This is a genomic window from Paenibacillus sp. LS1, from assembly GCF_026013365.1.
Classification (GTDB): Bacteria; Bacillota; Bacilli; order Paenibacillales; family Paenibacillaceae; genus Paenibacillus.
Genome location: NZ_JAPDOE010000010.1, coordinates 57,672 through 115,342, shown reverse-complemented (window position 1 = coordinate 115,342; position 57,671 = coordinate 57,672). Strand labels below are relative to the sequence as shown.

Annotated in this window: 53 protein-coding genes and 1 pseudogene (2 of these 54 cut by a window edge); 5 read left to right on the top strand and 49 right to left on the bottom strand. The window is 49.4% G+C overall.

The genetic code is table 11. From position 1 onward, the window contains the following. Positions 1–159, bottom strand: partial view of a hypothetical protein gene (locus tag OM416_RS25270; protein WP_145151487.1) — the start only. The gene continues 201 nt to the left of window position 1, outside the view; 159 of the gene's 360 nt are visible here — the first part of the coding sequence; its start codon is at positions 157–159; its stop codon lies off the left edge, out of view. Positions 160–343: 184 nt separating this feature from the next. Here OM416_RS25270 and OM416_RS25265 point away from each other — a divergent pair, with 184 nt between their 5' ends. Both OM416_RS25265 and OM416_RS25260 read left to right on the top strand, forming a co-directional pair. Continuing rightward, positions 344–1,582 carry a glycosyltransferase family 4 protein gene (locus tag OM416_RS25265; RefSeq protein ID WP_264934214.1) on the top strand — a complete coding sequence of 413 codons (1,239 nt, stop codon included), beginning with the start codon at positions 344–346 and terminating at the stop codon, positions 1,580–1,582. Further along, positions 1,579–1,749, top strand: a complete 171-nt coding sequence (locus OM416_RS25260) for a hypothetical protein (protein WP_167350959.1) — start codon at positions 1,579–1,581, stop codon at positions 1,747–1,749. Before OM416_RS25265 ends, OM416_RS25260 begins: the two co-directional genes overlap by 4 nt. Before the next feature lie 507 nt (positions 1,750–2,256). Here the strand turns inward: OM416_RS25260 and OM416_RS25255 are convergent. The 17 genes and pseudogenes from OM416_RS25255 to modA form a co-directional block, all read right to left on the bottom strand. Continuing rightward, positions 2,257–2,973: a glycosyltransferase gene (locus tag OM416_RS25255; protein WP_264934213.1), complete on the bottom strand. Its 717-nt coding sequence runs from the start codon at positions 2,971–2,973 to the stop codon at positions 2,257–2,259. A gap of 260 nt (positions 2,974–3,233) precedes the next feature. After that, entirely contained in the window at positions 3,234–3,950 is a 717-nt protein-coding gene (locus OM416_RS25250) for a glycosyltransferase (protein ID WP_264934212.1), read from the bottom strand. Further along, a complete protein-coding gene (locus OM416_RS25245) occupies positions 3,947–4,888 on the bottom strand; it encodes an NAD-dependent epimerase/dehydratase family protein (protein WP_264934211.1) in 942 nt (313 codons plus the stop codon). Before OM416_RS25245 ends, OM416_RS25250 begins: the two co-directional genes overlap by 4 nt. Then, entirely contained in the window at positions 4,870–5,697 is an 828-nt protein-coding gene (locus tag OM416_RS25240; RefSeq protein WP_264934210.1) for a dTDP-4-dehydrorhamnose reductase family protein, read from the bottom strand. The genes OM416_RS25245 and OM416_RS25240 overlap by 19 nt, the downstream gene beginning before the upstream one ends. Beyond that, positions 5,694–6,680, bottom strand: coding sequence for a polysaccharide biosynthesis protein (locus tag OM416_RS25235; RefSeq protein WP_145151501.1), 987 nt, complete (start codon positions 6,678–6,680; stop codon positions 5,694–5,696). Before OM416_RS25235 ends, OM416_RS25240 begins: the two co-directional genes overlap by 4 nt. After that, the gene (gene wecB / locus OM416_RS25230) at positions 6,673–7,764 is read right to left on the bottom strand and encodes a non-hydrolyzing UDP-N-acetylglucosamine 2-epimerase (RefSeq protein ID WP_062838047.1); all 1,092 of its coding nucleotides are present in this window, start codon (positions 7,762–7,764) and stop codon (positions 6,673–6,675) included. Before wecB ends, OM416_RS25235 begins: the two co-directional genes overlap by 8 nt. 14 nt (positions 7,765–7,778) lie before the next feature. Beyond that, positions 7,779–9,401, bottom strand: a complete 1,623-nt coding sequence (locus tag OM416_RS25225) for a glycosyltransferase (protein WP_264934209.1) — start codon at positions 9,399–9,401, stop codon at positions 7,779–7,781. A 66-nt stretch (positions 9,402–9,467) separates the two neighbouring features. Then, complete coding sequence (locus tag OM416_RS25220; protein ID WP_264934208.1) at positions 9,468–10,607, bottom strand: glycosyltransferase; 1,140 nt, start codon at positions 10,605–10,607, stop codon at positions 9,468–9,470. 64 nt (positions 10,608–10,671) lie between these two features. After that, the gene (locus OM416_RS25215) at positions 10,672–11,766 is read right to left on the bottom strand and encodes a glycosyltransferase (RefSeq protein WP_264934207.1); all 1,095 of its coding nucleotides are present in this window, start codon (positions 11,764–11,766) and stop codon (positions 10,672–10,674) included. Between the two features lie 252 nt (positions 11,767–12,018). After that, complete coding sequence (locus tag OM416_RS25210) at positions 12,019–12,360, bottom strand: hypothetical protein (protein WP_264934206.1); 342 nt, start codon at positions 12,358–12,360, stop codon at positions 12,019–12,021. 1 nt (position 12,361) lies between these two features. Further along, positions 12,362–12,661: a hypothetical protein gene (locus tag OM416_RS25205; RefSeq protein ID WP_062837871.1), complete on the bottom strand. Its 300-nt coding sequence runs from the start codon at positions 12,659–12,661 to the stop codon at positions 12,362–12,364. Then, positions 12,658–12,999 carry a hypothetical protein gene (locus OM416_RS25200; protein WP_017692510.1) on the bottom strand — a complete coding sequence of 114 codons (342 nt, stop codon included), beginning with the start codon at positions 12,997–12,999 and terminating at the stop codon, positions 12,658–12,660. The genes OM416_RS25205 and OM416_RS25200 overlap by 4 nt, the downstream gene beginning before the upstream one ends. Before the next feature lie 23 nt (positions 13,000–13,022). Then, the gene (locus tag OM416_RS25195; RefSeq protein WP_017692509.1) at positions 13,023–13,310 is read right to left on the bottom strand and encodes a hypothetical protein; all 288 of its coding nucleotides are present in this window, start codon (positions 13,308–13,310) and stop codon (positions 13,023–13,025) included. 121 nt (positions 13,311–13,431) lie between these two features. Continuing rightward, a pseudogene (locus OM416_RS25190) lies at positions 13,432–13,872 on the bottom strand (amino acid ABC transporter ATP-binding protein); the annotation flags it as partial. Between the two features lie 153 nt (positions 13,873–14,025). Further along, the gene (locus OM416_RS25185; protein WP_264934204.1) at positions 14,026–14,358 is read right to left on the bottom strand and encodes a hypothetical protein; all 333 of its coding nucleotides are present in this window, start codon (positions 14,356–14,358) and stop codon (positions 14,026–14,028) included. Between the two features lie 273 nt (positions 14,359–14,631). Next, positions 14,632–15,318 carry a molybdate ABC transporter permease subunit gene (gene modB, locus OM416_RS25180; RefSeq protein WP_264934201.1) on the bottom strand — a complete coding sequence of 229 codons (687 nt, stop codon included), beginning with the start codon at positions 15,316–15,318 and terminating at the stop codon, positions 14,632–14,634. Beyond that, positions 15,315–16,187 (bottom strand): molybdate ABC transporter substrate-binding protein, encoded by an 873-nt coding sequence (gene modA, locus OM416_RS25175; protein WP_264934199.1) that lies wholly within the window; start codon positions 16,185–16,187, stop codon positions 15,315–15,317. The genes modB and modA overlap by 4 nt, the downstream gene beginning before the upstream one ends. Before the next feature lie 237 nt (positions 16,188–16,424). On the opposite strand from modA, the gene OM416_RS25170 reads away from it, so the two are divergent. Then, positions 16,425–17,456, top strand: coding sequence for a helix-turn-helix transcriptional regulator (locus OM416_RS25170; RefSeq protein ID WP_264934197.1), 1,032 nt, complete (start codon positions 16,425–16,427; stop codon positions 17,454–17,456). A gap of 143 nt (positions 17,457–17,599) precedes the next feature. On the opposite strand, the gene OM416_RS25165 is transcribed toward OM416_RS25170, so the two are convergent. Continuing rightward, complete coding sequence (locus OM416_RS25165) at positions 17,600–19,672, bottom strand: beta-galactosidase (protein WP_264934195.1); 2,073 nt, start codon at positions 19,670–19,672, stop codon at positions 17,600–17,602. A gap of 181 nt (positions 19,673–19,853) precedes the next feature. On the opposite strand from OM416_RS25165, the gene OM416_RS25160 reads away from it, so the two are divergent. Further along, complete coding sequence (locus OM416_RS25160; RefSeq protein ID WP_264934194.1) at positions 19,854–20,705, top strand: helix-turn-helix transcriptional regulator; 852 nt, start codon at positions 19,854–19,856, stop codon at positions 20,703–20,705. Positions 20,706–20,817: 112 nt separating this feature from the next. On the opposite strand, the gene OM416_RS25155 is transcribed toward OM416_RS25160, so the two are convergent. From OM416_RS25155 to OM416_RS25015, 29 genes are all read right to left on the bottom strand, one after another. Then, positions 20,818–21,177: a DUF3024 domain-containing protein gene (locus OM416_RS25155; protein ID WP_264934193.1), complete on the bottom strand. Its 360-nt coding sequence runs from the start codon at positions 21,175–21,177 to the stop codon at positions 20,818–20,820. Between the two features lie 22 nt (positions 21,178–21,199). Further along, on the bottom strand, positions 21,200–21,469 hold the full coding sequence (gene rpsN / locus OM416_RS25150; protein ID WP_264934190.1) for a 30S ribosomal protein S14: 270 nt from the start codon (positions 21,467–21,469) through the stop codon (positions 21,200–21,202). 52 nt (positions 21,470–21,521) lie between these two features. Continuing rightward, positions 21,522–22,718 (bottom strand): GTP-binding protein, encoded by a 1,197-nt coding sequence (locus OM416_RS25145; protein ID WP_264934188.1) that lies wholly within the window; start codon positions 22,716–22,718, stop codon positions 21,522–21,524. A 446-nt stretch (positions 22,719–23,164) separates the two neighbouring features. Then, on the bottom strand, positions 23,165–24,424 hold the full coding sequence (cntE, locus tag OM416_RS25140) for a staphylopine family metallophore export MFS transporter CntE (RefSeq protein ID WP_413775826.1): 1,260 nt from the start codon (positions 24,422–24,424) through the stop codon (positions 23,165–23,167). Beyond that, positions 24,421–25,614, bottom strand: coding sequence for a staphylopine family metallophore export MFS transporter CntE (gene cntE, locus OM416_RS25135; RefSeq protein ID WP_264934186.1), 1,194 nt, complete (start codon positions 25,612–25,614; stop codon positions 24,421–24,423). The genes cntE (OM416_RS25140) and cntE (OM416_RS25135) overlap by 4 nt, the downstream gene beginning before the upstream one ends. A 13-nt stretch (positions 25,615–25,627) precedes the next feature. Then, a complete protein-coding gene (locus OM416_RS25130; protein ID WP_264934184.1) occupies positions 25,628–26,380 on the bottom strand; it encodes an ABC transporter ATP-binding protein in 753 nt (250 codons plus the stop codon). Continuing rightward, on the bottom strand, positions 26,381–27,190 hold the full coding sequence (gene cntD, locus OM416_RS25125) for a staphylopine uptake ABC transporter ATP-binding protein CntD (RefSeq protein ID WP_264934182.1): 810 nt from the start codon (positions 27,188–27,190) through the stop codon (positions 26,381–26,383). After that, complete coding sequence (gene cntC / locus OM416_RS25120; RefSeq protein WP_264934180.1) at positions 27,171–28,067, bottom strand: staphylopine uptake ABC transporter permease subunit CntC; 897 nt, start codon at positions 28,065–28,067, stop codon at positions 27,171–27,173. The genes cntD and cntC overlap by 20 nt, the downstream gene beginning before the upstream one ends. Beyond that, positions 28,067–28,999, bottom strand: coding sequence for a nickel/cobalt ABC transporter permease (gene opp1B, locus OM416_RS25115; RefSeq protein WP_264934178.1), 933 nt, complete (start codon positions 28,997–28,999; stop codon positions 28,067–28,069). The genes cntC and opp1B overlap by 1 nt, the downstream gene beginning before the upstream one ends. Before the next feature lie 13 nt (positions 29,000–29,012). After that, entirely contained in the window at positions 29,013–30,641 is a 1,629-nt protein-coding gene (cntA, locus tag OM416_RS25110; protein ID WP_264934176.1) for a staphylopine-dependent metal ABC transporter substrate-binding lipoprotein, read from the bottom strand. A gap of 208 nt (positions 30,642–30,849) precedes the next feature. After that, positions 30,850–32,151, bottom strand: coding sequence for an opine metallophore biosynthesis dehydrogenase (locus tag OM416_RS25105; RefSeq protein WP_264934173.1), 1,302 nt, complete (start codon positions 32,149–32,151; stop codon positions 30,850–30,852). Positions 32,152–32,205: 54 nt separating this feature from the next. Next, positions 32,206–33,000 carry an SAM-dependent methyltransferase gene (locus tag OM416_RS25100; protein ID WP_264934171.1) on the bottom strand — a complete coding sequence of 265 codons (795 nt, stop codon included), beginning with the start codon at positions 32,998–33,000 and terminating at the stop codon, positions 32,206–32,208. A 43-nt stretch (positions 33,001–33,043) separates the two neighbouring features. Next, positions 33,044–33,904, bottom strand: a complete 861-nt coding sequence (locus tag OM416_RS25095) for a diaminopimelate epimerase (protein WP_264934169.1) — start codon at positions 33,902–33,904, stop codon at positions 33,044–33,046. Between the two features lie 281 nt (positions 33,905–34,185). Then, entirely contained in the window at positions 34,186–35,412 is a 1,227-nt protein-coding gene (locus tag OM416_RS25090; RefSeq protein ID WP_264934167.1) for an amidohydrolase, read from the bottom strand. Positions 35,413–35,451: 39 nt separating this feature from the next. After that, a complete protein-coding gene (locus tag OM416_RS25085) occupies positions 35,452–36,513 on the bottom strand; it encodes an LLM class flavin-dependent oxidoreductase (RefSeq protein WP_264934165.1) in 1,062 nt (353 codons plus the stop codon). A 121-nt stretch (positions 36,514–36,634) separates the two neighbouring features. Then, entirely contained in the window at positions 36,635–37,507 is an 873-nt protein-coding gene (locus tag OM416_RS25080) for a LysR family transcriptional regulator (protein ID WP_264934163.1), read from the bottom strand. A gap of 69 nt (positions 37,508–37,576) precedes the next feature. Continuing rightward, the gene (ssuE, locus tag OM416_RS25075) at positions 37,577–38,125 is read right to left on the bottom strand and encodes an NADPH-dependent FMN reductase (protein WP_062837891.1); all 549 of its coding nucleotides are present in this window, start codon (positions 38,123–38,125) and stop codon (positions 37,577–37,579) included. Between the two features lie 123 nt (positions 38,126–38,248). Next, positions 38,249–39,163: an ABC transporter permease gene (locus OM416_RS25070; protein ID WP_264934161.1), complete on the bottom strand. Its 915-nt coding sequence runs from the start codon at positions 39,161–39,163 to the stop codon at positions 38,249–38,251. Positions 39,164–39,223: 60 nt separating this feature from the next. Further along, positions 39,224–40,156 carry an ABC transporter permease gene (locus tag OM416_RS25065; protein ID WP_036605816.1) on the bottom strand — a complete coding sequence of 311 codons (933 nt, stop codon included), beginning with the start codon at positions 40,154–40,156 and terminating at the stop codon, positions 39,224–39,226. Between the two features lie 223 nt (positions 40,157–40,379). Further along, positions 40,380–42,023, bottom strand: coding sequence for an ABC transporter substrate-binding protein (locus OM416_RS25060; protein ID WP_264934156.1), 1,644 nt, complete (start codon positions 42,021–42,023; stop codon positions 40,380–40,382). 171 nt (positions 42,024–42,194) lie between these two features. Beyond that, positions 42,195–43,538 (bottom strand): LLM class flavin-dependent oxidoreductase, encoded by a 1,344-nt coding sequence (locus OM416_RS25055; RefSeq protein WP_264934154.1) that lies wholly within the window; start codon positions 43,536–43,538, stop codon positions 42,195–42,197. Between the two features lie 321 nt (positions 43,539–43,859). Then, entirely contained in the window at positions 43,860–44,138 is a 279-nt protein-coding gene (locus OM416_RS25050) for a glutaredoxin family protein (protein WP_036605813.1), read from the bottom strand. Between the two features lie 217 nt (positions 44,139–44,355). Continuing rightward, positions 44,356–45,309 carry an aminoglycoside phosphotransferase family protein gene (locus OM416_RS25045; RefSeq protein ID WP_264934150.1) on the bottom strand — a complete coding sequence of 318 codons (954 nt, stop codon included), beginning with the start codon at positions 45,307–45,309 and terminating at the stop codon, positions 44,356–44,358. Positions 45,310–45,502: 193 nt separating this feature from the next. Continuing rightward, the gene (locus tag OM416_RS25040; protein WP_264934148.1) at positions 45,503–47,230 is read right to left on the bottom strand and encodes a glycosyltransferase family 2 protein; all 1,728 of its coding nucleotides are present in this window, start codon (positions 47,228–47,230) and stop codon (positions 45,503–45,505) included. Positions 47,231–47,297: 67 nt separating this feature from the next. Further along, on the bottom strand, positions 47,298–47,945 hold the full coding sequence (locus OM416_RS25035; RefSeq protein WP_264934272.1) for a GT-D fold domain-containing glycosyltransferase: 648 nt from the start codon (positions 47,943–47,945) through the stop codon (positions 47,298–47,300). Between the two features lie 905 nt (positions 47,946–48,850). Then, positions 48,851–49,582, bottom strand: coding sequence for a sugar phosphate nucleotidyltransferase (locus OM416_RS25030; RefSeq protein ID WP_062837897.1), 732 nt, complete (start codon positions 49,580–49,582; stop codon positions 48,851–48,853). Further along, positions 49,579–50,352 carry a glycosyltransferase family 2 protein gene (locus tag OM416_RS25025; protein ID WP_264934145.1) on the bottom strand — a complete coding sequence of 258 codons (774 nt, stop codon included), beginning with the start codon at positions 50,350–50,352 and terminating at the stop codon, positions 49,579–49,581. The genes OM416_RS25030 and OM416_RS25025 overlap by 4 nt, the downstream gene beginning before the upstream one ends. Then, the gene (locus tag OM416_RS25020) at positions 50,349–51,470 is read right to left on the bottom strand and encodes a glycosyltransferase family A protein (RefSeq protein ID WP_264934143.1); all 1,122 of its coding nucleotides are present in this window, start codon (positions 51,468–51,470) and stop codon (positions 50,349–50,351) included. The genes OM416_RS25025 and OM416_RS25020 overlap by 4 nt, the downstream gene beginning before the upstream one ends. Positions 51,471–51,511: 41 nt before the next feature. Beyond that, positions 51,512–52,471 (bottom strand): glycosyltransferase family 2 protein, encoded by a 960-nt coding sequence (locus tag OM416_RS25015; RefSeq protein ID WP_264934140.1) that lies wholly within the window; start codon positions 52,469–52,471, stop codon positions 51,512–51,514. A 774-nt stretch (positions 52,472–53,245) separates the two neighbouring features. On the opposite strand from OM416_RS25015, the gene OM416_RS25010 reads away from it, so the two are divergent. Next, positions 53,246–54,811 carry a M4 family metallopeptidase gene (locus OM416_RS25010; RefSeq protein ID WP_264934138.1) on the top strand — a complete coding sequence of 522 codons (1,566 nt, stop codon included), beginning with the start codon at positions 53,246–53,248 and terminating at the stop codon, positions 54,809–54,811. Between the two features lie 173 nt (positions 54,812–54,984). Here OM416_RS25010 and OM416_RS25005 read toward each other — a convergent pair whose 3' ends face one another. After that, positions 54,985–57,671 carry the 3' portion of a WIAG-tail domain gene (locus OM416_RS25005; RefSeq protein WP_264934136.1) on the bottom strand. Its footprint extends 2,077 nt past the window's final position, so 2,687 of the gene's 4,764 nt are visible here — the last part of the coding sequence; its start codon lies off the right edge, out of view; it ends in the stop codon at positions 54,985–54,987.

Genomic DNA, 57,671 nt, shown 5'->3' with positions numbered 1-57,671 from the left:
AAAAAGATGCCGGTACAGTTCTCCATGTATACTGGCTCCACCAACAAATACATCCGTCCCTTCTTCGCCGCCGACATAGGCCAACTCCACATCCATGTACTTGACGGGAACAAATGTCTGTAGCAAATTCTCATGAATCTCAAGTAAATATACCGCCACTGTAGAACCCTCCTTCGGAGCATGAACCTTCCTGTTCATAGGATATGCTCCCTCTCGTCCATTGCCATTTGCATTCACCCATTTTCGAACATTTACACGGAAATGCCCGACCTTCCGGTCCTCTTTTTTCATAGAATAAAAGGATAGAAGCTCGGCCGGTGCAGGCCGTGACAAGGAGGTAGCTATGAGAGTTCTGCTCGTTACGTATTGGGAGCTTACACATATGGGTGGGATCTGGACATATGTTAAACAATTGGCCGACAGGCTGATGGCGCTTGGTGTAGAGGTTGATATCATGGGCACGAATGGTGCCAATAACGAAATATATATTCGTAATCTGAATCGTGCTTTCTCCAAGGATAAAGTGTGGCCCATGCTGCAAGCCAAGCTCAACCCAACCGATCTGCCACAATTCACAGCCGACTCTCTTCTTGCTTATTATGAATTGAATAGATATGCCTTCGAGATGGCTGCCGCTTATCTGGGAGTGGACCATTATGACGTCATCCATGCGCAAGATCCGGTAGCCGCCGTAGCGATAAAACGCATTTTGAACCGTAATGTTCCACTCGTTACCAGCTATCATGGAGCTCTTGCACGCGAAGCCTTCTACGATGCTCAAAATTCCAACCCGCAGCTTACCCTATCATCATATTTACAATCGAAACGCGGACGTTATTTTCTCTCATTGGAAGAACGAAGTGCTGCACAGTCTGAGCTCATTCTGGTGTCCAGTCACTGGATCAAGAGCACGCTTACAGAGCTTGCGGTTCCCGAATCAAAGTTTCGGATAATCCCCTACGCCGTGGACCTGTCAGCCTACCGTTCATTAGCAGCTACGAAGTTCCGCCAGCGACCACCCGCAGGCAAAAAAGTCATTGCCTTTACCGGAAGGCTTGAATATATCAAGGGCGTTCATGTGTTGATCAAGGCTTTAGCCAGTCTGAAAAGTAAACGGTCCGATTGGGTCTGTTGGATCGCAGGAGAAGGCAACCTGATCGAGGAATTGCGGGCACAGGTCACGGCGGCTGGCATTGGAGCCGATGTTGTGTTTTGGGGCAAGCTGGACAATATTCCTTCCTTCCTGCGCCATGCCGACATTTATGTCCAACCCAGCCTGCAGGACACCCAGCCGTTCTCCGTTACGGAAGCGCAACTGGCCGGTGTGCCCGTTATTGTCAGTGGTACGGCCGGCATGCCTGAGATGGTTGACCCTGGACGCACGGGGTGGGTCGTGCCTCCGCAGGATGTCGATTCGCTCCGCGAATTGTTGCATGCACTTCTGGAGGATGACGTTACCCGTAAAAAAGTGGGTGCTGCGGCCAAAGCCTGGGCTGAAGAAAACCGCTCACTGGAAGAGATGGGACTTCGTACATTACAAGTCTATCAAGAAGCCATTTACAGAGGAGGACTCACGATATGACGTTACTTGTACCTAGTGATTTGTACAATCGCTGGTTCTCGACTCCGGTTTCCACACCTCACATCGACGTGGATTACGCTGCAATGAATGAATTGATGAAGAAGCTACCTAAAGGATATGTATTTCCCGATCCGGCATCGATGGCGATCATGAATTCAAAGGACTGAGGCTTCAATACAAGCCATATTCATATAACATGCCTGAATATGAAACAAGGGGTGTCCCATTTGTCATACGAATGACTGAGGACACCCCTGTTCGCTTTACTGTGTTCTAACGAATCCAACACACGCTATTTGTTTCCTTTTACACAAGGCTGACATGTAACGAATCACAGAGATGTTATTTCGTCCATCATGGTCGATTTTCAGGTTCGGAAGCCATTCTCGGAAGAAATAACGTGATTGAGATTCGTTAGAATTTATTTTTCATGGTAATTGCCCCAATAAGACGTCGCAGATTCGTTAGGGCCTAGAGCTAGATAAAATCCAGATCTCTTTAATCTGTGGCCAACCTGGAATACATATTCAGATTGTTGAACTTTTCGCCTGCCCTTTAGCATGCGTCGATGAATTAAAAAGAGAGAGCATCCCATCTATAGCAAATTAATGCTGTAGACTGTGCTCTCTTAATATTTAACACCTATTTCTTTCAGCCCTCTTCGCCAAATCTATCTATTTCCAGTACCCACCAACATGTAGCAGATTGAGCAGCGTAGGTCGATGCTTCTCCTGAACCCGTTCCATCTCGGCAACCAGTGCCTTGAAATGGCGTTTGGTTCCCATGGATTCATGCAATCGGTAGCACATCAGAGGTTCGTTGTAATAAAACAGCTCATACATTGGAAACAGTCTCATCCACATCTCATAGTCATGGGTATAGCGAAAATCAGTGTCGAACAAGCCGAACCGCTCAAATGCCTCCATCTCTAGCATGACGGTACAGCCATTGATCGGACAACCTTCCAGCAGTACCTGCAACATCTCCAGACGACTGCCCACTTCCGGCTGCACCGTATCCAACCACTCACTTTTCTCATTCACATAATGGTAGGCACCATGACAGAATGAAGCCTTGACCTCACGCATAAACTTCAGTTGTTTCTCCACCCGATCCAGCAGCATCACATCATCTGAACTGAGCCAGACAAAATATTCCCCTGTCGCCTGTTTGATGCCCTCATTTAATGCTGTTGCGGTTCCACCGTTTTCTTTGCGAATATAGTGGATAGAATCCTTGAATGGTTGTAGCTTCTCCACGTGCTCGGTTGAACCATCATCCACCACGATCACTTCAATATGCGGATACGTCTGGTGAATGGCGCTGTGAACAGCCTGCTCGATATAAGCACAATTGTAAAAAGGAATAACGATTGATACTTTCGGCTCCATTCGGGCCTCCCCTTCCTCCGCTTGTCTCTGCGTAGCGATTGCTTTCCTCTATTATATGAAGATCAATACGATCGGTATCGGGCAGCTGCGGTGCTGCGGAAGCACATTTCGATACGGATGCACAACAACTCAGCTCGCTAACCTTAGATGCTTAGGCGTGTGATATAAGAACCGTTAGTCGACTTCCCCCCACCTCAAAAATTGCTACGCAAAGAGGGCGTTAATCAGCCACCTTCCGGCCTCATAACTACCCTCCTACGCTACCCGCCAAGCGCCGCTATACGCTGCAACAACGGTTCGCGATATCTGGACCATACCATGGATGCCTCTCTACCGATGACATCCGCATGACGTACCGACCCCATTCCACCATGCCAGCGATATGCGGTATGTGGCTCGTTCAGATATGGGAAACGATGACCGTTCAGAATAATACGCAGCCAGAGATCCAAATCATGCGTATATGGCAGCAGTTCATCGAACAACCCCACCCCGCTGAACAGATCCTTGCGGATCATGACGGTACAACCGTTGACCGGGTTACCATTAACGAACAATCGTAACCAGTCCAGATCAGCCATCGGTGCAGGCCCTCCATTCAACTTGGTCACGGCAGAATGTTCATTGATGTAATGAAAGTTCGTATGAGAAACCAGCACATTCTCGCGTTGCATAAACGCAAGCTGATGCCGGATTTTATCAGGGTACAGATAATCATCCGAACTGAGCCAAACGACATATTCACCAGAGGCATGGCGGATGCCATGATTAAGTGCCGAAGCGGTCCCCCCATTGCTTTTGCCAAGCACATTAATATAAGGAAGATAGGGCTGAAGCAGCTCCGCATGCCGGGTAGATCCGTCATTCACAACAACAATCTCCACATCGGGATACGTCTGGTTCAGCGCACTCTGGATCGCCTGTGGCACGTAAGGGCAGTTGTAGAATGGAATCACAATGGACACTCTTGGACTCAACTTGTCGACCTCCCTTGCTGTGCACGAACATCACTCAGAATATCCTGCAGCGATGTGGCAAATGGAATCAGCGGCTGCCAGCCAAGCTTACGCAGCAATGATAATTCCTCCTGTTTCCCCGCACCATCCGGACCGGAAGATGCCCCATCCCAGCGAACAGGTACTTCTGCTTCTGTCATGGACAACAGCAGATCTGCAATTTCACCAAGACTACGCTCGACTCCGGACACCACCGGATATACCGTACCGCTAGCCCCCTCTACTAGGAGGGTCGCATATGCTCTGACCGCATCTCGCACATCCAGAAAGTCACGGGTGCTGTCCCGTCCGGACAGACGGAATGCCTCGGTTTTGCCCGCCTGCTCACACGCAACAACATGGCGCGCAAGCAGTGAACAGATACCTGTAGAAGGACCGGCACCGATCAGATTGCCCGGCTCCGCCAGCATGATCTGCTGTCCGAAGAGCGACATCCAAGACAAAGACACCATCTCTTCCAGTGCTTTGCTAAGACTGTACGGGTGCGGCGGCTGGGGAATCCGGCCGGGTCCCGGCGTATATTTTAACCTTGATCCCACAATAACGGTTCGTGCTGCCGGACAACTGCGAAGTGCATCCAGCAAATAAAGCACAGCCATCACATTGGTCTCCAGCACCAATAGCGGATCTGCCCACGAATCGGGTACGGAATTTTTGCCGGCGAGATGCAGTACATAGTCTGGCTGCACCTCGTCGATCAGGTGACGCACTTGCTGTTTATCATTTAGATCACAGACATGGACTTGGTCGCCTTTACCGAATGAATACACATCCGGTCTCCGGACTACCGCTGCAACCACTGCACCCGCTTCCCGAAAATAAGAAACCGCATGTCGCCCGGTAAATCCCGAGGCGCCTGTGATCAGTACTTTCTTGCCTGTCAGCTCTGCTCCATCCATAATGCCAGCTCCTTCAGCATTGTAGAATAATCCGGCAGGTCTGTCTTCACATCCTCGCGAGTCGATACCAGCGTACGGTCCTGCACCATACTGTCATCACGCACAATCGTCACATCCTGCTTATCCCAGGTCTGCTTGAACAACACAAGCAAGTCATGCTTGCTGACCGGAGCCGGATGAGCCAGATGGATGAGGCCACTAACGGATGATGTCAGGTAATGATCAACCCACTTGGCTAGCTCAAGCGTGGTCACACCGTTCCAAAATACACGGGTATACCCGCCAACTTCACCTGTGCTAGACATAAACCATTGCATCAAACCAATGCCGCCTTTCCGAATCTCGGGTCCGATAATGGACGTACGGATCGTCAGATGACCTTCATCCTGAACTTCACCAAGTGCTTTGGTAACGGCGTAAGCAGAAGTCCCATCCGTGACATCATCTTCGCGGTATGCTCCCCGGTCCCCGCTGAACACACAATCTGTGCTGATATGGATCAGGCGTGCACCAATCTCATCCGCAACCCGCCGCAGACGATGCGGCAGGAAACCGTTAATATGATATGCGGTGATTTTGTCCTCATCTGCGAAGCTGTTTAACACACCTACAGCATTAATAATCACATCCGGGTGCACTGCTTCTACAAGCCGATCGACCATGAAGCTGTCGTTCACATCCAGGAGTAGACCATTCGGGTCCGTGACATCCCGAGTTGTGTAGAAGACGCTGTGTACACCTTGACGGCGGAAATAGTCGACCAGAATATGGCCGGCCATTCCGTTCCCACCAAGTATCAGCAGTTTCATGACAGAAATCCTCCGCGTTTCAGAATTTCACGAATTTCCTCTTTGGTCATCAGTTGATGTTCGGAACTGAAGCTGTTGAAGGAGACGGGAGGGCAATTGTTGTAATGTTCACGCAGTCCCGGGATACCGAGGGTCGGGAGAATGACCAGATACTGCTCATCGTAGACCACAGTAGTCATGCTCTCGAATTCACTCATCAGTATTTCATGGATTTTTTCCCCTGGACGAATGCCACGTTCCACAATAGCCACATTCTCCACGCCGGAATCCTCAATCAACACCTCAGCGAGATCAACGATTTTGCATGTCGGCATCGTCATGACAAAGATCTCTCCGCCCATACTCTCTACCGATGCTTTGAACAGCAGCGTGATGGCGTCCTTGAGGGTAAGAAAGAATCGAGTCATGCTCATGTCCGTGATAGAGACCTGCCCTTTCTGACGGATCTGATTCTTGAACAGATGCACCACACTGCCGTTTGTTCCCAATACATTCCCGCCCCGCACCGTAACAAACTTGGTATCGCTGTGCAACAAGTTGGCATATACGATTAATTTCTCGCCGATGGCCTTTGTCATGCCGTAGAAGTTAGACGGATTGGCAGCCTTGTCAGTCGAGATATAGATGACTTTTTCCACCTTGTTCTCAATAGCCGCCTCGATCACATTCTGTGTACCAATCACATTGGTTTTGAGTGCTTCGTACGGCTGGTCTTCACATACCGGAACATGCTTGAGCGCAGCCAGATGAAATACATAGTCCACATGCTGGCAGGCAGCCGTCAAGGCGTCCTTGTCACGAATATCTCCAATCCGGAAATGAAGACGCGAGTCTTCAAAATCACGACTCATGGCCACTTGGCTGGACTCGTTCCGGGAATACACAATAATTTCTTTCGGCTGCTGGGGCAGCAGTTGAGCCACAAGTTCATAACCCCATGATCCCGTACCGCCAGTCACGAGTATACGCTTATTTTCAAACATGCATTTTCCCTCCAAGCAGAAATTTAACCACTTTACTGGATACATCTGTTGCTTTGTAGCCCTGCGGACAGTCCCAATCAGTAGACATCTGCGTCATGACTTTCACACAATCAGCGATGCGTGCCGCATCCAGACCGGAGACCACATTGCTTCCGCAATCCACCGTTTCTGGGCGCTCTGTCGTTCGACGCATGGTCACGGTCGGCACACCCATAATGCAGCACTCCTCCTGCACGGTGCCGCTATCCGTGAGTGCACAACGTGCATGCCGTTCGAGCATCACAAAGTCGAAGAATCCAAACGGCTCGTGAAACTCCACCAGTGGGTTCATCTCCAGCTGCAGATGCTCCGCAATCCGAATCGCTGTACGCGGATGAATGCTGCAGATCACACGCAAACCGTGTTCCTCTGCAACCTGATTCAACCCTTTCATAATCTCCAGCAAATGAGGGGCATGATCGACATTCTCGGCACGATGAGCGGTAACCAAAAAATATTGCCCGGACTTCAGCTTCAGCTTTTTGAGAATTTTGCTGGAGTTTACCTGTGCGTCATAGTGCTGCATCACTTCATAGATTGGATTGCCTGTGAGCACGATTCTTCTGCTCGGTACACCTTCGCTAACCAGATGTTTCTTGCTCTGTTCCGTGTAAGGCATATTAATGGTGGAGATGGCATCAATAACTCTGCGATTCTTCTCCTCAGGCACATCCAGATCGAAGCAACGATTGCCTGCCTCCATATGAATAACAGGAACCCCCATGCGCTCAGCCAGCACAGCACACAATGCGCTATTGGTATCACCGAGCAGCAGTAATTTATCGGGTTTCTCCTGCAATATCAGATCTTCCATCTGCGTAAACATCGAGGACAACTGCCGTCCCAGGGAGGCCGCTTCATCCTGGAGAACGTAATCCGGTGCGCGCAGGCCCATTTCCTTGAAAAAGAGACCGCTGAGACTTTCCGTGAAGTTCTGTCCCGTGTGTACCAGAATATGTTTGGACGCGTACTGGTCCAGCTTGGAAATGATCAGGCTGAGTCGAATGATCTCAGGTCTCGTACCCAGCACCGTCATGATCTTCATCGTAATCCCTGCCTTCATCTTGTATTGGAACCTTTGCGCCTCACTCGGCTACGTCCCGCCTTGGCAGATTTACGTCTGCGACTAGCCGATTTTCCCATATGCGGACGCGGTCCCTTCGTTGTACGGGGTTTCCCCTTACGTTTGCCATTACCCGAAGCTTGTTTAAAGCCCTCACGGTCTCGGCGAGTATGTGGTGCAAGTGATTTGCGTCGACGTTTCCCCGTTCTGCCACCCTGTTGAATGAGCTTTGCAACGGAGCGAGCCGCTGCACCCGGAGCATCGTGACCCAATGCAATCGGAGGTAATGAGGAAAGCGGCAACGCCTGGATGACGCTCAGTGGGAATAAGAGTGCCCGCACTGTAGCAGGTTCCAGAGCCAGTACTGTGCGTAATCCGCCCTCTCCCCATGTGTACACAGGTCCATTCGGAGGCTGGATGTACGTAAACCATCCGGGAAAACGTAACAACCACTGTGTCACCATCGTATGCAATTTCGTTCGGTAGGTTTCAATCCCGTAGAGCCTTTCCGCTTCTGTCCGATTGCGCCACCCCGTGTCCGAGGCCAGCTCGGAATCATTCAGCAAGGTTGTCGCTAATGTGACCAGCGCTTCGGTATCCCCCGGTGGGGCTAGAAAGGCATCACTGCCTACGGATTCCATCAATTCCTTCAGTCCACCCTGAGCGAAGGCGATGACTGGTTTGGCAAAATAGAGGCCCTCCAGTGCGGTCATGCCAAATCCTTCTTTGACCATGCTCGGAATGACTACAATATCCATGGCGGTATACGCCAGAGATACATTCTCTTCAAATGTGGTGAAGGTAAAGCGGCGCGAATACCCGGATTTCTTCACCCGTGATACACACTCGTCGTAATACTTTTTATCCGATGGAGCGCCGATGATCCAGAAACGACAGCGCGAATGCGTTTCACAGATCTTCAAAGCCATATCTACGAAAGGTTTCAACCCTTTGGCATCATATATAAAGGAAGAAATATAACCGATACAGGTCTGTGATGACTTGAAACCGAGTTCCTTGCGCTTGCGCTCACGCAGATGAACCCAGCGGTCCGGTGCGGGTAGCGCGGGTTCCCAGGTAGGCGAAATAACGGTTAGTTTGTCACCCATGCCGGCTTCATGAAATGGGGCCACCGCTGTCTCGGATATCCCGATAATCCAGTCTGAGTACCGGCCAATCATCTGGATCGCCTCGGTTGTATGCTCATTCGAGTGAATGATCTCGGTGATCTTCCAAATGATCGGAATCTGAAGCGATTTCGCCGCTACTGCCGGCATTACATTGACGCAGGTGTTCGTTAGCACCATATCAGGCGCGGTTTCCCGAATCAGGGAGACCGCCTCCTGATACGCTGGTGTATGGCGAAGATGCTCCGCATCGTCTGCAATGCCCCGGTAAGGTGTGTACACACCGTGAAGCATCGGCAGATTGCATATTTTGACCTGAATGCCGAATCTTCGTGCAAGCCCCGCAAGCTTCCCCTCCTGCGGAACTACAAGCACACAATCAAAGATCGTACCGATCTCCCTCATAAAATGAAGCAGCAGCTTCTCCGCGCCCGTAATGCTGCGGGTGTTGCACACATGGGAAAACAACATCAGCTTTGGTTTCATTGCCATGGCCGCACGGACCCTGTATGCGGACATCCGATACAGGGTACTGTGCACACCTCCTCCCGGCCAAAATTAAGGGAATATGATGGTTAACATTTCATTAATTCTTTTACCGTACGTGTGGTCTTTCAGTGTACGTTCGAGCCCTCGAAGTGCGATCTCGCGACGTTCCTTCTCATGAGTAAGGTAATATTCCACCTTGTCGAGCAACTCCTGCGGGGAGGAATACGTCTCAATCTCCACACCTGGTTTGTAGAAACGGGCAATATCATCCCGTGCATCGGTCAGCTGTAGCGTTGTGGATGCGGCAATTTCAAACGTTCTCGGGTTCGGTGAAGCCGGCGGGATTTTGAGGTGATTGTTATTGACCGAGTCATCTTCGTGGGACCGATGCAGGTTGATGACAATTTTGGTGCCATTGTACACATCGTTGGTCTCCTGCGGACTCATCCAGCGGCCAAGTTCAATCTTCTCGCCATAGGCAGTGTAGTCAGGCAGGCGGTCCCACCAGATGCCGTTAAATACCGTATTGTGTGACATCAGCTGTGCCATGATCGGGTTGAAGAAGTACACCCGGTTCCAGTAGGCCGAGCCGATGAAGCTAACATCTCTTTTTAATGGGGAAGGAGTTGTAATTGGGAAGTAGTGATTGGTAAAGGCTGCAAAAGGAAGGTAATGAACGGATGCACAACCGCTTTGACGGTATAGTTCCACACAGTTCAGTTCGAGCGTGAAGATATGATCAAAATGATGCACGATATCCAGCGTCATATCTGTATAATACGGATCATCCGTGAGCCAGATCGCCGTCTGAATGCCTGCTTGGCGAATCGCATCGATATGCTCGATAGGAATATCCATTCCGTCCAGCACAAGCACCAGATCAGGACGCGTTTGTAATGCAATTTCAGAAACTGGTTGACGCGGATCAGAGAGAGTTACCTGAGCTACCATGCCCTGCAATGTAGCCATAATGGCCTCATCCAGCGGAGAGTATGGGAAGCCTTTACCCGAAGATACATACAGCACGTGAAGCTGCCGGAAAGGCAACGGTTCCTGTGCACAATTCACAATATAGTTGGCGCGACCGCGCAGATATCCTTCTTCCTTACCCGCGTCATATCCGGCATGTTGCCCATTTTTGCGTGCTTGATCTGCCAGGCTGAGTACGGGTGCATGAACCTTTTTAGTTTTACGGTGTTTAAGAGACATACCGCCACTCCTTTATTTTTGGGATAGGGTTCTCGTTGGTGCTTTACTTCAGATGGGAATGGGATTACAAATGTTCCAGCAACTGAGCAATGCGACGAGTGAACGTGTGCTGATTCATCGTGGTGAGAAGTCCACGCCAAGCCATCGCCTGCCGTTCCTCCTCATGTTTCAGATAATAGTGGATCTTGTGCTGAAGCTCTGCCGCATTGCTGAACGTCTCGATGTCATAGCCCGGCTGATAATAACGGGGCAGATCTCCGCGTGCATCCGTAATCTGCATCGTGCCGCAGGCACTGATCTCATACGTCCGTGGATTAATAGAGCGGCCTTCCAGATGGTGTGTGTTGCGATTGTCTTCCCCATTCTCGCAAGTCCGGTGAACGTTAATGACGATCTTGGCACCATTGTAATAATCCACTGTCGCTCCGGGGTCAATCCATCCTTCGTGAATAAAACGGCCAAGTACATCAAAGCGTGCCAGTCGGTTCCACTGGCTACCCGCGATGAACACCTTTTTGTCTGCGAGAAAAGGGGCCAGCTCATCAAACAACTTAATCCGATTCCAGAACCCTGTACCGATAAAACAAATGTCGTTCTGATGCTGCGGTGCCGTGCGGCGCGGTTGAAACATACCTGGATTCACCGCGAGCGGCATATAGATGACCTGGCTCGCTCCATGTCCCAGATAGAAGGGCACCGCGGCCTCTTCATGCGTGAACACGACATCATAGTGCTGACAGAGGGTCGCTGTATCTTCGGTGAAATACGGATCATCCACAAACCATACAGCTGTTCGAATACCGAGTGCACGTATGCCGCTCACCTGCTCCAGATGATCTGCGGGGAACACATGCAGACCATTCATGACAAGCACGACATCGGGCCGATGCTGGCTGGCTTCCTGCAACATCGCTGCTGGCGATCCAACAACGCATTCACGTACAGACTGCTGCAGGGCCAAGGTTACACCTTCATCGATGGCATCGAATCCTTGGGGAATATACAGCACCTTCATGTCCCGCAGGGTCGGTTGAAACATCTGCACCCGCTCCATCATGGCCTGACAGCCGCCAAATCTGCGGCCTTCTGCGTATCCGCCGCGGTAAGCCGTCTCCGCTTCGGTCAGCGGACGGTGTCTTCGTTTTGCCACATTCTTCACCCTGTCTTCCTTCAGGAGATCTCACTTCCAGACTCTCCCCGTGATTGGTCTTCCCTCTAAAGGATATGCCTCGGGGTCAGATGCATCATGGACGGGTGTCCTGCAAGGCGCAAAATTGGCGCTTGCCCTCCACATACGCCTGTACGGGCATGTCCGCTTTTGCGGCTATGCAAATAACCCGGAGGGATCTGTCCCCCCGGGCTAACTGTTAGGCAATTATCATTCCATGCAGGAATAATCGTGTCTACTCGTTTACTGTGCTTTGTACGCCAGCTGATGTCCGTCCTCGAATCCCTTGGCGAAACCCGCGTTGAATCCCTCGTTGTACGCCTCGTTGTATCCCTGGCTGTACGCACTGTCCGGGTTCGGATCGGTAGGGGTAGCCGGGACGAATGGTTGTACGGGCTTCGGACTCCGGTGCCGCCGTACCGTACGTTTCTTTTTTTTGAGCCACGCACTGCGTCCTTTAAGCGGGCGTTTGTGAAGAACACGTTTCGCTTTGAGCGCACGCAGTTTGCGGATTTTGCGCAGACGGGCTCCACGGGTTACCAAAGCTCTTTTGGTTCTCAGTCGAATTTTCTTCTTCTTTAACATGTTAACATTCCTCCTGTATATCCCGAACGATACGAATTGCACACCCGGGGTCTTTGAGCCAAGGCAAGCCAGGCTCCCCATGCTGGATTCGGGCCAGCCTGATTCCCGTAACCATACGAGACATCTCTTCCTGATAGCGACTCAGTAAACGAATGTTCTCGGCCAGACTGCGGGCGGATACTTCCGAATGAGCGGATACGCTGGCTACACTGTCCAAAATGCGTGCCAGCGCCTGCTGACTATGTGCAATAGATTCAATGAGAGCCAGTTTCGCTTCCTGCTCACGCCGCATCAGACTCATTTTCCCATGTCTCCCAGATCCATGCCGCCAAACATGCCACCGTCCATACCGCCGCCATCTTCGCTATCGTTCTGTACCATCACCGCTTTGAGATTGTTGCACAGTCCGGTTTCCATCCGGGTCAATCCTTCCAGCAATTCCACCAGCTGATCATGCATTTTGAGTGGCTCTCCGACCTGATCCCCATGCGTCAGAAAGGTATCCCCATTCAGATGATTCAGCGTCCAGTTCCGTACCTTCTCGGCCTCAATCGCTTTTGCCTCCAGGATCAGGGCAATATTCCACTGCATCTTGGCTGCTGCGTCCAGCATCAGAATGAGGCTCTGTTCTCTACTCATGTTCCTTCACCCGCCTTCCGGGCTTATTCTTCCTCTTGAACCGCGATCTCCCGCATGACTTGGGTCAGCGTTTCGGCTACAGCCTCTTCCAGATCTGCAAGGCCTCCCAAGTAAGAGATAATGCTTTTGTTGATTTGCCCCGAGCTATCCAGCAGACCGTCAACGCCATCCAACTCCGGTTCGATATCTGGCAAATGATTGATGATTTCAGACATGCGTACAGCGACTTGGCGTTTGGCATCCAGCACACGTGCGATCTGTTGGTGAGAGTGTGCAATATGTGTGATGATTTCATCGATTTTGCTCTGCATGGTCCTCCTCCTTACCGTCACGGCCTGCTTCACCCATAGAAAAACCCGGCCTATCAGCATTTGCCTGTTACAGCATATGCCGGGCCGGGATCGTCAGTTACTACAGCTTGCGCCTATATCGTCAGATGACATAACTCCAGTCAGAAGAATATCGACTGAGGAATTGGCGAGTACGTTCCTGTTTCGGACGCACAAATACCTCTTCCGGTGTTCCTTCCTCCACAACAGAGCCTCCATCCATGAAAACAACCCGATTCGCCACCTCACGGGCAAAACCCATTTCATGGGTAACCACAATCATGGTAATACCCTCTTGAGCAATAGAGCGGATGACAGACAATACTTCACCCACCAGCTCGGGGTCCAGCGCCGAGGTCGGTTCATCAAACAAAATCACTTCGGGATTCAGTGCCAATGCTCTGGCAATCCCCACCCGTTGCTGTTGTCCACCGGACAACATACTCGGATACTCATTGATTTTGGCAGACAGTCCGACTTGTTCAAGCACACGCAAGGCGCGAGTTCTTGATTCAGCTTTGGGTATTTTCTGGGCAATAACTAAGCTAATAGGACATCCTGATAAGGTTATAGGATTTCTCTACAGTACGCGAAAAAGCCATCCCCAAAACCCGATTGGCGGATGACTTCTTCATGTATGGATCTCATTGAATTATACTATTTTGGCGATACATCACTTGGTGTTTTACACGACCATCTATCTGCGACTCGCCCATTTAATTTTACGTGCAACTTCCAATCGCTGTAATTGCAAGAGCCCGATTCGTTCCTCGAATTTCTTGCGTTCATCCATGGAATGAGCGGCATGAATCTGGTGGCAAAGACCTGTCAGTTTGCTGTTGATGTAATCAAACCGTGTCCATAATTCCTCTTCAGGTGTGCGCTGCTGCTCCGTCGCCGTCTGAAATATTTTGAGTTGGTGGATAAGGGATTGTTGCCATTCCTGATCCTGAATTTGGATGGCAAAATGCAAAAGATCCAGATAGTCATCGATTTGCAACGAAACGCCGCAATCAGGTTTAGTGTTCATCGTCGTCTCTCCTTATTTCAGTACTTGGCTGGAATCAGTTACTTCTATCTTACAGGAACAAGCCCACTGAAAGCGAGTGCTGAACGATTAAATTTTGGAATTTTTTTTATTTATTTATGTTAAAACAGCTTTACATTTCCATTAAGACCAATTTGGCAGGGTATTAATATTGGTACATATGAAATTGGTAATAAAAACCCGCGTTAAGGAAAAAAGTTCTTTCCTCAAAACGGGTTTTTCATTATTTTATATATAATATTAACACATATCAAATCAGTTATTTTTGCCATCTCGCTGCTGTCTGGTCATCAGTAACATGAGAAACGAGATGATAATAATGGAAACAGTCCACGCCCAAGCCATGGTCTGATTGCCCGAATCCACAGCGACATAGATTGCGGTGGGTACCGTTTGCGTTTTACCCGGAATATTACCCGCAATCATCAGTGTCGCTCCAAATTCCCCGAGTGCCCGGGCGAAGCCCAGGATGAAAGCGGTCATCAATGCTCTGCCTGCGAGCGGCAAGGAAATGTAACGAAAGACCTGCCACTCATTCGCCCCAATCGAACGGCCCGCATCTTCCAGATCACGATCCACACCGCTGAATCCCGATTTCATCGTCTGATACACCAACGGGAAAGCAACCACCACCGAAGCAATCACCGCTGCCCACCAGGAGAAAATAACCGGCGCAGAGAATATCGCTTCAATCCATTGTCCAAGTACACTTTTACGTCCCAGTATGACAAGTAACAGAAATCCGACCACCGTCGGGGGAAGTACTAAAGGTAGCATAAATGCCGTTTCCAGTAGAATCTTTCCCCGAAATGAAGTACGTGACATCTTCCAGGCTATCGCAATTCCGAGCACAGTGGCCACTACGCTGGATAACAGCGCAACCTGAAGCGACAGGCGCACCGGTGACCAGAATACGGACCAGTCTATGGCGTTCACATTCATTCCGGAATTGTGAATCCGTATTTCTCGAAGATATCCAATACTTCAGGGGTTTGCAAGTACGCATAGAATTGTTCGGCCTCTGTACGATGTTTCGTTCCTTCGATAATGCCCACCGGATAGTTGGCAGGTGTGTAGCTGTTTTTGTCCACCTCAAACGCAATTTTCACTTGATCCGAAGTAAGAGCATCCGTTTTATATACAAATCCTGCATCTGCATTACCTGTCTCTACATATTGAAGAACCTGTCTAACGTCTTTCCCCTGCACAAGCTTGCTTTCCAGTTCATCCCATAGCTTCGCATTCGTCAGAGCTTCCTTGGCGTAGGTTCCCGCAGGCACACTTTCCGGAATTCCAATCGCTACTGTCTTGATGGAATCGCTGGTGAGATCCGTTTCGCTGGTTACTGTACTTGTCCCATCTGCTGGCACAATCGCCACCAGTGAATTCTGTAGCAGATTCTTCTGATCGCCCGATGCAATCAGGTTTTCGTCCACCAGCGCATTCATATTTTTCGTTGCCGCTGACACAAAGATATCAGCCGGTGCACCCTGTTCAATCTGCTGTTGCAAGGCACCCGATGCGCCAAAGTTGAAGTTCAGTGCAATGTTGGGATTCGCTGTTTCAAAATTCGTTTCTATTTCCTTCATGGCATCCGTAAGACTGGCCGCCGCAGAGATCGTCAGATCTACCGCTTCCTGTGGATCCGCATTGCCTGCTGATGAACTTTCGCCTGATGCCGCTGGCGTTGAAGTCGTTTGCTCTGCACCCGTGGATGTATCCGTAGTGCCCGTGCTTGCGCCACAACCAGCCAATACAAGAGCTAGTCCCAGTGACATACTGCCTAACAAATATCCAATTCTCTTTCTCATATACTTCTCCCCCAATGTTATGTTTAGTTATAACTAGATATAATTAATTATATCTAATTATACACAAGACAAAAAAAATGGGAAGGTGATTTCTATCACATTTGATTTTTGATACCTGTCCTATGGATTTATTACATATTCTCACGTTTATGGCTTCCCTCAATTAATGGTATAGTACAAGAAACATTCATAACAAAACCATAGTTGCTCTATACCTTTGAAGGAGGATCTTCACTTATGACGGAGGAGCAATCCTATACAACCGAAGAAATATCCAAGCTGCTCAAAATATCGAAACTGACGGTCTATGACCTGATCAAAAAGGGAGACCTCGTCGCATACCGTGTGGGCAAACAAATGCGGATTGATAAAGCTGATCTGGAGGCATATAAACGTCGCTCCAAGCAACTTCAGTCCTCTGGTCAGCGCATCCCAACTCCGGATCAGGCCTCGGCAACAGGGACTCAGCCAGGTTTTAGTGAGCCTCAGGGAGCTTCATTATTGTCAGCAAATTCCGCCGGTTCTGCGCCAGCGATATCTAGTCATGGTCTGACAGGTACGCCACGGCATCTGGTGATCACAGGTCAGGATGTCAGTCTGGATATCCTGATGCGCCACATGGAGAAACATACTCGGGACATTCGCCCGCTACGTTCGTTCATGGGCAGCCTGGATGGACTTATCTCGATGTATCGCGGTGAGTCTGATCTGGTCAGTACCCATCTGCTAGACGGAGATACAGGTGAATATAATCTGCCGTATATTCGTAAAATTCTGACGGGACGATCTTATGTTGTGGTGAACCTGCTGTCACGTCCTGCCGGACTGTATGTACAGCGTGGCAACCCGCAGAACTTGCAGAATTGGACCGATCTGAGCAAGCCTGAACTTCGACTCGCTAACCGGGAGATAGGTTCTGGCGCGCGAGTATTGTTAGATGAGCAACTTCGGCTGCATGGAATTCCATCCGCAGGTCTGATCGGATATAAGACCGAAGAAACAAGTCACATGGGGGTGGCGGCCAAAGTCAGTTCAGGCGAAGCCGACGTCGGAGTTGGCATTGAGAAGGCTGTGCGACTTGTGGGACAGGTTGATTTTATCCCGCTCATTCAGGAACGCTATGATCTGGTCATGCAGAGGAAGCAAGGTAATGAAGCCTGGACTGAATCCGTCCTACGGATTCTCCAATCGCCGGAGTTCAGGCAGGAACTGCAATCATTCGAGGGCTATGATGTGTCACGTACAGGTGAAATTTTGTATCAAACATAGTCATACAAAATGCATCTCAGGACAGCCTATGCTAAACGTATGTTAATCATCACATCATGCATATACAAAACGCCTTGCATTCGCTGCAAGGCGTTTTTGTGTTTCTTTCTATATATAAATCATGATACGGACGAATGGATTCCTTATTGCGGCAAATCGATCTCAAAGATGAATACACCATACGCGGACATGTTGATTTCATTCTGCATTGTTGTACCCGATAGTAACTCTTTTGCTTGCTTCTTAAGCTTGATAGCCACTGGTTGATCCGAGTAGTTGAGTAAAAATACATACGCTTTATCCTCACCAGAACGGATACCAACTTCAACTTCAGACGGTACCTCTACCAGGTCATCCACAGGTGAAGATAGCCCTATTTCATCTAGAATAGCATCTACGACCGGTTCATTGTAAGCCGCCCCATAATACCATACCTGCCCCTGACCTACCGCACGTTTGGTCAATGCAGGGCTACCTGCATAGTACTCGGATGTATACTCTGCTACGATCTTCACGTCGGGATGCTCCACATGAAGAACTTCGTTAAATCCGGCCGTTGGCGTTCCCTCCTGAAGTCGCTCACTCGCTCCACTCCATTGTAACTCGGCTGCGGAAACGGTTCCTTTGATCAATGTAAAGTCCTCCACGGTTACACCACACAACTCAGCGACAGCCCCCGGGAACGGTCTCATATAACAATGGCCCTTGAGATCCTTATAACCGGTGCGCGCACCGAAAAACAGGGTGCCCCCTTGACTGACATAGGCTTGCAGAAGTTCTGCTGTTTCGTCTGTCATGATGGCAGGGTGAGCATAAATGATCACCTTATACTGGGATAGCTCTTCCAGTGTTGTCGTTGGTTGCAGTGTAACCATATCCGTCGGAATATGACGATACTGAAGCTGCTTATACCAGGAGCGTACACTTTGTTGCTGAAGCGGACCGTGCCACTCATCCAACTCCCCGTCCCAGATGTTATCGTAGTCCTGCAGGATCGCAACATCGGCTTGATATGTAGTGCCCGCAATAACACGCCCGATCTGGGCAAACTCTTCACCTACTTGTGAAACCTCACGTACCCTTCTGTTGGGCTGATTATGGTAGTCATTGATGCCATGCCAGTACATCTCGGTTCCGAACGTTGCCGTCCGCCAGCGGAAATATACGAGCAAGTCTGTTCCATGCAGGACGGATTGATATGACCATAATCGGATCTGTCCAGGTCTTGGCGTAGCCATGCCAATACTATCGACCCAGCCCCCTGGCCCAGACTGTTGTTCCATGACGCAGAAGTTCGGTGACATGTTGCGGACGTTGGACAGTTTCATGCTCCACGCCCGGTCTTGTAACGAATTGTCGTCTGTCCCCGGGAAGATCGTGGCAAACTGCGGATACGAATCATAAGAGAAGAAATCCAACAGGTTCTCTGTCATTTCATGATTATCCAAGTGTCCAAACGTACCGTTCGTCGTGATCCAATGTTCCGGATCCAGTTCGCGAATGATGTCCACCTGAAGCTTGGCAAAAGAAATCGTATTGGCTGAGATAAATCTCTTTTCATCTAATGCCAAATGAGGATTTGGCGATTGGCTGACCATATTTCGGGTAAGGTGAACTTGTTCCCAGTCGGTATAGGTCTGACTCCAGAAAACGGTTCCCCAAGCCTGGTTCAGGTTCTCCAACGATTCATAACGATCCTTTAACCATTCACGGAAGGCGACATGGTCAGCCTCAGCATAGAAAACATCCATATGACAATTGAATTCGTTATCGATCTGCCATCCAATGAGAGACGGATGATCTTTATAGGCAATCACCATATTGCGCACGATTTTCTCACATTGCTGTCTGTAAATTGGGCTGCTGTAGTTGGTATGACGCCGCATACCGTGTTGATACAATACCCCGTCCTTATTTGCGTTTAATACTTCAGGATATTTGGATGTTAACCATGCTGGTGGAGTTGCAGTAGGTGTTCCCAAAATAACACTCAAACCGTATTGATGTGCCAGATCCAGTGCCTTCTGGAAAAAATGAAAATCGAACTGACCTTCTTCCGGTTCAAAGATGGACCATGCGAATTCAGCCATGCGAATAACCGTAATATTCATCTCTTGCATTCTACGGAAATCGTCCTCCCACAACTGTTCCGACCAATGCTCAGGGTAATAACAGACCCCCAGTTTCAATTCATCCATTTGGATTGATTTTGCCACCTTCAATTGCCCCCTTAACCTGTCATATTGCCTCCATTCTATTGGAACCTTCACAGATAATAAATGACAAGATTATGCGACTTATAATAAAATATTGTCATTGTTGAAGATTCAAACAACAGTGAACTGAATATATTTCGGTTCATCACATAAAAATATTGCGTTCAAATGGAGGATGCACGTGAAAGAACACATCTTTCTCCCCAAGCCGATTTTTCCCAGACATGTATGCTTTCCCGATTTTATTGGAGGATACAGTGACTTTCCGAAGCATCGTGTACATCGAGAATATGGCACTACCGAGATCAACTTGGATCAATGCTATAATCTGCACCTTGTACTTGAAGGTAAAGGATTTCTGGACACAGGAACCGCTTGTTACGAGTTAACACGTGGGCAGGGATTCCTCTATGGTCCCGGTCTTAGACAAACGTACTACTCCGATTCGGATGATCCGTGGAGTATTCGTTGGATTCATTTTTACGGCGTTCGTCTCGAAGAACTGTTAAATGGAAAAGGCGTTGACGAACCGTGGCTGTTTCAGTGTTCCAACTTTCCGGTGGTTACCGCGCTAATGGACAGATTATTGGAGCTAGGAAGAGGCTATCAAGTGGAGGACGAGCACAGCATGGCAGCAACTCTATATGAGCTTCTGACCCGATTGCAATCCGCAGCGAGCCGAATCAACGTTTCGCTCAATCACACTTCAGAGCGAATTCGTGAAGCAGGGAATTACATTCGTTCCCACAGTAACGAGCACATCACACTTGACCATGTTGCCGGGATTGCCGGATACAGTACAACATACTTCAGCCGCAAGTTCAGTCAAACATTTGGCATCTCCTTTCCGGAATTCCTGATGGAATCCAGGTTGTTGCATGCAAAACAGCTATTGGCGACAACCAACCTTTCCATTAAGCAAATCACGCTGGAAACGGGATTTTCACAATCAAGCTACTTCATCCGATGTTTTAAAACCCAGGAAAACGTAACGCCTATGCAATTCCGTATGATGCACAATCATTCGTTATAGGCACATGTTCCTTGAACAAGCTGACGTAAAAAGAAGACTCTGCATATAACATGCAGACTCTTCTTCGTTCATTTTTCATAAATGCTCGTTCGTTTCTTCATCCTCATCAGCCTTATGCACGCCAGAACAGTCCGGCCTCATCCCGTTCCACCTGCTCGAGTACATCCTCAAAATCGGAACAAGGTGCAATAACATCTACCGGATTCCAGCTGCTCTGTTCATCTCTGGCATACACCTTCCACTGGTTATCTTCCCAGTAAAATCGGGCAATGTGCATCTTGTCCCATTGATACCGCTCCTCCGCAGGTCTTTCTTCAGTCAGGATCAATTCATTGTCATTCATCACATATGTCAACTTCACCATCGTACGCAGTGGCGCAGGTACCTTCTCCTGAATATAGCCGTTCATTACGGACTGAATTCTTCTTAGTGTAAACAAGTCCAGCATGGTGATGCACATCCTTTCAGCCAAATACCAAAACCCCTTGATCATTTTACCAGCTGGATTTCGTTACCCCAGGAATCTGTCCTTGATGAGCCAGTTCTCTGAACTTAATTCGAGATACCTTGAACTTGCGTAGATAACCCCGCGGCCGACCTGTTACCTCACAACGGTTCTTCAAACGAGTCGGAGATGCATTCCGTGGCAATTTCTGCAAGGCTTCGTAATCCCCTTTTCCCTTCAGTTCCCGGCGCAGGTCCGCATATTTTGCCACGATTGCCTGACGTTGCTTTTCACGTACCACTTTTGATTTTTTAGCCATGAATTACAGCTCCTTATCGATTGAATTTATATTTAGAACATTATCTTCTGAGTTATACGGCTTCCATAGGCCATGGCAGTGGATTGTCGAAATGGCCCCAGTCGGCCAGCATTTCTTCATCACTGAGCAGGCACTGGTCCAGCTCATCTTCAATGCTCGCACGCTCCATTGCGATCCCGATCATGACAAGCTCCGTCTGACGATCTCCCCACTGGGCATCCCATTTCTCCAGAACATCCGGCTCGTTACGCAAAATTTCTTCCTTGTCCGCTTCCGGCAAAGCTGCGATCCAATGTCCCGCAGGACCGAACTGAATGGATGGCCCTGCCTGACTGAGGCTTGCAGCAACATCCCCTTCGGCCGCGAGCCATACCAAGCCTTTGGCACGTACCACTTCTTCTGGCCAGTAACTCATGAATTCTGCCAGACGGGAAGGATGGAATGGCTTTCTACGGCGATAAACGAAGGAACCAATGCCATATTCCTCGGTTTCCGGTATATGCAACTCTTTCTCCAGCTCCTGAATCCATCCAGCGGACATGCTCACTTTCTCAAAATCAAAGCGGCCTGTATTCAGAATCTCAGACGGATTCACCTGTCCATTCTCAGTCCGAATGATCTTTGCGTTAGGCTGTAGCTTGCGAATAATGCCTTCGAGCTTGTTCAACTCGGTGTCATCGACCAGATCACATTTGTTCAGCAGCAGCACATCACAGGTCTCAATCTGATCAATCAACAAGTCTACGACATCACGGGTGTCCTCATCTCCGCTCGCCTGGTCACGGTCCAGAAGACTCTGCCCTGATCCAAAATCATGCCAGAATCGATTAGCATCCACCACCGTTACCAGACAATCCAATCGAGCCAGACTTGTCAGATCAATACCCGACTCCTCATCGGCGTATGTAAAGGTCTGTGCAACGGGAACAGGTTCACTGATGCCCGTGGATTCGATCAAAATATAATCATACTTGCCTTCGTTCACCAGCTTCTCAATCTCCTGCATCAGATCATCTCGCAAGGTGCAGCAGATACAGCCATTGGACAATTCCACCAGCTTCTCTTCAGTTCGAGACAAGGTTGCCTCCCCCTTGACCAGCGCAGCATCAATGTTGACCTCACTCATGTCGTTGACGATCACAGCAACCTTAAGCCCTTGTCTGTTGTTCAACACGTGATTCAAAACCGTCGTTTTCCCTGAACCGAGGTAACCACTCAGTACGGTTACCGGAACTTGCTTTTGTGTCATAGATCTCCACTCCTTATATGTGCAGTCTGTGTAATTCAGACTTTAATAGTAATTATTACGATTAACAACAACGACTATAATCCTGTTAGACGGTCGTTGTCAAACTATTTTTGATTCAACCTGCAAAAAAAACAAAAAAAGGCTGATGACCGACCCTTACACTTTCGCATCCTGAGGATACGTTTTGGCAAGAAGTGAGTCATAAACCTCCTCTGTAAATGTTCGCATTACATGCGGGATAGGCTACACGAAACGGAGAGGACAGAAAGAACCTGAAGAAGCGGAGCTACAAGCTTTCTGCAGGAAAGCTAATTCGAAAGCATACACTTCGCCTACAAGCTTTCTGAAAGAAAGCTACATCGGAAGCATACGCTATCCCCGGATTTAACCTTTATTAAAAGGAATCAAAAAAATCTGGGGATAACAGCGATCGGAAGGTTGTTCTGTCATCGCATAGAGCTGGCCTTATTCCCCGCTTCCATCCGTTGCCTGAAAATGACCACCAGAATCATCGCTGCAATTGAGAGCAACGTGCAGATCATAAACATGGTCGAATACGAACTCATTTGCACAATAAGCCCCATCGCCAGTCCCCCGAGAGAGAATCCGAGGTCATACGAGGACATGAAAATCCCCATGAGTACATATCTGGAATCCGCAGGCAGCACAAAAGACAGATATGTGGTCAAAGTCGGGTACAACAGTGCCAGGGCAAAACCGCTGAACACCGCGGATAAATACACCAGCGGCCCGATGGTCTCCATTAGACTGAGCAACTGGGTTCCCAGTGCAGCACATAGCATTAACCCTGCCATCAGCCAGGTATTCCAGCTACCATCGGACGGAATTTTTTTGCGCAAAATAAACCTGCACAGGATCACAACCAATCCCTGAATCGTCAGAAATACGCCTGCACTCGCCATTCCGGTGGATACCATATACAGTGGAAGAAAGGTCGCTGTCGCGCCAAAAACGCAGGACGCAAACAACATCACCACACTGCTGATCAGCAGTGGCGTACTACGCCAGATGCCGCCGAATGAACGAAACATATCACCCAAGGTATAAGATTTGTTCTGTACGGTACTCCGCGGCAAATCCACATTGTACCCGATCAAAAGTGGCAGCGCCGCCAGTCCGATCATCAGCAGCGTAAACGCCAGATCACTGGCATTTTCCCAGATTTGTATGGCAAGGATCGGAATGACCAGAGAAGGAACCATCGTAAACAGGGTGTACATGGACAGCCCTTGTGCCCGGTCTTTGTCCTCCAACTTTTCCACAATACCCGCCTGCATCGTCATGGAGAAAAAGGCCGTAGCCACCCCTTGCAGGGCCCGCAACCACAGATACGTCTCCACACCAAAAACAACAAACAGCAGCAGCGTTCCGGCATGTAAAAGCAATAGCCATTGCATCACACGAAGCGGCCCATGCTTACCCAGAAGCTGTGCTGCAAAAGGTCTCAAGAGCATACAGGTGAACATGTATGCCCCCATCATCAGACCAATCTCAGCCTGGTTCAAACCGGCGGCCTCGCTTCGTAAAGGCAGAATAATCGTCAAAGCAGAATTCGCCGCAAAAAATAAAAAGGCCAGCATATAAAACCGGATAAAAGAGAAGGATACCGGATTTAATTTTCCATTGGATGTTGCATTCATCGAAGACTTCAAACGTTCGTCACCACTTTCTCTTCTGGCAGTCAACTCACAGATGTACCTGTAACGGGTCTCCGCCGTTCATAGGCAAAAACGATCATTACCGCTCCTAGGATAGCACACATCATGTACATAAATGAATAGGAAGAGAAGTCAGCGACGGGACCCATAATCACACCACCCAGAGAAATACCCAGATCCGCCATCGCGATAAATAACCCAATCAGGACGTTCCGGTTCAGTTTAGGCAAGACAAAAGATAAATAGGTCGTGAGTGTCGGATACAGGATCGCCTGACCGATTCCCATGAATACAGCGCCCACATAGAAAAAGACCACTCCGCCTGTCACGGCAAAACTGACACATTGCGCAGCTACGGCGAGCAAACACATGGTGCCCATCATGAAAGGAGAATGCCAACTGCCATCGGAAGGAATCCTTTTTCGAAGCATAATTCGAGCCAGCACCACCGTTCCTGCCTGAAGCATCAGATATAGGCCGGCATTCCCGTTTGGTACTTGGCTCGCATACAGCGGAATAAAGGTGGTAATCGCGCCAAATACAACGGAAGCAGCAAGCATTAACACACTGCAACGAAACAAATATGGATTCTTCACCAACTGACCAAAGGATTCCCACATACTCACGTTCTGCTCCGAAAGATTCTCAGCAGGCTGCTCCTTGTTTGGTTCCATTTTGGCGGTATATCCGAAGACGCCCGTACAGACGGCAATGCCGATCAGAACCACTGTAAAATAACCCATGCCTCCCGCCTGCCATATTCCTAATGCGAGCACAGGTCCCAAGATCCCTGGTATGTAACTGAACAACGAATAATACGAAATTCCCTGAGAGCGATCTTTCTCCGGAAGGGCATCAATAATGCCAATCTGCAAAGCCATGGAAAAGAACGCTGTCGATACCCCTTGCAAAATACGAGCAACCAAATAACCGCCAAGTCCCGTAAAGGTATATAAAATCAGGGCAAATCCATTGATAATCAGAATCAGGCGTAATATTTTGATGGGTCCGTGCTTTTGAATAATCCGACCGGCCCAGGGTCTGAAGAACATCGTTGTGAACATATAAGCACCCATGATCAGTCCGATCGTTGTACCACTCGCACCCAAGGACTCGCCTTGCAATGGGATGATCACATTAAGAATAGCATTGGCACTGAAATATAGAAGAACCAATATGTACAAGCGTAGAAAAGGCCAAGACATCGCTCCACTCACAATGGGGCTCCTCCTAAAATGGTATTAAATGCTTCAATAATCGCTTCGCATAATCGGACTGTACGTCCTTAAGTTGCTTGGTCAGAACGATCTCTACAACCTGTCCCTCTCTGAAAATGATCACCCTGTCACAGATATAGGCTGCCGCCTGTATATCATGTGTGATAAAGACATAGCTCAGCTTGTAGATTTCCTTAAGCTCTTTCAACAATTGCAATACCTGGATCTGAACGGACACGTCCAATGAGCTGATCGCTTCATCAAACACAATGCATTTTGGAGCGGTGGAGATGGCCCTGGCAATGCACACTCTCTGAGCCTCCCCGCCCGATAATTCATGCGGATATTTGGATCTATAGGAAGGGTCCAGTCCAACTTGGCTCAGCAACAGATCCACCTTCTCTGAGCTACCCTGATCCTTTCGCAGCTTTTGCTGTGCTTGCATAGGCTCCATAATGGCAGCTTCCACAGTAAGAAATGGATTGATGGAGGACGTATAATTTTGAAAAACGGCGCTGATGTTACCCATCCGTACACGTCGATCCTGTACGTCTTTACCATCAAGTGAGATCGTTCCACGATCCGGGCGTTCAATGCCCAGAATCAGACGACCCAACGTAGATTTACCACTTCCGCTTTCACCGATGATACCGAGACACTCACCCTGCTGGCATTCAAAGGTAACCTGTTTCAAAACTTGTTGTTTGTGCTTGGAGAACAGTCCGCCTTGGTTATATGATTTTTCGATACCTTCCACCTTTAGCATCTAGGAGTCCCCCTGCATCAACGCCTTAAAATGATTGCTCAGCTCCAGTCGGGTAGAGACCAGATACTGCGTATAGGCATGCTTCGGCTCTGTCAAAACAGAATGCATGCTGCCGCGCTCTACGATCTCGCCATCCTTCATGACCATCACGTCATCTGCAATCTTCTGAACGACGCCGAGATCATGGGAGATGAACATCATGGAACAGCCCATGCGTTCACGTAATTGAATCAATTGCTCCACCACTTCATATTGAGAGATCGTATCCAGTGCCGTTGTTGGCTCATCCGCAATAATCAGATCAGGCTCCAGCACCAATGCCAGTGCAATCATGATTCGTTGCAGCATTCCACCGGACAGCTGATGTGGATATTGATTCAGAATCTCGCGCGGATGTCTGAGCATGACGCTTTCCATCGCATGGATGATTTTCCGTTCAACCTCACGGGTGTTCCAGCCAAAATGCTGCTGAAGCGTCTCCCGAATATGAACACCAATGACACAGGAAGGATCAAATGCACTCATGCCATTCTGCAAAATCATACATAGATGCTTGCCCCGCTTACGCCGCATCTCCGGTTCCGAAAGCTGGTTCAGGTCTTCGCCCTGGAATAACATCGTGCCCGATTGGCGAATCCACGGCTTGTTCAGTCGCATGATGGCCCTGCACGTAACGGACTTGCCGCTACCACTTTCCCCTACAATGGCCATACAGCTTCCCCGCTTAACTTCGAATGAACTGTCATGAATGATCACTTTACCTGTATTGCTGTCCCATACCTTCAAATGTTCAACCTCGACTATATTCATAAGCGGGCTTTCTCACCTCACTTTCGTAAGACTTGTCAGACTTACCTTGAGGGGTCATCAATTTGGGGTCCAGAGCCACCTGAAGGGCATCCGATAGAAAATTAAAAGCCGATACCACAACTACAATGGCCAAGCCCGGTGCCAACATTAATTCTGGTCTGGAGAACATGACTTCCCTCGCCTCATTGAGCATCATGCCCCACTCCGCATGCGGAGCCTGAATGCCAAGCCCCAGAAAGGAAAGGCCGGAGATCTGCAACATCATTGAACACATGGAGCCACTGGCAATGACGGCAATATCGGCAAAGGTAACCGGAACAATATGTTTGGTTATAATTCTCAGATTAGGCGTGCCGGAGGCTTTAGCGAATTTTACATAATCCATATCAGAGAATTGCATCACAGATGTTCGAATAACGCGGGCAAACCAGGCCCATTTCATCCACACAAAGGCAATCAAAATATTCTCCAGTCCTGCACCCAAAATGCCAACCACCGCCAGTGTCATCACGTATCCGGGAAAAGACAGCATAATGTCACAGACTCTCATGATCCATACATCCACTTTCCCCTTGAAATAACCCGCGATGAATCCAACAATAGCCCCGATCAGAACAGATAGACTGAGTGCAACCAGAACCCATAACACACTTGGACGGATGCCATAGATAAGCCGGGATAATACACATCTGCCCAGATGATCATTGCCTAATAGATAATCCCAGGATGAGGAGGCATAACGAAGCTTCATGTTCACTTGTCCAGGATCATGCGGCGCAATAAGCGGAGCCAAAATGCCCGCCATAAGCGTAGTGATAATCACCACCAAAGAGGTCAACGCAAGCTTGTCTTTGCGCAGATTTTTTAATATTCGCATCAGAACTCCTTTCTCAACCGGGGATTCATCGCCGCATTAATGATGTCGGATAACGTGTTAAACAACACAAAGGTGACAGCCAACATCAGAACATACGCCTGAATAATCGGAAAATCCCTGCTTAAAATGGATTTCACACTGAGCCTACCGAGCCCCGGCCAGGCAAATACATTTTCGATGACCACCGTACTGCCCAACACGATCGGGATCGCCATGCAAAAGATGGACACGGCCACCTGTAATGAATTTCTTAGAATATGCAGGGTAACTTTCTTCTCGCTCAGACCACTTGCCCGTGCATATAACACATAGTCCTCATTCATATTGCTCAGCATGGAACTTCGAACCGTTCGGAAATAAATGCCTGTATAACTCACCGTGATCACAATCACCGGTAGAATGTAGCTTCGATACGAGTCCATACCACTGGTAGGTAACAGGTCCAGCTTGACGGAAAAATACCAGATCATAATAGCTGCAAGCCAGTAGGATGGCATGGCCGTGAGGAAAAAGGAAATACCTCTGACTGATCGATCCAGTAGCTTGCCTTCTCTCATGGCACAGATCACACCGAGCAGAATGGACAGCGCAATAATGAATACCGATGAGACAAGCGTTAACTTCAATGTGTTCATAAAAGCCGGCCCCATCAGAGACCACACGGGTTCACCCGATACATATGAGTTGCCAAAGTCCAACTGCAAAACAGCCATAATCCAGTTCGCATACTGGATCATGAACGGCTGATCGAATCCCAGCGCTTCATTCGTTTGCGCGATCAGTTCATCCGTAATCTGCGGAACTTCCTGTGCCTGTAACACAACAACCGCCGGGTCCAAGGGAGATAGATTAATCAGGACGAACGTTATAAATGAAATGATAATCAGTAAAGGGATGGCTAACAGAATCCTTTTGACGATATAACTTCCCATATCCATCTCCGCTCTATTTAAAATTCATTTGTTCAAATGGTAGTTCATATTGAGTCTGCTTGAATGAGATTCCATCGAGATTCTCGGGAGCGACTACGGTGACACGTCCGTTGGTAATCGGAATGAACAACGCTTCATCATGAACGATCTTCATAATGTCGGCATACAGGGATTGGCGTGAAGCCTCATCCGTGGAGACCATAACCGCATCGATTTTCTTGTACAATTCATCTGCTTCGGCAATTCCGCTTGTCGTATGCTTGTATGCCGAATCTGATGTAAATGCAGCAATGGTACTCTGTGGATCATAGGCCAGTCCCCAGGTTTGATTAAAGAGCAGATCATATTCCCCGGTGGCTCTCCGATTCGCAATGGAAGTGGATTCTTCGCCCACGATTTCAAGCTGAACACCCAGTTCTTTCATCGAATACTGGATCAATTCGGCCTGTATTTTCTGTGAAGACGAGTTGCTGTCATAGTATAGTTTCATGGCTAAAGGCTGACCGTTCTTCGTTCTCACCACTTTACCGTCTGCCAATGTCCAGCCTGCTTGGTCCAGAAGTTTTTTAGCCATTTCCGGATCATACTCCCGTTTCTTCAGGTCCACCTTGGCGTAATTGACATTGGCTGAAAATAGCGTGTCCGCTACAGTCTGCGTTCCGTTGAAAATATCTTTACTGATCGTTTCCCGGTCGATAGCATACCAAAGTGCTTCCCGAACTGCCGTTTCCTGAACTGGACTATTCTGGCGACTGCTATTGGCTACGATCATATTCGTATTCATCGCTTCACTTCGAACCACTTGATAATCACCAGATTCAGCCAATTGCTCCATGGCCTCGACATCAATGCTGTCTGCCCCCCGGTCATCTGTGAACACAAAGTTGATTTCTCCCTTTTGTAATGCTAGGAATGTCGTTTCGCCTGCAGGAAGAACCTTGGATGTGATTTTCTTGATTGCAGGTGAACCGCCCCAATAGTCTTCATTGGCTTCAAACGTGGCATTCTCTTCAACTTTATGAGCAGTAAGCTTGTAAGGTCCTGTCCCGTGGTAGCCACTCACCCCGTCTTTGGTTCCGCCATCCTTGAAATCCTTGGGTGATATGAAGACGTAAGGTCTTGTCATAGACAATTCCACCAGTGCCGGATAATAAGCTTCTGACAGTGTCAGCTCCACCGTATGCTCATCGATAACTTTTACACTCGTGATTTTGGTAGACAGCTTGATCCAGGCATGTTTTTCAGCATTGGCTTGAACGGCATCGATATTTTGTTTGACCGCCTCTGCGTTGAACGGCTCCCCATCATGGAATTTCACATCTTGTCGCAGATGAAAGGTATAGGTCTTGCCATCCTCCGAGATATCCCATGATTCCGCAAGCAATGGCTTGATGCCGTCAGGCGTGTTTTCCACCAGAGACTCATATATCATCCCTTGCGCAGGCATGGAGCCTGTATACAGATGGGGGTTCATATCATTAATATCTTTGGCAGAAGCATAGATAAGTTCAGTCTGTACCTGGCTATTGGCAGGCTCAGTTTGGGCACTCTCTTTCTCTTTTGTGCTCTGAGCGCATCCTGCCAGCACCGTAATGGCAGATACCAGCAATAATATAGATGTAAAAGTAAGACCCTTTTTCACAACATTTCCTCCTGATGAGCAAATTAAATTCAAACTTTACACAAGACCACTACGTGGTCAGAACAACCTTCTGATCCCTGTTATCCCCGGATTTTCTCTTTTCCAAGAGAAAATCCGGGGATAAAGGGGAGCGCTTCGCTTCTTCAGGTTCTTTCTGCCCCCTCCGTTATTGTGTAAAACAAAATTTAATTTGCATTATTAAATGTAATCAGATCCTATTACTTGAAAGTCCGGTGCAGATCATGCGGATATCCTCGTCAAAGGATTGGATCACAAAGGCATCGGACAAGCGTTGATTCGGGTGTGCGTCAGCCACTTCCTGAAGCTTCGCTTCATATCTGGCGATGAATTGATCAATGGTTGGACAGCTCACATCGAGATGTCTGGCAATGCCCTGGATGATTTTAATGCGGTAGTAATCTTCCTTGGGCATACGGGGAATATCTAGCTCCCCTTCGCGGTTCATGAACGTTTTGCGGAATGGGACTGCTGAAAAGTCAAAATATTTCCCTGCCGAATCGGGTTCCGAGAATGGATCAATCAATAATGAGGTGTACCGTATGTATAATAAATACTCTTGATGAATGACCTGCAGCTGATTGAAATTCTCGATATCCTGACGTGATATACTCTCTAATCGAACCGGATAGTTGTCATCCGTCATGAATTGAAGCAGGTTGACTCCCTGAATATCAAGTCGGTCCGTAACATTCATAATCTCCTGCCACTGTGCCCGCATTTCCCGTATCAAAACTTGAGTAATCGGACCTTCGGGATACATCTTATATACATATCTCTGAGTATCTGATGCTCCAAAGATGGCTTCTAATGAGAAGTCATTCATGAACAAGGGCGGATGCACGTACAACGAAATATTTCTCGTTTCCGCCTCCAATGGAGATCGCATCACTTCCAGCGCAACACCCAAACGCTCATACACTTGGCATAGCTTACTAGCCTGTTCAGACGGGTAACGAGTGGAACCGATATAGACCTTTTTCTTAACCCCTGTTGTGATCACATGATTGGACGGATGTTCGTGCATCCAACGGGTATCTCCAAGGTAGGTAGAGAAACTGATCACTTCCGGCGCTGCATTCCGCTCTCTCATATAATGGGTCACGAGTCGATTCGACCCGAACGTTGGCGAAACCAGAATGATACATTTCAGTTGTTTGATGAATTCATCATTCATTTGTTCCAGTACATCGATATACGCATCGGTGGTAACCGCCAAAATGAGTGTATCCCATTCACCATCAATGGTGTCATATCCCTTGAACACATGATCAACGTAACACTCACCTGCGAGCGATTGATGTTTCTCATTTTGAATGCTGACCTGAATAAGCCCATTGCTCTGTTCGAGGGCTGCAAATATCGACGCTGAACGAACCGATTGTCTCCCCGCAATGCCTATACAGCAGTTGAGATGATCTTTTAGCGTTACCGCAAGCTGAATGGATGCAGGTCCGGTTCCGAGTAACAGAATTCGCTGAAGATTGCTCATGTAAGCCTCCTTATTTAAAGTTCACCTGGACTCCATTTGGATTGACTTGCATGGCTATGCTTTCTGGTACAACGCAATATCGAACACATCATCCGGACGCAGGATCTGGTCCACCAGCTTCCACTTGCTGCTATCCGTCACTTCCATCGGATAATTGAACAAGGACTTCAACTGGTCACCGTATCTCATAGCTACAACCACCTGCGCATTCGTCAGGGCATGCAGTTGATCGAGCAACTCATATTTAGGGGCCACGGTAGAGCTGAAAATGATATGTGTTGCTTCCTTGGCATACTCCAGATTCTCCAGCAATGTTGACTGCAAACGAATCTTCAAGCCCGCGCCCAGCGTCTCCACTACCTTCTGCCCGAGTCTAATAGATTCTTCATCAATATCGATCCCTACGACCTCTGCACCTGTTCGTTTGGCGATGAGTAATGGTGTCATGGGGAAGGAACCGGAGCCTACCAACAACACTTTCGAATCGGAGGTGACATGGAAGCTGCCGAATTCTTTATCGATGCACTCTTCTATGTTTTTGAAATAATCAGCAATCTGTACATCCCCGTTCTCTAACTTCAATGCACGATATTTCTCCATGATCGCCACACACTGGGCTGATTTATTTCTTAACTGCCATACAAGCGAATCAAGCTCTTCCAGCTCGGAATGCTGCAACTGTTCCCAGGCTGCCTTATTCTCCTGATCGGTCACAAAGCGGGAGTATTCATTGATCACAGCCTCCAGCTCCGAGCTATGCTGAATCGTATGATCATACTTGCTCGCGAGCTTATCGAATTTCTCTGCAAATTCACTCAAACATGTCTGAAAATGGACCAATGTGATCATTTCTTTTCCCCCTATACGTTGTCTGGATCATGTATCATGTACCTCATGCGTTTACAGCGCTCCATTCTGCTGGAGCATTGATGAAGGCTTTGCCCTGTGCCACGATGCCGACAGATCCCTCAATCGTAATGCTCCCAAGTTCTGCGCCATTCCACTGGGCTACCACTTTGATCGCACCACCAGGCTGCTTGATGTACTGAGTAATCCCTCTCTGCTGGCTCCATGCGAGATAGGCTCCCACAGAGGCTGTACCCGAGCCACACCCTCTCTCCCAGATCAGACTATCCAGCTCCGGAACATAGATGAGTGGGGCCATTTCTTCCGAGTGCGATTGATATAACAAGATACCGATCAGCTTATCTCCCAGGGTTAGTCCCAGTAACCTTGCAAGGGTCTGTGCCCTCTTTTTCATCGTATCGTCGAAGTCATCCACTTCAATCACGATATGGATGAACTCAGCGTACCGGATGATTACCATATCCAGCTCGATGCCTTCGTACCGGATGGTTCGCTGTTCAATCTGCTTCGGAACCGGCATGGTCACCTGGCAGTCATATTCATTCTGCTGTTTCTTCACATGGCACATGATCAATTGATCGGTTCCGGAAACCTCCAGCACGATGTCCATCGATTCCTGTTGTGCCAGTCCTGCTTCAGAAGCGAGGTGTGCTGCAAGTGCCATACAGGCATTGCCACAGAACTCTCCTCCGGCCATTTCCAGGCGGGCCACAGCTTCCGGTCTCCTCGTTGGTTCGATAAATCCCACTTGTTCAGCGTAAACGTTATCATACGACATTAGACGCGTTGCGATATGATTGTATTTCTCTGCTGCATGATCCGTTTTAACCAGAATCGTCATGTTTTGGGTGGGACTGAACTTGATAAAATCGATCTCCTGTTTCATCGCAGCAGCTACTCCTGTTCTTCTTTTTTGACTAATAGTAATTTTTACGATTAAAAGGTCGAGAAAAATATAGCACATCCTTTTGGGGACCGTCAACAAATATTTCCATTTAAAAAAATAAAATTTCATAATAACTTTAGCTGTCCATCCTGTAAGAAAACCCAAACAGAGCTGACGCTTCTGCGCCAGCCCTAGCCATAAGATTCAACAAATACGAAAAACGGTTGCCGCAGAACGGAACCGTTTCGATCTGGATATAATACAGGGATTAACCGTGTCCCTCACTCCTGATGTGCTTGCACATTTTGCAGTGCCTGTTCAGCTAGTGCAGCCAGAAGATGTGCTCCCAGCGGCAGTGCCCTTTCATCCACATCAAAGCCAGGGTGATGCCACTCATTCGGGCCAGAGGTGCCCAAGAAGAGGAACAGGCCGGGAACTTCTTTTTGATAAAAAGAGAAATCCTCTCCTGCCGGAGAAGGCAGAGGTCTGATGCTATTCAGCCCAATCTGACTTGCAACTTGCTCCGCCGCAGATGCCAGAGCTTCATCATTGACCACGGCAGGTGGTCCCTGAATCCAGCGAACCGTAGCACGTGTGCCATAGGCCGCCGCCACACCGGCTACCACCTGATTGAAACGCTCTCGAATTCGTGCGCGTACTTTCTCATCAAAGGTACGCACTGTGCCATCGAGTATCGCTTCATCGGGAATAACGTTCCAGGCTGTGCCGCTATGTAGCTTGGTGACGCTGATTACAGCACTCTCCTGTGCTCCCACATTGCGGCTCACAATGGCCTGTAGTGCTGTAACAATATGTGCAGCAACCACAATTGGATCAATGCCTGCTTCCGGCACGGCTGCATGGGTGCCTACACCTTCCACTTTGACAACAAAACCGTCTGCTGCTGCCATCAACGCACCTTCCCGAATGCCCACCGTACCTACCTGGAGATCAGGCTTGTTATGCAACCCGAATACGGCCCGAACATCGGACAATGCGCCGCTCTGGATCACTTGTCGAGCACCCGTTGCTTTTTCCTCCGATGGCTGGAATATCAACCGTACTTTTCCCGGCAAACTGGACTCACGCTGCTTCAACAATCGTGCAGCACCAATCAGAATCGCCGTGTGTGCGTCATGTCCGCAAGCGTGCATCTTGCCATCTACCTGGGAGGCAAAATCCAATTTCGTCTCTTCCTGAATGGGCAGCGCATCAATGTCCGCTCTTAGGGCAACCACAGGTCCGTCCCCTTGGCCTACTTCAGCGACGAGCCCTGTCCGCAGCACATATTCGTCTGCAATACGGACGCCTTCCTCTTCCAGCCAGCTGCGAATAGAAGCTGTCGTCTCCCTTTCCTCGCCGGACAATTCCGGGTTACGATGCAGGTGTCGCCGAATGGTGATTAAACGTTCCGCGAATTCTTCCGCCCGTTCACCATGAAGCTCATGCTCGGGGCCCTGTACTTGTTGCTCAGCCTGTTGTTTGGGCTGTTCCAGATCACTTTTCATCACATGGCCTCCCATTCGTATATATTCATTGCCCTACTTCTATCCGATTGCTGCTTCCTGTTCCTTGGATTCCAGTGCAAATTCACTTAGTCCCTGCTCTGCCAGAATTTCACGCAACAATTCAAAGGAACGAATTCGCTTGGCAAAGTCCCGTGTAGCTGTAGTCACAATGAACTCTTCCACAGCAAAATCCTGCTGGAACTTCAGCAGTGCCTGACCTACCGTTGCTTTCGTGCCCCGGGTCACGCTTGGTTCAAGAATTTCAAGTCGGTACTTTTCGTTGGATTGACGTCCGAATTCTTCCGCTTGTTCAACAGAACCGACCGTCAGCACTTTGCCACTCTCCATGTGAATTCTCACCAGCTTATGTTCACCCGCAAGTCCTTCCGCTTCTTCCTCACTCTCGGCCACAATCAGGGATAAAGCCAGTGCAGCGTAAGGCTCCCGTCCCTGGGAACGATCGAATTGCTCTCGATATACACGGATGGCCTCAAGCGCTACCTCTATATTACTGTTAATGAACAGTGAAAAGACATATGGGAGTCCGAGTTCCGCAGCCATGCCCGCACTATCTACACTGGCTCCAAGCACGTACAGCTCTGCTGGAATGTCGGACACAGGCGAAGCAGTGAGCCCCGCAAGTGCATGAGATGGATCTTCATGTGGTTCATTATGAATGTATCGCTTCACCTGAACAATTTTCTCTTTCAGAGATGCAGCTTCCTGAATACCTTCCTGTAACGCTTGTGTCGAACGGGGTAATCCGCCTGGTGCACGACCGATTCCCAAGTCAACTCTTCCTGGGCCGAGCGCTGCGAGTATATTGAAATTTTCAGCGACTTTATACGGGCTGTAATGCTGGAGCATCACCCCGCCAGAGCCCAGTCGAATCCGCTTCGTATGCGCAAGCAAGTGGGAGATGAGTACTTCTGGGGAGGAACCTGCAACATGCCCTGAATCATGGTGCTCCGATACCCAGAACCGATGGAATCCAAGCTGCTCCGCCCGCTGTGCCAGCTCAATCGTGTGCCGAAAAGCATCCACCGCCGTTTCCCCTTCATAGATGGGGGTCTGATCCAAAATGCCAACACGAATACTCATATCCTTCTCCTCCTTGATTGTGCTGAACCTGTGTTCTTGAATCACTATTAAGTTGAACTGGAGATGTTACAGTTCTGCACTCTCCGTTTTGGTGTAAAAGTCAGATTCAACGTTAGACGCTCTATAACTGCCGCAGCAGTTCCCCGAAGGGCTCTGCCAATGGCGAATATTCTTCCTTTAACGTGACGACGCTGATCTGCAACGATACACCTGCAACCTCATGTACCTGAATGGGGAACAACTCCTGATTTTGCACTTCCTTCTTCACCGTGAGTCCAGGGAGAAAGGCAATGCCTGCCTCTTGCATAACCAGTTTCTTCGCCGTCTCCGAATTATCGACATGATATGTAATATTCGGCGGATGTTCCAGCGAGTCGAAAGCCCGGTGAATGCGAAGCCAGTCTAGTGAACCACATTCGAAAAAGACCAGTTGCTCATTCCGGATCGCTTCCATGCTGACATGCCCGCTTTCAATGAATGGATGTCCTTTGTACACATAGAGCTGGATCGGATCTTCATAAAAAGCAACCGTACGGATCGCAGGATGCATGACCTTGCGTACAAAGGCAAGATCGATCTCCTGACCAAGCAGTTTGGCAATCAGCTGATCCGTCGTTGCTGTCGTCAATTTGATATTAATTTCGGGGTAAGCATCCTTGATCTTGGGTAGAAAATCGGGAATGACATAATTGGATACCGATACTGTACTACCGAGCCGAAGAGCATCCGGTGTTGATCGCCGTTGCTGAATCTTCTGCTTGCCCTTCTGAATCACTTGCAGCACTTGCTGCGCATATGGCAGGAATTTCCGACCTTCCTCTGTCAGCACAATTTGCTTGCCAAGTCGATCAAACAACTTGCAGCCCAGCTCCCTTTCCAGTGACTGAATGCGAGCTGTGACCGAAGGTTGGGACAAGAAGAGTACTTCGGCAGCTTTATTGAAGCTTCCATAATGGTTGATATATACAAATGCTTCAATGTTCTCGATATTCATGAGCGCCTCCGTATCCACGTCCTCAGACGTTTGACCTTATATCTATTTAACCGATAAATTTACTCGGTTTTATGATATCTTAATCCCATCCTTTTCCAGTGTCAATATCAATTCGTCCAAGGAACGATCCAGGCGTGAAGTAATGTCCGCCGAGAGTATGAACTTTCCATCATCCAGTCGTTCAATCCCCTGATCCACAGCGTACACCCCACCCAGAATATGTCTTCCACCAAGGGCTGCCAGAACAGGCTTCAATGCATAATCAATAGCGAGTAGATGAGCAATGGAGCCACCAATGACGAGCGGGAGTGTCAACTTACCCCGTAGCCCCTCTTGCGGAATCAGATCCAGGAACAGCTTGAGCACGCCGGAGTACGATGCCTTGTATACCGGTGTAGCTACAATAACGGCATCCGCCGCTTCAACAACAGCCAGAGCATCACGAATAAATGAGCTGTCGAATCGGGCTTGCACCAGATCCTCAGCGGGCAGATCCACAACGTGAATAACTTCAACGGTGATGCCTGCCTCCGTTAATTTTTGGCTGCTGTAATCCGTCAGACCTGTCAAACGCGAACGTTTGGATGGTGATCCGGCAATAATGACAACATGTGACATAAATTTCTCCTCCTCAAGCGTAAACGGCTGTCGCCGTCCTCTGGTGGCACAGCTACCGTTTCGCAGTGAAATATAAAAATGGAAAGGTTGAAACTTATAAATTCTTATATTTTGGAATAGCGGTCAAGCCGCTCCTTTTACTTTGGGATCCAACCGATCGCGAATATCGTCTCCAATCAGATTAACCGCCAGTACAAACAACGTGATCGCCAGTCCCGGGAACGTACAGATCCACCAGGCAACCGTCAGATAACCTCTACCTTGCGAGAGTAAGGCGCCCCAATCCGGAATTTCCTTCAACACCCCAAGTCCCAGAAAGCTGAGTCCGGAGCCCGTCAGGATCGATGTCCCTACGCCAAGCGTAGCCATGACCAGTAAGGGTGACAACGAATGTGGCAGTACATGTTTCCAGAAAATACGGGTATTGGAACCGCCCAGTGAACGTGTCGCTGTAATGAAAGGCAGACCTTTAACAGATATGACCTGCCCACGCATCACCCGTGCGTACCCCGGAATTGAGGAAACGGCAACAGCCAGTGCAATATTCATGAGTCCTGGCCCGAGAGCAGCTGCAACAGACAACGCCAGGAGCACGCCGGGTACAGCCATCAGTATATCAACGGCACGCATGGTGATGGTATCAACAATACCTCCGGCGTAACCGGAGATAATACCAAGCGCACTACCAACAATGCCTCCCACAAGCACCGAAGCAAATCCAATGAGCAATGAATCCCTGCTTCCATGCACAACTACACTGAAGATATCCCTGCCAAAATAGTCCGTCCCGAACAGATGCGCAGCAGAGGGAGCCTGCAGAATGGCATCCGTCATCATCTGAGTTGGATCATAAGGAGCAATCCAGCCCGGCACAATCGCACATGCCACGGTAAACACGACTACCAGCAATGCTGCATAAAAGAATAATCGGGATACCGCGAGTGAAACGCGATAGCGCCAAGGACGGCGATTCCACAGACGTATACGTCCTACGCCCGCCCATGCTTTTTTGTCACCAGCCAAAGGTTTCATGCTCATGAGCAACAACTCCTCCTTCCATACTCCGCGTCAGGACACTTCTGACTGTTCCAGCTGTCATCATGTTCGGACCGCACGCCGAACCCGGGGATCAATGTACGAATACGAGATGTCCACCAGCAAATTCAAGACCACATAGATAATGGATGTAAAGAAAACAACGCCTTGCACCACGGGCAGATCCTTGGCCATTAGCGCATCTGCAATAATCCGGCCGATTCCTTGTCTGGAGAAGACGGTCTCCACCACAACCGTTCCCGCAAGCAGATCACCGATCAGCATGCCGATTACCGTTACGGCAGGGATCAGCGCATTACGCAACGCATGGCCATACATGATGGCGCGCTCGGAAAGTCCTTTTGCCCGTAACGCCACAATAAATGGTTCATTGATTACTTCCAGCATGCTGTTACGCACCATCCGTACGATAAACCCTGCACCCACGAGACCCAACGTTGCTGCCGGAAGAACCAGTGAGCTGAACCCATCCGATCCCATCGCCGGGAACCAGCCAAGCTGTACCGAGAATAACAGGATGAGCAGTATCCCCGTCCAGAAGGTCGGCATCGAGATGCCGAACAGTCCAACGAGCCGGGCAACGAAATCAATCACGCCATTGCGATGAATTGCAGACAATACACCGAGTGTAATTCCAATCGTGATGGCAATGATTGAGCTGAGTGCGGTCAAAGCCAGTGTGGCTGGAAAATGCTCCAGTATTTTGGGCAGAACCGGATCCGAATTGATCATCGATTTACCGAAATCTCCACGCAGCATATCACCGAAATAGTTCGCAAACTGGATGTAAAACGGCTGATCCAGCCCAAGTTGAACCCGCAGATTCTCAATCATCTCCGGGGTAGCCGAGGACGGGTCCAGCATGAGCAGAACCGGATCACCCGGCAGAAGATACATGATGCAGTACACCAGCACCGAAGCTCCGAATATAACCAGAAGCGATGTTGCGAGTCGTGACAGTATCGTTTGAACCATACCGGGATATCTCCTTCCTGAATCGGAATTGGTCGTTCCTTATAGTGTGTGTTCAAAAAGACCAGTTTTCAGTACCGAGAAGATGGAATGAAGCTAGAAATGGAGTAGCGGAGCGTAGGAAACTACGTGAGCAACGGACATTTCGGCTGAATTTCATATTCGATGCTGATCATGCCATTAGGCATGACTCGTAATCAAAAGTGGACTTTTTGAACAACCTCTGTTAGGGCTGAATGCGGACGTCGTTAAAGAGTGGATACCCCAGCGAATCGAACTTGATGCCTTCGACCTTTTTGGATGCTGCGACGGTATAAGGGAATACATAGATCGGCAGAATCACCGCTTGCTCAATCAGGTATTGTTGAATCTGATTGTAGATCTCGACACGTTTATCCGCGTCACTCTCAACGGCTCCCTGCTCCAGCAGTTCATCAATCTTCGGATCAGACAAACCGGATAAGGTCGGACGCTGACCCTCTGCACTTGTATGATAGAAGGCATACAGTGCATTTGGATCGGAGTTAACCTGGCTGTTGCCATAGAGATCGTAATCCCAGTTCTGATAGATGACCGTTGCTACGTCTTTTGTAATTTCCACTTCAACAGCGATGCCTACCTGCTTCAACTGTTGTTGAATAATGGCGGCAATGTCATTGCGTTTCTCCCGATTGGGCGAACCATCGACATAACGCAGGGTCAGCTTCTGGCCGTCTTTGGCACGAATGCCGTCAGCCCCTTTCACCCAGCCTTGTTCATCGAGCAGCTGATTGGCTTTGTTGATGTCCGGGTTAATGCTTCCTTCCAGCGATGCATCATAACCCAGAATTCCAGGAGACAATGCAGACCACGCACGTTCGTAGTTGCCCAGATACAATGTTTTGACAATCGATTCCACATCTAAAGCGGATTGTACCGCCTGCCTTACTTTCACATCATCCCAAGGCGCTTTGCGCAGATTGAAAAATAGTGTATATGGCAATCCCACCGTATTGGCCTGTAACAGTTGCTGGTTCGGATCGTTTTTCAATGCAGCGATATTTTGCGGTGGAACGGTCTCGGCAGCGAGTACCTGACCACTTTGTACACTTCCGATGCGCGTCGCTTCTTCCGGTACAATTTTGAATGTGATCGTGTCCACATGTGGCGCAGCTTTATTTTCAACCGTCTCAGGTCCCCAGTTGTAATCCTTGTTCTTGGCAACGACGATATCCGCATTTTCATCCCATTTCACAAAGGTATACGGACCTGTACCCACCGGATTTTTACCCAGCTGGTCGCCATATTTTTGGGCAGCTGTAGGGGATACGATCCCCAGAAGTGCCTGGCTCAAGTTGCCAAGAAAGGCTTGCGATGGCGATTCCAGATTTACCTTAATCGTATATTCATCAATGACCTCGGAGGAGCTATAGGGTCTAATCAGGGCAAGGGAATTGGCAGCTTTGGTAGCCGGATCGATCACCCGGTCCAGATTGTATTTCACGGCTTCCGCATTAAACGGTGTGCCATCGTGGAACTTCACGCCTTCACGCAGCTTGAACGTATAACTCTTGCCGTCCTCGGATACGCTCCATTCCGTGGCGAGCCAAGGTTTGATCGAACCATCCGGCAACTGTACTACCAGATTGTCGTAGATCGTCCGGATGGCGCGTACCGTTACGGCAAGCCCACTGCGATGAGGGTCAAGCGTATCCGGTGAAGTCGCGAGTGCAAAAGTCAGGTTGCCTCCTTCAGCTTGCCCGGCCTGCGCCCCGCCCGAAGCCTGTGCTGCACCGTTCGTGCTGCCTCCCGCCGCTCCGCAACCGGATAATACCATCACCAATACTGCTGCCAATGCCATATATTTCATCCATGAGATAGACCTGTTCATATCGCTTCCCCCTCTGTATATACAGGTGTCATTAAATTGATGTTTATACCAATAGTTGATATATCCTATGAGTTAAGTCGGTTTTAAAACAGTACGAAACGTAGTAATTTATTTTATTACCGGTTGGAAAAACAGCCAGACAAAATCAGATGCTCGTTCGCTCCCTATCCGTTATGCCAAATCAGATACGACTTGCTCCTTCGCAGCCGTATAACGGTTAACCGGAATTTGCACGCCAAGGTTACCTCGCAATGTATCGTGTTCATATTCCGTACGATACAGGCCGCGCTCTTGCAGAATCGGAACAACCAGTTCCACAAAATCAGACAATCCACTTGGCAACTCCGAAGCAATAATGAAGCCATCCGCCGCTTCCGTCTCGAACCATTCCTGAATCTTGTCAGCAACCTGCTCCGGTGTGCCCAGGAATTTGCTGCGCGGTGTTGCTGCCCGCAGAGCCACTTCACGCAACGTCAATCCTTGCTCCTTGGCATCCTTCTTAATCTTGTCCGTGCCGCTGCGGAAACTGTTGCTTCCAATGCCATTCAGCTCCGGGAAAGGCTCATCCAGTGGATATTGGGAGAAATCATGATGTTCGAAGAAACGTCCCAGGTAATCCAGTGCTTTGTCGATGGTGACCAAGCTTGCGATTTCCTGATATTTCTGTTCAGCTTCCTCTTCCGTCCGTCCAACAATAGGATTGATGCCTGGCAGAATGACAATATCCTGTGAAGAACGTCCGTAGGAGGCCGCTCGTGTTTTGACATCCTTATAGAATGCCTGCGCATCTTCAATTGTATCGTGTCCAGTAAAGACAGCATCTGCTTCTTGCGCTGCCAGCGTTTTGCCATCTTCCGATGAACCTGCCTGGAAAATTACCGGCTGTCCTTGCCGTGAACGGGCAATATTAAGCGGACCTTGTACGGAGAAAAACTCTCCTTCATGATTAAGCGTGTGCAGTTTGGATGGGTCGAAGAATACACCGCTCTCTTTGTCTCTTACAAAGGCATCATCTTCCCAAGAGTCCCACAACCCTTTGGTTACCTGTAAATATTCCGCGGCAATTCGATAACGTTCCGGATGCGTAGGGTGACTGCTCTTACTGTAGTTCTTCGCTGTACCTTCGAGCGGAGAGGTTACTACGTTCCAGCCTGCACGGCCATCACTGATCTGATCGAGGGAACCGAACTGTCTGGCTACGGTGAAGGGATCACTATAGGATGTCGAGAGGGTCCCCACCAGTCCAATCCGTGAAGTAACTGCAGCCAAGGCGGATAGAATACTGATCGGTTCGAAGCGATTCAGGAAATGGGGAATGGATTTCTCGGTAATATACAGACCGTCTGCGATAAAAACAAGATCGAACTTGCCTTCCTCCGCTTTCAGTGCCTGACGCTTGTAGAATCCAAAGTTGACGCTGGCATCCGACAGAACCTCCGGGTGTCTCCAAGTGGTATTGCTTCCTCCAACCCCATGAATAATGGCTCCAAATTTCAAACTGCGTTTCGCTGTCATGTTCACTCCGCCTTCCTTGGATTAAAATCTTCAAAAAAATGATCAAGGGCCAATCTGAACTGATTACGTATACGAATTAACTAAAAGTTAACTATTCCTATGAGTTTGGTTTGTTTTAATTTCACAAATCTTATCACTGCCCCGCAAAAGGGTCAACAGCACGACTAATAGATTTTTTCTATATGTGTATTGAAGATGTGAATTAGAACCATTTACATCTCATCAAGCGTTGAGTTATGAACGTTCCAGCAGCTGCACAAATGCGATCTTGCATCATGCACAGCCGGAACGGCTTGCTCCAAAGGTATATATCGACTCCCGTTAGACCGCTGCCGCTTCGTCCGCTCGTGCCAGAAGTTCAGCCAGCTTCTCCAGATCAGGTTCCAGCAAAGCTTCAAACTTGCCGTCCCCTCCCACTTCAATCACGGGTACATGCCGAATGCCATATTTTGCTTCAAGCACATCTCGCAGCACGTCATTACCCTGCACTTCAATGTTCTCGAAAGGCTGGTTTCGCTCTGTCAGAAATGCTTTTACTTCCCCGCAAAAATGACAGCCTGTTTTGCTCCACAGCACGACTTTTTTGGTTGATGATGACATCGACATACCTCCTGGTTAGTTTTAAAATTAAGATCTGGGCGATGGATCACGAAAGCCCTAGACCTTCAATTCCCATCTGTTAAATAAGAATTATGGCTATAAATGTACTCCTGCACCCTTCATGCGTCAATGGATCTGCTAATAGAATAAACCTATAGCTAAATAGAAAGATTAAATTTTAAATTTGAAAGATGAATGATTTTACATGAATGAGTCGCTATTGGCCCCTCCAAACCTGTTCAAGAGCTTGTTTCGCTAGTACAGTGTAAAACTCGATCTGATCCGGACTTCGATCTATAGCCCACCTCAGCGTATCAAAGGCTTTCAACAGCAATACATATCTCGCTTGATTCAATTCATGCTCCTGCTCTTGTATACTTGTCCCATAGCCTTCTAAAAACGCTTTCAATTCTTCGTTATCAGGCCCATCCCCTTGTAGCTGGCATTGCATGAGTTGAATGATATCTCCGTAAGGCACGACAGTGACTTCTGCATTTCCCCAATCCAGAAGGGTAATCTCTCCCGTCGAACTTACGATTGTATTCTTCAAAGAGAGATCGCCATGGCATAAACCAAAGCGGAACTTTTGCATTTTCAGTTGTTCGAATAATTGCCGTACGATTTGGGACTCCTTCATCGTCATTACACCAAGCTTGATCAGCGGGTCTTGCTTCGTGAGACTATTGATATTGTATTGCACATATCCTTGCCAGCTGCCATCTGATCCTGCATGCGGGGGAGAGTAAAATCGATCCTGTACAGAATCGTGCAGATCCCTTCCGAAACCTGTAACGGGGATGGATTGCAAACGTTGAGTATACTCACCAAGTTTCCTCCAGATCATGGACGGGGACACTGTCGTATCCAATCCGTTATCCCCTTCCACAACCGTTTGAATCATATAGGCATGTTCAGCGTTGACCCCAACGGACAATGTCTGTGGCCCAGGAATACCGGCACTCGTTGCTCGTTCAATGCACCATTTTTCTTTCAAAAAGGTAGGATATGTATCTTGACCGTTCATGCGTACAACCACTTTATGACTCGCCGTCTCCACCAGACAGGCCTGATTAACAAAGCCTTTACCGATGATATGGTGTGAGCATTTTACTTTTTCCAGCAAAAAATCACTCGCAATCTGTTCGGCCTGTCTGACCACAGAATTTTTCATCGTGCATCCTCCCAATCCCTATATCATGATCCCAAGTTGGGCATGGTGATCATGGTGTTGGTCATAGTGTAAAAGTAAATCCTTGAGCTTTCAATTATTCGGATGCGGAATGAGTCAGAGCGATTATACTGGATACCGCTACATCTTCCATTCCGCATCATGCTGCTGATCTGGACAAACAGATCGCCTGACATTACAGATCTGGGTTCAAGAGCTGAGGTGGGGCGATAATGGGCCAGCCTTCTTCCATCGAATTCAGTTGGTCCGCAGACACACTGACAATATGCCCAGAGTGTATACCCCAACGTTCTGCGGCATATACGGATACAAATCGTCTGCGCTTGCCTCCGCTAATCTGATATCGAATCTCGGGTGCATCCCCTGCGGCAACAATACTTCCTTCTGCCCAGCCATTGGGAGAACCTTGAACCGCTGTCGTCTGCAGCTGTTGTGACTCCATCGGCCATCCTTGCACGTCCCCCGCTGATATCAGTGCTTCTCCGGCAGGAATGGCGAGCAGATCCGGTTTGGCAACCTGAACAGGAGATATTCCACGCGGTACAGGGATGTTCAACTTACGCCGCCGTCCACCGGTTAAGGTATAGACATCGCCTTTGGCATCGGACAGGAACGATCCTTCCGGGTAGAAGTCACTGCTGCGTCTGAACTGTAATGCTGGATCTTGGCTACCCTGCGTTGAGATTCGCTGGCGCGGATCGATTGGGTACGTATCTCTGTCCTCTTGTTGACCGGATGGAGTACCAGAGGTTTGTCGTTTCGCCAAGCGGGTGGTTTCGGCAACCAGCGTGTGGGGATCTCCCCACTTTTGGCTATAAAACTGTTCGTTATCCTTGTTCACTACAGCAAAGTCCTGCTCACCCAAGGCTTTCATGCTGACACTTCCAAAGTGATGGATAAAAGCATCCCCCGCTACCGCAAGCTGGTATCCTGCCAGTTTCACCCGGATGATCCAGTCATCATCTTCAAAATTGCCCACGGCATAACCTTCATCCAAATAACCTACCCGTTCCAACAGTTCCCGTGAGAACAGCCAGCAGAATCCGACGAGTCGATCGGTCATTCGGTGTTTCTCTGCATCCGGACGATTATGTGTGCTGGCAAAAGACCACATATCCTCGACCTCACGGTACGGAACCTTAATTTGTTGATCCCCGCCAATATAGTTGGTCACCGGACCCACCACACCAATCTGCGGATCACTGGCAAGACAAGTCATCATGTTATCCAGCCAGCCCGGAGTAACCAGCGTATCGTTGTTCAGTACGATAATATGTCGTCCTCTCGCCATCATCAGCCCATGATTGACACCTCCGGCAAACCCTCGGTTCTGATCCAGGGCAGCCACCCTCACCATGCCGCCTTTGCGGTGCATCGCCTCGGCAGTTCCATCCTTGGAGGCATTATCCACGACAATGATTTCGAAGGGGGCCGGGGTATGCTTTTCGATACTGGACACACATTGCAGCACATATTCCCGCTGATTGTACGTGGGAATAATGATGCTAACTCCTTCAAAAACAAGACCAAACGAGCTCTGTCCCTGGCGGACACCTTCGTCATAGCCTCTGTTATAACCCTGTTTGTAGAGTTTGGCGCCTTTGGCTGTGCGATTGCTTCTGCCTTTGCGTCTGGATTTCCGTGTTGAACGACGACCTGCTATATGCAGAACCGCCATGGCAGATCGGGACACATCTTGCTGTGTTGCATGCCGGCCCACTTTGTTTGTGCTGCTGATACTGACATTTCGATCTTGTTCACTACGGCTTTTGTCACTGCGAGAGTTGATATTGGGCGTGATGTTATGATGGCTGTTACCATTTCGACGGGTGACACTTCGAGCATTAGCCTTGTTGTTACGACCATGACGTCCTTCCCCGCGCTGTTGATCGGGTGTGCTCATGTTGCTCCCTCCATTTCCACTCGTCCGTGAGTCCAACGTGCACATGACCAGCCCCCGGACGTTCCACCTAGAGTTGAAGCTCTCCTGTTACCAGTTTGTCAGCCAAATGTCCAAAATCCAGGGCGACTTTGCCGAGTTCACCTGCAATTCGCCGACACAGAATGACTGCCGGAATGCCCGCCGCCACCAGAGCGATATCGAAAGCATGTTCTGCGGTTTGCTGCATCACCCTCGGAACATCCATGACTCCCGCCACAGAACCAATGATGCCTGTAACATGAACCCCCCGACTATGCAGCAGTACCGCAAGCTCTTCAGCCTGGCTGCCTATAAGCAGAACCCGTCGCCCTTGCAGCACGGGCAGCACCAAGCCGGACTGATGCAGACTGTAATTGATCGTGGAGCTGGTCAACTTCAGTCGGGACCAGTCGATCCCGAAGTGGCGCAATACCGGGAATAGCAGACCCTGGAACGTAGGCGCCCGGGAGATGGGGACGCCCACCCAGTCGGCGGCCTGAATGGCTTCCGCAAGCATCGCGCGGATGTCTGGGGTTGAGCATGGCACCCCTGCATAGGGCAGAAACGGTGCCAGCTCCTGCACTTCTTGGCCTGGCAGCACCGTATCGGCTGCCAGGGTGAGTAGTTCGCCATCTCCAAGGCGAACGACAGACAAGGGGCGCTGCGCATCCAGCGCCGCCGTGATGTGGCCAGCCATCTCATGAGGGCTGGCCAGCCGGGCCAGGCTGGGCGCGTATTGGCGGAATCCCGCCGCGATCAGATCTGCCGCCGCCACGGCAGGCAGAATGTGATCCGGCGGGATGTGCTGCGCCACCAGCGCCTCCCCGCCGGCGAATACGCCGTCGCGGTAGCCCTCGGCGTAGCCGCTGGGCACGGCCTGCGCCTGCACTGCGTGCTCCGCGGGCTGAGCAGGCGCAGGCAAGCCCTTCGCGCTGCCCGCATTCGCGGCGGCAGCGCCTTCCCGCCCCGCGTGGGCGACACCCTTCGGGCGTGTCGCTTGGCGCGGGGCGGGGCCAGCACCGCTGGCAGGCATCGCCTGTGGCTTGCTGGCTTGCGGTGCTGGCAGGGGCGCACGGCGCATCGCCGTGCGCTGCTTGGCGCGGGCAGCGGCACGCCGGCCCCGCGCTGGTGCAGCCCTGCGCCCAGCAGTGGCCTGGCGCAGGCCGGCTTTGCCTTTGCCGGTACGGCTGGCTCTGCCCGCATTGCTTCTGCTCGCAGGGCCAGCTTTGCCTGCTCTGCCCACAGCACTGCCCGTGCTGCCCGCTTTACCCGCACGGACCTTATGCGCTGCGCCTGCGGATGTCCCCGCTTTGGTCTGGGTACTGCGTTTCCCAGACTTCACACCTCTGACTCCAGCGGGCCCTGGACCCGGCACTGCCGGAGTGCCACTGCCCATGAATACCGCCGGGTGCGTGCCCCGGGGTTTACCTGACACTGAGGCCCCAGCGGACCCGGTACGTGTCGCTACTCTCACGCCATTACCTCCTTTGGCATGCACGAGGATTGTCGCTGCGCAAAGCGCCGGAGCATCCTTCCAGCTCCGGCGCAGGGTGTTCTGCTCCCATGGGGGGCCGCACAGCGGCAGCATCAGGCGCATATATTTTAAGGCAATTGTCCTTTCATGCGGACAGCTGCTTCCTGGAGCGAATCAAATGTACCTGCATCACTCCAGTATTTCTGCAAAATATCATATTCCAGTCCACCAGCAGACGCGTAGTGATTATTTACATCCGTGATTTCAAGCTCTCCGCGCGCAGACGGCGCGATGTTTTGAATCAGGTTAAATACATGATCGTCATACATATATATGCCAGTTACACAATAAGAGGTCTTCGGCTGGCTTGGCTTCTCCTCAATGTACGAGATTCGCTCTGGATGCTGTGGATCAAAAACCGGCACCCCATAACGTCGAGCATCATCCACCTCTTTGAGCAGAACTCGCGCTGTACCCGCCGGTTGCTGCATGTAGCGGTCCACATAAGGCTTCAGATCGTCGCTAAAGAGATTATCCCCCAGAAGTACAACGAATTTTTCGCCAGGAAGGATAAAGGTCGTCGCCAGATCCAATGCTTCCGCAATCCCGCCTGCCTTTTCCTGAATGCGGTACGTCAGCTTGACCCCATGATCTGCTCCGCCACCAAGATACTCTGTATATAACCCGGCGGAATGTTTGTTAATGACAATCAATATTTCATCAATGCCTGCCTGGCGGAGCCTGTCGATGCCATACATAATCATCGGATGTTTACCGACTGGAAGCAGATGTTTATTAATGAGCCGGGTCAGAGGATACAGTCTAGTTCCTGTTCCGCCGGCAAGAATTACACCTTTCATTCCACATTCCCTCCTTCATCGGATATGTCCATATATTCAAGCGGATCGACATGCCATTTGCTCATAAAAATCGAACGATTACGCTCAAGCAGCTGTTTCCACGCCACCGGATCTGTCTTCTGGAAGCTTGCACTTCCCTGATGATGCACAAGGACATCCCCGCATACCAGCAAGCGATAGCCTTGCAATCTTGCTCTATAACAATAATCGTCATCCTCATAGTGTCCCGGAGAGTACGCCTCGTCAAGCAGTCCAACCGATTCTATTACACTTCGTTTCATCAGCATGCACAGACCGACAATCCGGCATACGTCCCTCCATCTTGAAGAATCCGCAATATTGTTGGAATCAGCCAGTTCCTGAAAATGTTCCATGTTCCGAAACGCCAGTTCAATCTGCTGAATTCCGCTTGCATAATTCGTGACAGGACCCGTGATCCCAATACTTGGATCACTGTGTAGAGCCGTTCGCAGATTCTCCAGCCAACGATGCGTGACCGTAACATCATTGTTCAGCAGCAACAGCTCTTCCCCGCACGCTGTACGGAGTCCAGCGTTACACGCTGCCGGAAATCCCCGATTGTCCGGGAACCTGACAAAACGAATTCGCTCCAGTGCACAATATTCAGCGGTTCCATCCGTCGAACCGTTATCCACAACGATAATTTCGTATGACGCAGGATCGCCCGAGTATTGTCTGATGGCATCAATGCAGGGCCTGATCAGATCCAGCCCGTTGTACGTTGGGATAATTATACTGGTCAGGGTCATCTGGCGTTCCTCCTGTAGGCCACTTCGGCACGAGAGAGCGTATGTGCCTGGGCTGTATCCCAACCCGTATCCAGCCAGGTAGTCAGCGCCTCAAGGTGATCTCCGATGATCAATCTGGCGACATCATTCCCACTCCCCGTGTTACCGGGGCGCAAACGATTGGAACGAATAACATCCACCTGACTTGGTGCCGATACGCTCAGCCCATGCTGAATGGCGAGGCTTTGTGCCTTAGGTGGAACGGCCAGTGATGCTGGCTTCACGGTCTGAATCATACGACGAGACAACGCATGGGGCACGGCTGTCATGGAATTGGAACCGAGATCTGCCCTGCCTAAGGTTCGGTTCAGATATGCTTTGATTCGGCTTACCTCATCCTGCCCTGCAAACGGTGGAAGCAAGGACGTCAGATTATTCAACGCCACATCCTGTCCCCGGTCCACCTCGAACAGAAATGGTGCAAGCTGTTCCGCCGATACGACCATATCCCCATCCACAAAAAGGACCGTCTCCGCATCCGTCATCTTGGCTCCCAGGGACCGCCCCACATCATGCCCTGCCCGATCCGGTTCATATACGAGCGTAATTCCCGGCTGCCTTAATACCTGCTTCAAACTGTCATCCGTCGTTCCATTCAGTACCACAATGATATCTGTCAGAGGCAAACGTTTGAGTTGCAACAGCACCTGCCCCAGTGTCCGTTCCTCATTGCAGGCACAGACAACAGCAGCAGCCGAATGGCGAAGGGGTATCGGCACGATCTGGCAGGAATGTCCAGAAGTATGAGCATACCCTTGCATAAATGCCTTACCTGCGTTCAGCGCTACTTCTAGGTTGCTTAGCTCCGCAACGTTCACCGCGTATGCATTCCACGCGTGGCGCGCATGTTTTTCTGACGCTGCGTTGTCCGCCTTCGCCTCGCTTCCTGCAAGTTGCCCTGCTTTCCACATCAAACGCAGATCCACCAGGCCAGCTTTGGATCGGTTTCTGCTCGTTTTTGGAGTAATCGACTGTTTCTTGTTTCCATGACGCTTGTTGATACGGTTGCTTCCTGTCGTCGTTCGTCTTCGTCTATTTGTTGTCCGTCTGCGGTGGACAATTCCCGAACGTCCCTTCATTTCCTCACCTCCAGCATGCTGCATCATCCGATGCGACATGCTTACCTCGCCAGGCTGCGAACACGTTGCAGATCGGTGTGGCCTCCGCGGGGACCAAGCGTGTCCGTAATCCACCTGATTGCTGCCAGATGATCATTCAGCACCACTTGACTGAGCGGATCAGGCCCGCTTCGTTTCTTGATTCGAACGGCATTCAATCTGCCCACAGGTACGTGATGAACAGCGCGTACCCGGAGTCCGCCAATCACTGCTTTCGCTTGTGCGAGCGGCGGAACTTCCAGTGATGTTATTCCGATGACCTCAAGTCCATGACGGCTTAATGCATGCGGAATAGCAGTCATCGAAGCCCCTCGGAGATCAGATCTGGCGAGTATGCTGTTTAACATGTGTTTGGCCTCCACTACCGGATGAATGGGGCTGCGAGTTATCGGTCCATGGTAGTCGTTAAGTGCCACATCCGTTCCCTTCAGCACAGCTTGCACATAAGGTGCAAGGTGCTCGGCAGGGATTGCAATATCTGCATCAGTGAACAGCAATACCTGACCGCGGGCCGCCGCTGCACCTACTTTTCGTCCTCCATCATGCCCCAATGCTTCGGCATAAGTGAGTACTCGTGCCCCTGCACGTTTAGCTGCGTTAGCTGTACCATCTGTTGAACCATTAACAACCACAAGCACTTCAGCGTCACGACATATCCGCAGCGCTTCCCGAACGACGGCCCCAATTGTTTTCTCCTCATTCATGGCAGGGATAATGACAGAGAGCATAGGCCGCTGAGAATCGTCCCCATGCGGAGAGGTATCTCTTATGCCATTTTCGGCTTCATTCTTGGTCCCATCCTTTGCCTGTAGCATCTGCTGCTTGGGTGGAATAACGAACATATAGGCCTTTGTACCCTTTTTCTGTCCAGACTTCAAACCTCGTTTCTTCAGCACTGTTTTTCCGCGTCTCACTTTCGATTGCGTTGCAAAACGTGCTTTAGTACTGGTTTTACGCAACACTTTCACCTCCCGCATTCAATCATGAGCATGCCAAGGGAGTACACGTTATTCTATGTATTCGTGGAGCAGTGGAAACGGCGTATGTCCTTGCACCAAGCAGGTTCTCTCTGCGAATCAGGGGGGACAAGCCTTCCTTTTAGACAAAATACGTCAAAATATGCGAAAAACGCTTCCTCTCCCCTACTTCAGACACAATTTTAGAAAAAAACCAAATTTGCATCTTTTCCAAAGTTTTACACTGTGATAATATACGATCCAAGCAGTTTTATTTACAAAAATAACCTTGTTAGGAACATTAGTTCCCAAATATCTCCTTTTACTATTTATTGACCTTAGGTTAGTTATTGATGACGGCATTCGCAAAGCATGTTTCGCTGATTACATTCTGTTCTTGAGAGGAGTGATGCTGTTCAAATCACACTGTTATTGCCATTGTCATTTAAGTAAACCCGGAATGAACAACCCAGTTTTCCGTGAACACACCTTCTCCTGCGCAATTGGACAACCCCCGGCTTCTGAAAGAGGAACACAATGGACGATTAAGCCTTCGGGCTGAACTGAATAAACGGTAATCCTTTGGGTTGTGTTGAACACTTCCCGAGCCAGGGCACAGCCGATTTTGTTCCAATCGTTTCTTGTCTCATTCCACGCTTCAGGTTTAGCCCCACGCTCCGCGCTGCCCAAGTTGCAGACGGAATCCCAACCGAGATTGGCATGATTATGAAATTGATTCATTTTTCCCAAAAAAATAAGTTTGAGAATGGAGAGTTTACTATGAAATTTGCCAAAGTTATGCCAACAATTCTTGGAGGAGCTCTTTTGCTCGCTTCCGTATCCTCTGCTACTGCAGCTCCAGTGTCTGATCAATCCGTTCCACTTCAGGCCCCTTATGCCTCCGAGGAGGGTATCCCATTGAACAGTGGAACAGATGACACCATCTTCAATTACCTTGGACAACAGGAACAATTCCTGAATTCCGATGTGAGATCCCAGCTCAAAATTGTCAAAAGAAACACCGATACGGCTGGCGTAAGACACTTCCGTTTGAAACAGTATATTAAAGGTATCCCGGTCTATGGTGCAGAACAGACGATTCACCTGGACAAAACCGGAGCCGTGAGTTCCGCGCTTGGCGATCTTCCACCGATTGAAGAGCAAGCTATTCCGAATGATGGTGTAGCCGAGATCAGCGGAGAAGACGCGATCCGCATTGCAACCGAAGAAGCAACCTCCCGGATTGGAGAGCTTGGTGCAGCGGAAATCACACCTCAAGCTGAATTGAACATCTATCATCATGAAGAAGATGGTCAGACTTATCTGGTTTATATCACGGAAGTTAACGTGCTTGAACCTGCCCCTTTACGGACTAAGTATTTCGTAAACGCAGTGGATGGCAGTATCGTATCCCAGTTTGACCTCATTAACTTTGCCACGGGAACAGGTACGGGTGTGCTTGGTGATACCAAAACCCTGACAACCACCCAATCCGGCAGCACCTTCCAACTGAAAGATACCACTCGCGGTAATGGCATCCAAACGTACACGGCGAACAATGGCTCTTCGCTGCCAGGTACCCTGCTTACGGATTCAGATAATGTATGGACCGACCGTGCAGGCGTAGATGCTCATGCTTATGCTGCTGCCACGTATGATTTCTACAAAAACAAATTCAACCGTAACGGCATTAATGGTAACGGATTGTTGATCAGATCCACTGTGCATTACGGCTCCAATTACAATAACGCCTTCTGGAACGGGGCACAGATTGTCTTTGGTGATGGAGACGGAACGACGTTCCGATCCCTGTCTGGTGATCTGGATGTTGTGGGTCATGAATTGACACATGGTGTTATTGAGTACACAGCCAATCTGGAATATCGCAATGAACCAGGTGCACTCAACGAAGCCTTTGCCGATATTTTCGGCAATACGATCCAAAGCAAAAACTGGCTGCTCGGTGATGATATCTACACACCTAACATTCCAGGAGATGCGCTTCGCTCCCTGTCCAACCCTACATTGTATGGTCAACCTGACAAATACAGTGATCGTTACACAGGTACACAGGACAACGGTGGTGTGCATATCAACAGTGGTATCATTAACAAAGCCTATTTCCTTGCAGCTCAAGGCGGAACACACAATGGTGTGACGGTTACTGGAATCGGCCGGGATAAAGCGATCCAAATTTTCTACAGCACATTGGTGAACTACCTGACGCCAACGTCCAAATTTGCAGCTGCCAAGACAGCTACCATTCAAGCTGCCAAAGATCTGTACGGAGCAACTTCCGCTGAAGCGACAGCCATTACCAAAGCGTATCAAGCTGTAGGCCTGTAAAATTACTTTAATTCATGTCGTTGAACTTATAATGAACTCATTTTAAATTGTAACGAAACGTTCAGACACCCCTCACCGTCCGAACGGATCAAGCTTATCTCATGCAAAAGCGGTGTCCCGGACAACTCTGGGCACCGCTTTTGTCATTTGTCTATTCTTTATATAAGAATGCATTATGCTTGCGAAGGTCCTGACGCAATCCATGACAACAATCCGTACGTATGCTTGCAATCTGCAGTACGTGACACTTCCAGCACCGCTTCATCCTCACTCTGCGAGAGAAGAGATACCTGAAATCCCCGATCATTGCTCATGGCTACAATCACATAATGTTCTGAAGCAAATGACTCTTCAAACACAACAGTTACCTCCGTGCACTCCTCACTCTCTGGCAGTACAAAAGCTTCCATCCCGAATTGCTGAACAACCTGTTGCTTGCTTACGCTGCGAACTGGCTGAAAGGCCAGATGTTTGGCCTGAACTGCACCCGATTGCAACTGGTTGCTGCCCACGGCATCATCACACAGATGCTCTTGTGTAATAGATTGAGGCTCCGGTGTATACTCCACCTGAACAGCAGATACTGGCGACGTCTCGACTGAATTACCAGTGGATTGAGAGCTATCATCCGTTACAGATTCTGCGATATCTTCTGTCCATCCTGTAGAGAATTCACCCCCAGCTTGCGGCTCTTGCTGATCATATTGATTTTCCAGTTCAGACTGTGTCTGTTGATCCTGCAGTTCAAGTAAACCAGCCAGGGCATTCGTTGCTGTCTCATTACCGATATCCAGTCCGAACAGTGCCTCATTGTCCAGACCTACTGTCTGCATGAGCTGCTGGACCTCCAGCATTGCTTCCTGCCTTTTCAGCTCTGCCAGTTGCTCCAGCGTATCTGCACTCACCTGACGAATAGCATTCCAGATCTCTTCACTTAGATGTGCCGTACCCACAATGCCTGCATTCAAATGACTGGAAGTTATACTTTGATCACTCAATTTGCTTCCATCTACACTGCCGTCAGCCAGTTTCGAACCTGTAACTGCTCCTTCTTGCAGGTTAACCGTGCCTACTGCTTCCTCTTCCAGATGAAGCGCACCAATACTTCCCTCTTGAATGTGATCCGCACGAATGGCCCCGTCTTGGATATGAATCGATTGCACACTTTCACCAGCGAGATGGGCACTTGATACCGCACTCTCGGCTAATTTGCTGCCATCGATCACACGGTCAGCCAAATGCTCAGAGGATATCGCGCTTGGGACTAGTTTACTACCATCCACACTGCCATCCGCCAGTTTGGAACCCGTAACAGCTTCATCTTGCAGGTTAGCCGTACTTACCGCATCCTCTTCCAAGTGAAGCGCACCAATACTTCCCTCTTGGATGTGATCCGCACGAATGGCCCCGTCTTGGATATGAGCGGAATGTACACTTTCGTATGCAATATGGTTACTAGATACCCCACGCTCGGCTAGTTTGCTGCCATCGATCGCTCGGTCAGCCAAATGTACAGAGGATATCGCGCCTGTGGCCAGTTTATTACCATCCACACTGCCATCCGCCAATTTGGAACCCGTTACTGCTCCATCTTGCAGGTTAACCGTGCCTACAGCATCCTCTTCCAAGTGACGCGCACCAACACTTCCCTCTTGGATGTGATCCGCACTGATCGCGCCATCTTCGATATGAATCGATTGCACACTATCGCCAGCGAGATGAGCACTTGATACCGCACCTTCAACTAATTTATCCCCATCCACACTGCCATCTGCCAGTTTGGAACCCGTTACTGCTCCATCTTGTAGATTTGTCGTGCCTACCGCTTCTTCTTCCAGATGAAGTCCACCAATACTTCCATCTTGGATGTGATCCGCACGAATGGCTCCTTCTTCAATATGAGCGGATTGCACACTTTCGTCTGCGAGATGGACACCCGATACCGCACCCTCAACTAATTTATCTCCATCCACACTGCCATCCGCCAGTTTGGAACCCGTTACTGCTCCATCTTGTAGATTTGTCGTGCCTACCGCTTCCTCTTCCAAGTGAAGCGCACCAATACTTCCCTCTTGAATGTGATCCCCACGAATAGCTCCTTCTTCAATATGAATGGACTGTACACTTTCATATGCCAAGTGTCTGCTCGATATCGCACCCGCAGCTACTTTGGTTCCGTCCACACCACCCGTGGCCAGTTTGGATCGGGTCACGGATTCTTCCTGCAAAATAATCGTACTCACCGATTCTTCTTCCAGATGAGAAGTACCAATGCTCCGTTCCTGGATATGGTGAGGAAGAATTGCCCCATCCTGGATATGGCGGGATTGTACTGCCCCTTGCTGGAGATGATTTGCACCCAGCGCCTCCGCCTGCAGATGCAACCCACTGATCAGACCTGGTTGCAGATGTGCTTGAGTCACAGATAAAGGTGCCAGATGATCCGTTTGCACAGAGGATGGCGTCAAATGTTGGGAGGTAATTGCCTGCCCCACAATATGATCTCCATGGATAATGTCTACTTTCAGATGCTGGGAGTTCACAACCTGGGCAGCCAGATGATCCGCCTTTACACTTCCTCCAGCCAGATGAAGCGAATGGACCGAACCCGGTTGAAGATGTTCACTACTTACCGCACCATGTTGTAATTCCTCTCCAGACACCGAATCTGCCGCCAGATGCTCTGAAGACAGGGTACCTTGCCGCAGTTTGTTGCCTGTAATACTGCCATCTGCAAATAACTCCGGGGACCGGATTTCATCTGCCAGATGTTCCATAGAAACGGCATGTTGCTTCAGATGATAGCCACGAATCGTTCCGGCAGGAATATGTTTGGCGACGATACTTTCGGCCATTATTT

Excerpts from the sequence above, each read along its gene's own strand:
- OM416_RS25145 (WP_264934188.1), bottom strand. The coding sequence starts at position 22,718 with ATGACACAAAAGCAAGTTCCGGTAACCGTACTGAGTGGTTACCTCGGT.
- OM416_RS25185 (WP_264934204.1), bottom strand. The coding sequence starts at position 14,358 with ATGAACACTAAACCTGATTGCGGCGTTTCGTTGCAAATCGATGACTAT.
- rpsN (WP_264934190.1), bottom strand. The coding sequence starts at position 21,469 with ATGGCTAAAAAATCAAAAGTGGTACGTGAAAAGCAACGTCAGGCAATC.
- ssuE (WP_062837891.1), bottom strand. The coding sequence starts at position 38,125 with ATGTCACATGTTGTCATTATTGCCGGATCACCATCCAAACGTTCGCGT.
- cntD (WP_264934182.1), bottom strand. The coding sequence starts at position 27,190 with ATGAATATAGTCGAGGTTGAACATTTGAAGGTATGGGACAGCAATACA.
- OM416_RS25105 (WP_264934173.1), bottom strand. The coding sequence starts at position 32,151 with ATGAGCAATCTTCAGCGAATTCTGTTACTCGGAACCGGACCTGCATCC.
- OM416_RS25055 (WP_264934154.1), bottom strand. The coding sequence starts at position 43,538 with ATGACAGCGAAACGCAGTTTGAAATTTGGAGCCATTATTCATGGGGTT.
- OM416_RS25260 (WP_167350959.1), top strand. The coding sequence starts at position 1,579 with ATGACGTTACTTGTACCTAGTGATTTGTACAATCGCTGGTTCTCGACT.
- OM416_RS25020 (WP_264934143.1), bottom strand. The coding sequence starts at position 51,470 with ATGAAGGGACGTTCGGGAATTGTCCACCGCAGACGGACAACAAATAGA.
- OM416_RS25210 (WP_264934206.1), bottom strand. The coding sequence starts at position 12,360 with ATGTTAAAGAAGAAGAAAATTCGACTGAGAACCAAAAGAGCTTTGGTA.
- OM416_RS25195 (WP_017692509.1), bottom strand. The coding sequence starts at position 13,310 with ATGCAGAGCAAAATCGATGAAATCATCACACATATTGCACACTCTCAC.
- OM416_RS25040 (WP_264934148.1), bottom strand. The coding sequence starts at position 47,230 with ATGAGCACACCCGATCAACAGCGCGGGGAAGGACGTCATGGTCGTAAC.
- modA (WP_264934199.1), bottom strand. The coding sequence starts at position 16,187 with ATGAGAAAGAGAATTGGATATTTGTTAGGCAGTATGTCACTGGGACTA.
- OM416_RS25255 (WP_264934213.1), bottom strand. The coding sequence starts at position 2,973 with ATGGAGCCGAAAGTATCAATCGTTATTCCTTTTTACAATTGTGCTTAT.
- OM416_RS25065 (WP_036605816.1), bottom strand. The coding sequence starts at position 40,156 with ATGGTTCAAACGATACTGTCACGACTCGCAACATCGCTTCTGGTTATA.
- OM416_RS25220 (WP_264934208.1), bottom strand. The coding sequence starts at position 10,607 with ATGTCTCTTAAACACCGTAAAACTAAAAAGGTTCATGCACCCGTACTC.
- cntC (WP_264934180.1), bottom strand. The coding sequence starts at position 28,067 with ATGCGAATATTAAAAAATCTGCGCAAAGACAAGCTTGCGTTGACCTCT.
- OM416_RS25130 (WP_264934184.1), bottom strand. The coding sequence starts at position 26,380 with ATGCTAAAGGTGGAAGGTATCGAAAAATCATATAACCAAGGCGGACTG.
- OM416_RS25235 (WP_145151501.1), bottom strand. The coding sequence starts at position 6,680 with ATGTTTGAAAATAAGCGTATACTCGTGACTGGCGGTACGGGATCATGG.
- OM416_RS25240 (WP_264934210.1), bottom strand. The coding sequence starts at position 5,697 with ATGAAACTGCTGATACTTGGTGGGAACGGAATGGCCGGCCATATTCTG.
- OM416_RS25100 (WP_264934171.1), bottom strand. The coding sequence starts at position 33,000 with ATGATCACATTGGTCCATTTTCAGACATGTTTGAGTGAATTTGCAGAG.
- OM416_RS25090 (WP_264934167.1), bottom strand. The coding sequence starts at position 35,412 with ATGAAAAGTGATCTGGAACAGCCCAAACAACAGGCTGAGCAACAAGTA.
- opp1B (WP_264934178.1), bottom strand. The coding sequence starts at position 28,999 with ATGGGAAGTTATATCGTCAAAAGGATTCTGTTAGCCATCCCTTTACTG.
- OM416_RS25025 (WP_264934145.1), bottom strand. The coding sequence starts at position 50,352 with ATGACCCTGACCAGTATAATTATCCCAACGTACAACGGGCTGGATCTG.
- modB (WP_264934201.1), bottom strand. The coding sequence starts at position 15,318 with ATGAATGTGAACGCCATAGACTGGTCCGTATTCTGGTCACCGGTGCGC.
- OM416_RS25085 (WP_264934165.1), bottom strand. The coding sequence starts at position 36,513 with ATGAGTATTCGTGTTGGCATTTTGGATCAGACCCCCATCTATGAAGGG.
- wecB (WP_062838047.1), bottom strand. The coding sequence starts at position 7,764 with ATGAAGATCATGACGGTGCTGGGTACGAGACCTGAGATCATTCGACTC.
- OM416_RS25170 (WP_264934197.1), top strand. The coding sequence starts at position 16,425 with ATGACGGAGGAGCAATCCTATACAACCGAAGAAATATCCAAGCTGCTC.
- OM416_RS25050 (WP_036605813.1), bottom strand. The coding sequence starts at position 44,138 with ATGTCATCATCAACCAAAAAAGTCGTGCTGTGGAGCAAAACAGGCTGT.
- OM416_RS25200 (WP_017692510.1), bottom strand. The coding sequence starts at position 12,999 with ATGAGTAGAGAACAGAGCCTCATTCTGATGCTGGACGCAGCAGCCAAG.
- OM416_RS25245 (WP_264934211.1), bottom strand. The coding sequence starts at position 4,888 with ATGGATGGAGCAGAGCTGACAGGCAAGAAAGTACTGATCACAGGCGCC.
- OM416_RS25045 (WP_264934150.1), bottom strand. The coding sequence starts at position 45,309 with ATGAAAAATTCTGTGGTCAGACAGGCCGAACAGATTGCGAGTGATTTT.
- OM416_RS25265 (WP_264934214.1), top strand. The coding sequence starts at position 344 with ATGAGAGTTCTGCTCGTTACGTATTGGGAGCTTACACATATGGGTGGG.
- OM416_RS25030 (WP_062837897.1), bottom strand. The coding sequence starts at position 49,582 with ATGAAAGGTGTAATTCTTGCCGGCGGAACAGGAACTAGACTGTATCCT.
- OM416_RS25080 (WP_264934163.1), bottom strand. The coding sequence starts at position 37,507 with ATGAATATCGAGAACATTGAAGCATTTGTATATATCAACCATTATGGA.
- OM416_RS25035 (WP_264934272.1), bottom strand. The coding sequence starts at position 47,945 with ATGGCTGGCCACATCACGGCGGCGCTGGATGCGCAGCGCCCCTTGTCT.
- OM416_RS25225 (WP_264934209.1), bottom strand. The coding sequence starts at position 9,401 with ATGGCAATGAAACCAAAGCTGATGTTGTTTTCCCATGTGTGCAACACC.
- OM416_RS25010 (WP_264934138.1), top strand. The coding sequence starts at position 53,246 with ATGAAATTTGCCAAAGTTATGCCAACAATTCTTGGAGGAGCTCTTTTG.
- OM416_RS25205 (WP_062837871.1), bottom strand. The coding sequence starts at position 12,661 with ATGAGTCTGATGCGGCGTGAGCAGGAAGCGAAACTGGCTCTCATTGAA.
- OM416_RS25095 (WP_264934169.1), bottom strand. The coding sequence starts at position 33,904 with ATGAAACAGGAGATCGATTTTATCAAGTTCAGTCCCACCCAAAACATG.
- OM416_RS25070 (WP_264934161.1), bottom strand. The coding sequence starts at position 39,163 with ATGAGCATGAAACCTTTGGCTGGTGACAAAAAAGCATGGGCGGGCGTA.
- OM416_RS25060 (WP_264934156.1), bottom strand. The coding sequence starts at position 42,023 with ATGAACAGGTCTATCTCATGGATGAAATATATGGCATTGGCAGCAGTA.